The organism is Sphaerisporangium rhizosphaerae, assembly GCF_042665155.1.
Classification (GTDB): domain Bacteria; phylum Actinomycetota; class Actinomycetes; order Streptosporangiales; family Streptosporangiaceae; genus Sphaerisporangium; species Sphaerisporangium rhizosphaerae.
In genome coordinates this window covers 1-40,777 of sequence record NZ_JBHTCG010000052.1, presented here as the reverse complement: position 1 = coordinate 40,777, position 40,777 = coordinate 1, and the positions used below count along the sequence as shown (strand labels likewise).

Below are 40,777 nucleotides of genomic sequence, written 5' to 3'. Positions count from 1 at the left end.
GGCGCGGCCGGCGGCCGGGAACAGGGATCCGCGCCGGGGCCGGAGCCGCAAGAGTCCGCGGCGGCGCCTGAGCCCCAAGAGTCCGCGGTGGCGCTGGAACGGCGGGCACCCGCGGCGGCGCCGCAGGAGCAGGAGGAGGACGACGACCTCTGGGAGGTACCCGACCCCGGAACCGCCGTCCAGGGCGGCTTCTACGCCTGGCTGGCCGGCGAGGCCGGGGTGGTCACGGGACTGCGCCGCCACCTGGTCGGAGAGCTGGGCGTCGACCGCCGGACCGTCGCCTTCATGGGCTACTGGCGCCACGGCCGCCCCGGCGGCGAGTGAACCGCCCGCCCGGACGGCCGTCTCCCCCTGCCGGTGGGGACGGCCGATTCACCAGATCGCTGAGGAGAGGATCGTTCATGCGGGTCGTCATGTTCGGCTACCAGACGTGGGGCCATCGCACCCTGCAAGCCTTGCTGGACGCGGGTCACGAGGTCGCGCTGGTGGTCACCCACCCCAAGAGCGACCACGCCTACGAGAAGATCTGGGACGACTCGGTGGCGGAGCTGGCCGCCGAGCACGACGTGCCCGCGCTCCTGCGCAACCGCCCCGACGATCCCTCTCTGCTCCAGGCGCTGCGCGACGCGGCACCCGACATCATCGTCGCCAACAACTGGCGCACGTGGCTGCCGCCGGAGGTGTTCGACCTCCCCCCGCACGGCACGCTGAACGTCCACGACTCGCTGCTGCCGTCGTACGCGGGCTTCTCCCCGCTGATCTGGGCCCTCATCAACGGCGAGGAGCAGGTCGGCGTCACCGCCCACCGCATGAACGCCGAACTCGACGCGGGCGACATCGTGCTGCAACGGGCCGTGCCGGTGGGACCACGCGACACCGCCACCGACCTGTTCCACAAGACGGTCGACCTGATCGGCCCCATCGTGCGCGACGCCCTCGAGCTCATCGCCTCGGGCCGGGCCACGTGGGTGCCCCAGGACCGCACCAAGGCGAGCTTCTTCCACAAGCGGTCCATCGAGGACGGCCGCATCGACTGGACCTGGCCGGCGCAGGACCTGGAGCGGCTGGTGCGGGCGCAGTCGGACCCCTATCCCAACGCCTTCACCTACTACCGCGGCGAGCGCGTCCGCGTCGTGTCGGCGGCCGTGTCGCAGGCGCGCTACGGCGGCACCCCCGGCCGCGTCTTCATCCGCGAGGGGGACGGGGTGGTCGTCGTCAGCGGCGCCGACGCGCGCGGCGGGCGGCGGCACGGCCTGGTCCTGCGGCGGCTGCGCACCGAGGACGGCGCCGAACACGCGGCCACCGACTACTTCCGCACCATGGGCGGCTATCTCACCGCCCGGCCCTGACCGCGGCGCGCTAGTGGGCCGCCTCCGCGCGCCCGGTGTCGTGGTGGCGGCTCATCGGGATGATCAACGGGGTGCCGCTGACCGGGTCCGTCGTGACCTGGCAGCGCAGGTCGAAGATGTCCCGCACGGTCCGCGCGGTGATGACCTCGGCGGGCGCGCCCTCGGCGACGACGCGGCCCGACTTCATGGCGATGACGTGGTCGGCGTACCGGCACGCCTGGTTGAGGTCGTGCAGGACCATCACGATCGTGCGGTTCTCGCGCCGGTTGAGGTCGGTGATCAGGTCGAGGACGTCGATCTGGTGCGCCAGGTCCAGGTAGGTCGTCGGCTCGTCGAGCAGGAGCACCTGGGTGCCCTGCGCGACGGCCATCGCGATCCACGCGCGCTGGCGCTGGCCGCCGGACAGCTCGTCGACCGCGCGCCCGGCCAGGTCCGTCATGCCGGTGGCGGCCAGCGCGCCGTGGACGGCCTGCTCGTCGGCCGCCGACCACTGCCGCCACCAGGTCTGGTGCGGCGAGCGGCCCCGCGTGACCAGGTCGATGACCGTGAGACCCTCCGGCGCGACCGGTGACTGCGGCAGGATGCCCAGGCGCTGCGCCAGCTCCCTGGTCGGGATCGAGTGCAGGGCGCGGCCGTCGAGCTGGACGGCTCCCCGGCGCGGCGCCAGCAGCCGCGCCAGCGCCCGCAGCAGCGTGGACTTGCCGCAGGCGTTGGCGCCGACGATGGCGGTGACGCGCCCCGGCGGGACGACCAGGTCGAGGCCCTCCACGACCGGCCGGTCGTCGTAGGCCAGGTGCAGTCCGCTCGCCCGCAGGTCCGGGTGGATGGTCGACATGCGTTCAGCCTCCTGAGCCCGCGCGGTTCGCGCGGATGAGCAGCCAGAGCAGGATCGGCGCGCCCAGCACACCGGTGACGATTCCGACCGGCAGCTCCGTGGCGGGGAGCAGCTCGCGCGCGGCGAGGTCGGAGGAGAGCACGACCAGGGCCCCGGCCAGCCCCGAGGCCACCGGCGGCGGCCAGGCGGTGCCGGCGAGCCGCTGCGCGATCTGCGGCGCGGCCAGGGCCACGAAGGCGATCGGCCCGGCCGCCGCGGTGCCGAAGGCGACCAGTCCGACCCCCGTGAGCAGCAGCGTGAACCTGACCCGCTGCACCGGGGTGCCGAGGCCGGCGGCGACGTCGTCGCCGAGCTGGAGCGTCCGGTTCAGGCGGCCCAGCGTCAGCGCGAGCGGCACCAGCACCGCCATGGCCAGGGCGAGCGGGGTGACCTGGTCCCAGCCGCGGCCGTTGAGGTTGCCCACCAGCCAGCCGAGCGCGGCCTGCGCCTGGAACCGGCCGCCCTTGGCGACCAGGTAGTCGGTGGCGCTGGTGAAGATCCACGACAGCCCGATGCCGACCAGGATGATCCGGTAGCCGGTGGTGCCGCGGCTCCACGCCAGCAGGTAGACGAGCAGGCCGGTGACCAGCGCGCCGAGCAGCCCGAGCGCCTGCGGCCCGAGCCCGCCGTCCCACCCCAGCACGATGCCCGCGACGACGGCGGCGCCGGCGCCCTGGGTGAGCCCGATCATGTCCGGGCTGGCCAGCGGGTTGCGGGTCATGGTCTGGAACATCGAGCCGGAGACGCCGAAGGCGATGCCGGTCAGCAGCCCGACCAGGGCGCGCGGCAGCCGCAGCTCGCGCACGACCAGCAGCGTCCCGGGGTCCCCCTGCCCGGCCAGCGCCCTGACGACCGAGGTGAGGCCGATCGGGTAGTCGCCGACCGAGACGCCCCAGCACAGGACCAGGAAGGTGACGACGGCGAGCGCCACGCACACGGCGACCAGGCGAGGTCGCAGGAACCCGGAGACGGGCGGCACGGCCAGCCGGAACGGGCGGCGCGAGGTGACCGCGGCGGTGCCGGCCGGGGGAGCGGGGGTGGGGAGGGCCATGCTCAGACCTCCGCGAGCCGGCGCCGGCGGACCAGGGCGATGAAGAACGGGCCGCCGATGAAGGCGATGAGGACGCCCGCCTGGATCTCGGTGGGCCGCGCGGCGACCCGTCCGACGATGTCGGCCGCCAGCACCAGGCAGGGCGCGAGCACCGCCGACAGCGGCAGCAGCAGGCGGTGGTCGGGGCCGAACCCCGAGTGCTGGGCGAGGATCCGGGCGGCGTGCGGCACCACGAGCCCGACGAAGACCACCGGGCCGATGACCGCCACCGCCGCGCCCGTGAGCAGCGTGACGGCGACCGCCCCCTGAAGCCGGACCAGCCCGAGCCGCCTGCCCAGCGAGGCCGCCACGTCGTCGCCGAGTGCCAGGCTGTTGAGCGCGGGCGCGCAGGCCAGCGCCAGCGCCGTGCCGAGGGCGATGAACGGCAGGATGCGCAGCACGGTGTCACCGTCCTGGTCGGCGAGCGAGCCGGCCGACCAGAAGCGGTAGCGGTTCAGCGCGTCCGGGTCGGTCAGCACGACGGCGTTGGTGAGCGAGAACAGCAGCGAGCTCACGGCGACTCCGGACAGGGCGAGCTTGACCGGGGTCAGGCCCGAGCGGCCCAGCCCGCCGAGCAGGTACACCACGACGCTCGCGACGAGCGCGCCCGCGAAGGCGAACCAGATGTATCCGTACAGCGACCCGACGCCGAGCACCGCGACCGACACCACGATCGCGAACGCCGCGCCGGCGCTGATGCCGAGCAGGCCGGGGTCGGCGAGCGGATTGCGCGTCAGGGCCTGCATGAGCGCGCCGGACAGCCCGAGGGCCGCGCCCGCCGCCAGGCCCAGCGCGGTGCGGGGGACGCGCACCGACCAGACGACGTTGCCGGCCGTCTGGTCGGGCGCGTGCCCGAGCAGCGTCCGAATGACCTGGTCGAGGGGGAGGGCGCGGGCGCCCAGCGCGATCGAGAGCAGGCAGAGCGCGACCAGGACCGCGCCGAGCAGCGCCACCAGGACGGCGGGACGCCACCGGCGCGTCACCGGGCCGCTCTCACGTTCCGTTTTCCCAAACTTAGGTAAGGCACACCTTAACTGTAGCCCCAGAGTTGGGCGGTTTCCTCTGGCGCTGATCTACTGACTTAGGTAATGCTTACCTTAGTTTGACGCTCACTTGAGGTCGCTTTGGCGGTTTTCGTCCGGTTTTGGAGGCTCGGTCACCTGTGTCGGCTACTGACGAAGTGATGGCGTACTGGCACCGGCGGCTCGCCCCGCTTCCGCAGGAGACGGTCCTCCCGATCGACTTCCCGCACCCGCCGGCCCCCGCCGCGGGCCGCGAGACGCGCGTCCGCACGCTGGCCGGTCCCGCCGTCGCGTTGGCGGGCGATCCGCGCGAAGACGCCGGCCCCGAGGACCGCCTGCTCGCCGCCTACGTCGCGCTGCTGTACCGCTACGGCGGCACGGGCGATGTCTGCGTCGGGTACGACGGGTTGCCGCTGCGGGTCGGGCTCGACGGCGGCACGGGCTTCGGCGAGCTGGTCCGGCGGGTGGCCGCCGCCCGGGAGGAGGCCCGCGCGCACCGCGTCCCGCTCTCCCGCCTCGTGTCGGACCTGCGGCCCGAGCCGACGCGCGGCGGCGGCCTGTTCTTCACCACGGCCGTGGCGATCGGCGACGTCCGGGTGGCGCCCGCCGCCGCCGGACCGCTGGACGCGTCACCGGAGGCAGACGCGTCATCGGAGGCTGCGGGACCGCTGGACCTGTCACCGGAGGCTGCGGGACCGCTGGATGTGTCACTGGAGATCGTGACGGTGGCGAGCGCGGAACCGCGCGAAGCCGCCGCGACCTACGAGGCGCGCCTGACCTACCGCCCCGACCTGTTCCACGGCGCGACCGCCGACCGGATGCTCGGCCACTACGAGACGCTGCTCGCCGACGGGCTCGCCCGGCCGCACGTCCCGGTCGCCGAGCTGGAACTGCTCACCGCCGAGGAGCGCCGCCGCGTCCTCGCCGAGTGGAACGACACCGCCCACGAGGTCCCGTCGCTCACCTGGCCCGAGATGTTCGCCGAGCAGGTCCGCCGCCGGCCGGACGCCGTCGCCCTCGTCTTCGAGGACCTCGCCCTCACCTACGCCGAACTGGACGAGCGCGCGAACCGGCTCGCCCACGCGCTGATCGCGCGCGGGGCCGGACCCGAGCGCGTCGTCGGCCTCGCCCTGCCCCGGTCGGCCGAGCTGATCGTCGCCGAGGTGGCCGTCCTGAAGGCCGGCGCCGCCTACCTGCCGCTGGACACCGACTACCCGGCCGGCCGCATCGCCTACATGCTGGCCGACGCCGCGCCCGTCTGCCTGGTCACCACCGCCGACTGTCCGGTCACCACCGCCGGCGCCCTGGACGGGATCCCGCCGTTCGACGGCGCCGGCGTGCTGATCCTCGACGCGCCGGAGACCGCGCGCGAGCTGGCGGCCCGCCCGGCCCACGACCCCTCCGAGGCCGACAGGGGACGGCTGTCGGTGCTCAACGCGGCCTACGTCATCTACACCTCCGGCTCCACAGGACGTCCCAAAGGCGTGGTGCTGTCGCACGCGGGCGTGGCCAAGCTGGTCGCCACCCAGAGCGAGCGGTTCGGCGTCGGGCCGGACAGCCGGGTCCTGCAGTTCTCCTCGCCCAGCTTCGACGTGGCCTTCTGGGACCTGTGCCTCGGCCTGCTCTCCGGAGGCCGCCTGGTCGTCGTGCCGTCCGAGCTGCGGGTGCCCGGCGCGCCGCTCGCCGACTACGCCGACGCCAACGGCATCACGTTCATGATCCTCCCCCCGGCCCTGCTCGCCGCCATGCCGCAGGACGTACGGCTGCCGCCCGCCGCCACATTGCTGGCAGGCACCGAGCGGGTGTCGCCCGAGCTGGTCGGCCGCTACGCGCGCGGCCGGATGATGTTCAACGCCTACGGCCCGACCGAGGCGACCACCAACTCCACCCTCGGCCTGTGCGACCCCGACATCCCCTCCGGCGCCATCGTGCCCATCGGCGTCCCCGACCCCGGCACCCGGGCCTACGTGCTGGACGCCCGCCTGCGCCCGGTGCCCGCCGGGGTCGCCGGCGAGCTGTACCTCGGCGGGGCCGGCCTGGCCCGCGGCTACCTCGGGCGCGCGGACCTGACCGCCGAACGGTTCGTCGCCGACCCCTTCGGCCCGCCGGGCGAGCGGCTGTACCGCACGGGCGACCTGGTGCGGTGGAGATCCGACGGACGGCTCGAGTTCCTCGGCCGCGCCGACTCGCAGGTGAAGATCCGCGGCTTCCGCGTCGAACCCGGTGAGATCGAGTCCGTGCTGCGGGGGCACCCGGCCGTGGACCAGGTCGCGGTGGTGGCCCGCGAGGACCGGCCGGGCGACCGGCGGCTGGCCGCCTACGTCGTCCCCTCCCTCACCGCCGGGCCGGGCCGCGAGGAGACCGAACAGGTCGAGAAGTGGAAGGACCTGCACGAGCTGCTCTACTCGGCCGCGGGTTCGGAGGGCTTCGGGGAGAACTTCGCCGGCTGGAACAGCATGTACGACGGCCTGCCCATCCCGCTCGCCGAGATGCGGGAATGGCGGGACACCACGGTCGCCCGCATCAGGGAGCTGCGACCCCGCCGGGTGCTGGAGATCGGCGTCGGCAGCGGGCTCATCCTCGCGCGCCTCGCCCCCGGCTGCGAGGTCTACTGGGGCACGGACCTCTCGCAGGAGGCCGTGCGGACGCTGCGCGCCCGGGTCGCCGCCGAGCCGGAGCTCACCGGCCGCGTCGAACTGCGCGCCCAGCCCGCGCACGACGTCACCGGGCTGCCCGAGGGCCTGTTCGACACCGTGGTCGTCAACTCCGTCGCCCAGTACTTCCCGAGCGCGGAGTACCTGTCCGACGTGCTGCGCGAGGCCGGGACGCTTCTGGCCCCGGGCGGCAGCGTCTTCGTCGGCGACGTGCGCAACCTCCGGCTACTGCGCTGCCTGCGAGCCGCGGTCGAGACCCGTCGCGGCGCGTACCCGCAGGACAAGAAGGCCCTGCTCTCCGTCGTCGACCGCTCGGCGAACCGGGAGGGTGAACTGCTGCTCGACCCGGACTTCTTCGCGGCCCTCCCCGGCTTCACCGCCGACATCCGCCTCAAGCGCGGCGCCGTCCACAACGAACTGACCCGCTACCGCTACGACGTCGTCCTGCGCAAGCAGGAGCCCCAGCCGGCCGCCGCAAGGCCCGCCCCGGCCGAATCCGGATCCGGGGAAACCCGGCCCGACGTGGAGAAGTCCGAACGGGCCGAGCTTCACAAGGGGGAACCTGGGCGGGCCGAGCTTCGCGAAGGGGAGTCCCAGCGGGCCGAGCTTCGCGAGGAGGAGATCGGGTGGGCCGAGCTCGGAGGGATGCACGGGCTGGAGGCGCGCCTGGCGGCGGGCCCCGCCCGGCTCCGGGTCGGCGCGGTGCCCAATGCGCGGCTCGCCGAGGACCTCGCCGCACTGGCCGCCATCGAGGACGGCGACGGTCCCGCCCCGCCGGTGGAGGCCGCCGACCCCGAGACCCTGCACGCGCTCGGAGCCCGCCACGGCTACCAGGTGGCCGTGACCTGGAACGGCCACGCCGACGACGGCGGCCTCGACGTGGTCTTCGCCGCCGGGGACGCGCCCCTCGGCGCCCTTTACCGTTCGGCCGCCGCCTTTCCGCACGCCAACCGTCCCGCGCCGTTCCGCGATGTCGCCGCCCTGATGAGGACCCTGCGCTCGTACGCGGCCGAACTGCTGCCCGAGTACATGATCCCGTCGGCCTTCGTCCCTCTGGACCGGCTCCCGGTCACCCCGAGCGGCAAGCTCGACGGCTCCGCGCTCCCTGCGCCCGAATACACCGCGCTCAGCTCCGGACGCGCCCCGCGCGGCGCCCGCGAGGAGCTGCTGTGCGCCCTGTACGCCGAGGTGCTGGGCCTTGCGTCGGTCTCCGCCGACGACGACTTCTTCGCCTTCGGCGGCGACAGCATCGTCGCCATCCGGCTGCTCGTCCGCGCGCGCGAGGCGGGGCTGCGGCTCACCTCCCGCGACGTGTTCCGCCACCGCACCGCCGCCGCGCTCGCCGAGGTAGCGGTGGACCGCACGGTCGGCGGACCCACCGGACCGGGCGGCACAGGCAAGGGCACAGGCTCGGGCTCGGGCACCGGCACCGGCACCGGCACCGGCACAGGTTCGGGCACGGGCTCGGGCTCGGATTTGGGCACAGGTACGGGCTCGGGTTCGGGCACAGGCACAGGCACAGCTACGGGCGCCGGCGCCGGTACGGGCGCCGACAGGGGACCAGGCGCCGGTACGGGTTTTGACATCGGTACGAGCGTCGTCATCGACATGGATGGCGGTGGCGGCGGGACCGCCTTCGACGGGGCGGGCGCTGCCGGAGCGGTGGCGGACGCGCCGCTTCTGCGGCTCGCGGAGAAGGAGCTCGCCGAGGTGCAGGGTGACCACCCGGTCGCCGTCGAGGAGGTGCTGCCGCTCAGCCCGCTCCAGGAGGGGTTCTACTTCCACTCCCTGCTGGACGGCACGGACGGCGACGCCTATGTGGTCCAGCAGATCATCGAACTGGCCGGTCCGGTCGACGGCGAGTCCCTGCGCCGAGCCGCCCAGGGGTTGCTGGACCGGCACGCTCCGCTGCGGGCCTGCTTCCGCCGCCGTCCGGACGGACGGCCGGTACAGATCATCGCCGACCGGCTGGAGCTGCCCTGGCGCGAGGTAGGCCCGTCCGGGGACGACGAGCAGCGCCGGGCCGTCGCGGACTCCGTCGCGGCCGAGGAACGCGAGCGCCGCTTCGATCTGGCCCGCCCGCCCCTGGTGCGGTGCGCGCTGGTCCGGCTCGGGCACGACCGGAGCGTCCTGGTACTGACCTTCCACCACATCGTGGCCGACGGCTGGTCGCTGCCGATCATCCACCGCGAACTGATGGCCCTGTACTCCGCCGTCTCCGAGGAGGCTTCGTCGCAGGTACCGGACGCGGGGGCCGAGGTGGCCGGGTTGCCGCCGGTGGCTCCGTACCGCGAGTACCTGTGCCGCCTGGCCTCTGCGGACCGGGACGCCGCACTCGCCGCCTGGCGGGTCGCGCTCGCGGGGCTCGACGAGCCGACCCGCCTGGTGGGCGCCTCGGCGGGCGACGCGCGGCTGAGGCCGGGGCAGGTGCGCGTCGAGCTGCCCGAGAGCGTCACCGCGCGGCTCGCGGCACGGGCGAGAAGGCACGGGGTGACCCTCGGCGCGGTCGTCCAGAGCGCGTGGGGTCTTCTCCTCGGAGGTCTGACCGGCAGCCAGGACGTCGTCTTCGGCACCACCGTCTCCGGCCGGGACATCGAGGTGGACGGCATCGAGTCCATGGTCGGCCTGTTCATCAACACCCTGCCGACCCGCTTCCGGTGGCGGCCCGCCGACAGCCTGGCCGAGCTGGCAGGGCGGCTCCAGGCCGAGCAGACCAGCCTGCTGGACCATCAGCACCTCGGCCTCGCGGAACTCCAGCGCGCCGCCGGGCTCGCCGGTCGTGGCGAGCTGTTCGACACCCTCGTGGTCTTCGAGAACTACCCTGCGGAGACCGGTGCGGCCGACTCCTCGGGAACGCTGAGGATCACCGGCCACGAGTTCCGCGACGCCGTCCACTACCCGCTCGCCCTGATCGTCAAGCCGGGACGCCGGCTGGACCTGCGGCTGAAGTACCACGCCCAGCGCCTCGACGACGAGGCCGTTCTGCGGATCGCCGACCGGCTCACCCGCATCCTGCGCGCCGTGGCCGACGATCCCGCGCAGAACGCCGCCCGCGTCGGCCTGCTGTCGGACGGCGAGGCGGCACGGGCCCGGCTCGCCGGCGAGGAACGGCAGGTCGCCGAGACGACTCTGGCCGCCGCCTTCGAGGCCCAGGTCGCCCGGACGCCGCAGGCCACGGCCGTGATCTGCGAGAGCGAGTCCCTCACCTACGCGGAGCTGGACGCGCGCGCCGAGATGCTCGCCCGCCGCCTGCGGTCGCGGGGCGCGGGCTCCGGACGGGTCGTCGCGGTCGCCGTCCCGCGCTCGGCGGAGCTGATGGTGGCCCTGCTCGGCGTGCTGAAGTCGGGCGCGGCCTACCTGCCGCTGGACATCGACTACCCGGCCGACCGCATCGCCCACATGCTGGCCGACTCGGGGACGGACACGGTGGTGACCACCGCCGCCGCCTCCCGCCGGCTCCCCGGAGCGAGTGCCGTCACCCATCTCCTCCTCGACCCCCCGGCAACCCCGGCCGACCCCCCGGCAACCCCGGCCGAGCCGCGCTCGGCCGTGGCGCGGCCGGCCGGCCCGACGGCCGGGGCGGCTGCGGGCCGGTCGGCCGGTGACGTCCGCGGGGTGGGCTCTATGGTGGGAGAGGTCTGCGGGGTGGGCTCTCCGGTCGGCGAGGTCGACGGGGTCGGCCCTGTGATGGGGGAGATTCACGAGGTCGGCTCGGTGGCCGGTGATGTCCAGGGGGCGGATTCCCGGCTCGGGAGCGCCGGGCCGGACGACCCGGCGTATCTGATCTACACGTCGGGATCGACCGGCCGCCCCAAGGGCGTCGTCGTGACCCACAGGGCGATCGTCAACCGGCTCGCCTGGATGCAGGGCGAGTACGGGCTGCGCGCCGACGACCGTGTGTTGCAGAAGACGCCGTCCAGCTTCGACGTGAGCGTCTGGGAGTTCTTCTGGGCCCTGTGCGAGGGCGCCGCCGTGGTGCTCGCCAAGCCCGACGGGCACCGCGATCCCGCCTACCTGGCCGCGCTGATCGGCGAGCAGCGGGTCACGACGATGCACTTCGTGCCGTCGATGCTCGAAGCCTTCCTGAGCGCCGGCGAGGTCACCGCCGACCTGTCATGGGCGGCGAGCCTGCGACGGGTGTTCAGCAGCGGCGAGGCCCTGCCGGGCGCCGCCGCCGCGCGCTGGCACGCACTCACCGGAGTGCCGCTGCACAACCTGTACGGCCCGACCGAGGCGGCCGTCGACGTGACCTACCACGCCTACGACGGATCGACCGGCACCACCGTGCCCATCGGCCGCCCGGTGTGGAACACCGGGCTGCGGGTGCTGGACTCCTGCCTGCGCGCGGTACCGGCCGGCGTGCCCGGCGAGCTGTACCTGACCGGCGTCCAGCTCGCCCGGGGATACCACGCCCGCCCCGGCCTGACCGCCGAGCGGTTCGTGGCCGACCCCTACGGCGCGGCAGGCGGACGCATGTACCGCACCGGAGACCTGGTGCGTTGCCGCGAGGACGGCGTCGTCGAGTACCTCGGCCGCACCGACCGGCAGGTGAAGCTCCGGGGCAACCGCATCGAACTGGGCGAGGTCGAGGCCGCTCTCACCGCCCTGTCCGCCGTGGCCCGGGCGGCGGTGACCGTTCGCGGATCCACCCTGGTCGCCTACATCGTCCCGGCGAAGCCCCCCGGCCCGGCCGGACACGGCGCCGCTGTGGTGGGAGGCGGGGAGGGCGGGGTCGACGTGGTCGCGCTGGGCGCCGCCCTGGCCGGGACGTTGCCCGCGTCCATGCTGCCCGGGGCGTACGTCGAGCTCGACGCCCTGCCGCTGACCCCCAGCGGCAAGCTCGACCGCGACGCCCTGCCCGCCCCGCGGGCGGTACGCGCGACGGCGCGCGCCCCGCGCGACGAGCGTGAGCGCGTCCTCACCGAGATCTTCGCGGCCGTGCTGAAGCTCGGCGAGGCGGGCGTCGACGACGACTTCTTCATGCTCGGCGGCGACAGCATCAGCTCGATCGGCGTCTCCAGCCGCGCCCGCCGGGCGGGCCTGACCCTGAGTCCGCGCGACGTCTTCGAACACCGCACCCCCGCCGCCCTGGCCGCCGCCCTCGGCGGCGGCGTGGTCTCCGACGGCGCGGCGGCCTTCGACGGCGCGGCCTCCGACGCTGCCGCCTACGCCACCGCCGTCACTCCTACCCGCGACGCCGCCGCCGCCGATCACGTTGCCGCCGCCGTTGCTGCTGCCAGTGCCGGTGAGGCTGCGGATACCGGCACCGTTGCGGGTGCGGGTGCGGGTGCGGGTGCGGGTGCGGGTGCGGGTGCGGGTGAGCGGGGCGCCGGGTTCATGCTCACCGCTGACGAGTATGAGCGGGTGCGGCGGCTGGGCGGTGGTGACGTGACCGACGTCTGGCCGCTGGCGCCGCTCCAGGAAGGACTGTTCTTCCACTCGACCTACGACGACGGCGCCCTCGACGTCTACACCGTTCACGAGTCGTTCGACTTCGCCACCCGCCTGAACGCCGGCCGCCTGCGCCGGGCGACCAGGGTGCTGCTGGCCCGCAACCCCGGCCTGCGCGCCGGCTTCACCAGCGCCGGGCTGCGCCGGCCTGTGCAGTTCATCGTCGCCGACCCCGAGATACCGCTCGAAGAGGCCGACCTGTCGGACCTGCCCGCCGCCGAGCAGGACGCGCGGCTGCGCGAGCTGATGGACGCCGAGCGCACCCGCCGGTTCGACCTGGCCCGGCCGCTGCTCTTCCGGATGCTGCTGATCCGGCTCGGCGAGGCCCGGGGTGACCGGCTGGTCATCGGCCGGCACCTGCTGCTGTGGGACGGCTGGTCGGCCTGGATCTTCCTCGCCCAGCTGTTCGCCCTCTACGAGACCGGCGGCGACGAGCGCGGGCTGCCGCGCCCCGGCTCCTACCGCGACTACCTGACCTGGCTGGAGTCACAGGACCCGGCGACCGCCGCCCGCGCCTGGCGGGCCGCGTTGGCGGGCCTGGACGAGCCCACCCTGCTCGCGCCCACCGCGGGCGGTGACATGGGGGCGGTCATCCCCGAGAGCCGGGAGACCGTCCTGCCCAAGGATCTCGGCGACCGGATGCGCGACGCCGTCCGCCGCCGGGGACTGACGCTCAACACGCTGCTCACCACCGCCTGGGGCCTGGTGCTGGCCGCCGCGACCGGCCGCTTCGACGTCGTCTTCGGCACGACGGTCGCCGGCCGTCCGAGCGAGGTGCCGGACGTCGAGAACGTCATCGGCATGTTCCTGAACACCGTTCCCGCCCGCATCGCCTTCGACCCGGCCGAGCCCGTGCTGGACCTGCTGCGGCGCGTCCAGGGCGAACGCCTGGCCCTCATGCCGCACGAGTATCTGGGCCTCGGCGTCCTGCAGGCCGAGACCGGCCATCGGCGGCTGTTCGACACGCTCTTCGTGATGCGCGACAACGACACCGAGGAGCGGCTCGCGGCGCTCGCCGACCGGCACGGCGCCACCGCCGTGGCCAACGTGGACGCCACCCACTATCCCGTCAACCTCGTCGTGACGCCGGGGGAGCGCATCCGGGTCACCCTCGCGCACCGGCCCGACGTCATCGGCCCTCCGCGAGCCCAGGAACTGCTGGACCGCTTCGCCCTGCTGCTGGAGCGGCTGGTGGACGACCTGGACGCGCCCGTCGGCCGCCTGGGCCACACGCTGCCCGCCGAACGCGCCGAACTGGAGCGGGAACGGGCCGCCGGCCGGGTGCCCGTCCCGGAGGAGACCATCGCCGACCTGCTCGCCGCCCAGGCCGTCCGCACTCCTGAGGCCACGGCCCTGGTCTTCGGCGGCCTGAGCGTCACCTACGCCGACCTGGACGCCCGCGTCAACCGCATGGCGCGGCTGCTGCTGGCGCGGGGCGCGGCGCCCGAGCAGATCGTGGCGCTGGCCCTGCCCCGCTCCGTCGACATGGTGGCCGCGCTGTTCGCCGTGCTGCGCACGGGCGCGGCCTACCTGCCGCTGGAGCTGGACCACCCCGACGACCGGCTGACGGTGACGCTGGAGGACGCCCGTCCGGCCCTGCTGCTGACTACCGCTGCCGTCGCGCCTCGCCTGGAGGGGGGCGTGCCCGGCGTCCTCCGCGTGCGGCTCGACGACCCGGTGGTGGCCGGGGAGCTGGCGGGGCTGTCCGGCGGCCCGGTCACCGAGGCCGACCGTCCTCGCTTCAGCCTGGAGCACCCGGCGTACGTCATCTACACCTCGGGCTCCACCGGCCGTCCCAAGGGCGTCGTCACCCCTTACCGCGGGCTGACGAACATGCACCTCAACCACCAGAGGGAGATCTTCGACCCGGCCGTCGCCTCCGCAGGAGGCCGCCGGCTGCGCGTCGCCCACACGGTGTCCTTCGCCTTCGACATGTCGTGGGAGGAGCTCCTGTGGCTGGTCGAGGGACACGAGGTGCACGTGTGCGACGAGGAGCTGAGGCGCGACGCCGAGGCGCTGGTCGCCTACTGCGAGCACCACCGCGTGGACGTCGTCAACCTCACCCCGACCTACGCGCACCTGCTGATCGAGCAGGGGCTGCTCGACGGGCACCGCCCGCCGCTGGTGCTGCTCGGCGGGGAGGCGGTGTCCGAGACGGTCTGGAACCGGCTCCGCGACACCGAGGGCACCTACGGCTACAACCTCTACGGGCCCACCGAGTACACGATCAACACCCTCGGCGGCGGCACGGGCGACAGTCCCACCCCCACCGTCGGGCGTCCCATCCGCGGCACCCGCGCCCACATCCTGGACGCCTGGCTGCGCCCGGTTCCCCCCGGCGTCCCCGGCGAGCTGTACATCGCGGGCGTCGGCCTGGCCCGCGGCTACCTCGGCCGTCCCGGGCTGAGCGCCGAACGGTTCGTCGCCGACCCTCACGGCGAGCCGGGGGAGCGCATGTACCGCACGGGCGACCTGGTGCGGCGCCGCGCCGACGGGAACATCGACTTCCTCGGCCGCACCGACGACCAGGTGAAGATCCGCGGTCACCGGGTCGAGCTGGGAGAGATCGAGACCGCCCTCACCCGGCACCCGGAGGTGGCCCAGGCCGCCGTGGTCGCCGCCGAGGACCCCTCCATCCCCGGCGCCCGGCGCCTGGTCGGGTACGTCGTGCCCGCCGAGCCCACCGGCGAACGGCGGGAGTCGGCGGAACGGGAGTGGATCGGCGAATGGCGGGAGATCTACTCCGAGGAGTACGAGCGCATCGGCACCGCCGTGTTCACCGAGGACTTCGCGGGCTGGGACAGCAGCTACGACGGGGAGCCGATCGCGCTGGAGCACATGCGCGAGTGGCGCGGGGAGACCGTGGCCCGCATCCGCGAGCTGCGCCCGCGCCGCGTCCTGGAGATCGGCGTCGGCTCGGGGCTGCTGCTGTCGCGCTTGGCGCCCGAGGCGGAGGCGTACTGGGCGACGGACTTCGCCGCGCCCGTGATCCGCAAGATCGGCGAGGACCTGCGCCGGGATCCCGCGCTGGCGGCCAAGGTCGAGCTGCGCTGCCAGGCCGCGCATGACACCGAAGGGCTGCCCGCCGGCTACTTCGACACGATCATCATCAACTCCGTCATCCAGTACCTTCCGGACATCGACCACCTGACGGGGGTCATCCGCGGCGCCATGGGACTGCTGGCGCCGGGCGGCGCCCTGTTCGTCGGCGACGTGCGCAACCTCCGGCTCGCCCGCGCCTTCCACACCGGCGTCCAGCTTGTCCGCTCGGCCAGCGACACCGGCGGCCCGGACGGCCGCGAGGCCGCCGAGCGCCTCCACCCGGCCGTCGAGCGGGGGATCGCGCTGGAGAAGGAACTGCTCGTCGACCCCGACTACTTCGCCACGCTGGGCTTCGGCGTCGACCTGCGCACCAAACGCGGGCACCACCACAACGAGCTGACCCGCTACCGCTACGACGCCGTCCTCTACGACGGCGAGCCCGACGTCCGCCTCGGCGACGAACCGGTGCTGCCCTGGACCGACGCGCTCACCGGCCGGCAGGACGACGCGCCCGCGACCGCCGGACCCGCCTCCGGCGAGGATCCGCCGAGGGAGGCAGGAGGGCTGGCCCGCCGCCTGCGGGAGTCGCGGACCGGGCGGCTGCGGGTGACGGGCGTCCCCGACGCCCGCGCGGGCAGCGAGCGCGGCGCCACGGTGGCCGGGGGAGTCGAGCCCGAGGACCTGCACGCGCTCGGGGCACGGGAGGGCTACCGCGTCCTCACCACCTGGTCGCGCGAGCCGGGCGCCTACGACGCGGTCTTCGTGCGGGGGGACTTCCGCCTCACCGCGGGCCTCTACCTGCCGGGCGGCGGCACGCCCCCGTACGGCAACACCCCGGCCTCGGCGGCCGGCGCGAGCGGCCTGCCGCGCCGCCTCCGGGAGGATCTGCGGCGCCGGCTTCCCGACTACATGGTGCCGGCCGCGTTCGTCACCCTCGACCGGCTGCCCATGAACGACAACGGCAAGCTCGACGTGCGCGCGCTGCCCGCGGCCGAACCGGCGGCGCCGCTCGCCGGCGGCCGGGGGCCGGCGACACCGGAGGAAGAGGTGCTCTGCCGCCTGTTCGCCGAGGTGCTGGACCTGCCGGCCGTGGGCGCCGAAGACGACTTCTTCGAACTCGGCGGCCACTCGCTGCTCGCCACCCGGCTCATCAGCCGGGCCCGCGCGGAGCTGGGCGCCGAACTGGCCATCCGCGACCTGTTCGAGGCCCCGGCGCCCGCCCTGCTGGCCGGTCGCGCGAACGCCGGCCGCCCGGCCCGCCCGGCCGTCGAGCCCGTGGCGGACCGTCCCCGGCGCGTCCCGCTGTCGCCCGCTCAGCGGAGGCTGTGGCTGGCCGAACGGCTCAGCGGCGGCGACGCCTACCACTTCCCGCTGGTCTTCCGCGTGCGCGGCGCGCTGGACACCGGCGCGCTCCACCAGGCCCTGCGCGACGTGGTCGCCCGCCACGAGGCCCTGCGCACCGTCTTCCCCGAGGCCGGTCCCCGGCCCGCCACGCCCGCGCCCGACCAGGCCGGCCCGTACGGGGCGCTTTGGTCGGAGGAGGAGGCCGCGCAGGACGGGGTGCGCCCGTCCCTGGAGGAGTCCCGGCCAGGAGTACGCCTTCCTGCGGAGGAGACCGGGCCGCACGGGGTGCGCCGGTTCGTGGACGAGGCGGGACCGTACCAGTTCGTTCTGGATATCGATGAGATCGGGTCGTTCTTCCATGCCGAGGACTGCCCGCCGGAGCGGCTGGAGGGCAGGATCGCGGCGGCGGTGGCCCGGCCGTTCGACCTCGCCGTCCAGATCCCGCTGCGGGCCGAGGTGCTCAGGGCCGGGCCACTGGACCACGTGGTGGCGATCGTGCTGCACCACATCGCGACCGACGAGTGGTCCGACCGGCCGTTCCTCACCGACCTCGACGCCGCCTACCGGGCCCGCCGCGAGGGCCGGGCGCCCGAATGGGCGCCGCTGCCGGTGCAGTACGCCGACTACACGCTCTGGCAGCGGCGGCTGCTCGGCGACCCGCCGGACCTGCCCGACCCGGCCCGCCCGGCCGACCCGACGCGCCCGGCCGACTCGGCGCACCGGGTCGACTCGGCGGACTCGGCGGACTCGGCGGACTCGGCGGGCCCGGCGGGCCCGGCGGGCCCGGCGGACCTGGCGGACCTGGCGGACTCGGCGGATCCGGCCGACTCGGGTGGCGAGGGCGCGCGGCAGCTCGCGTTCTGGACCAGGACGCTGGCCGGGCTGCCGGAGGAGATCCCCCTGCCGCTCGACCGGCCCCGCCCGGCCGAGCCGACCGGCCGCGGCGGCCAGGTGCGTGCGGAGCTGCCCGCGGCCACCGCCCGCGCCCTGCGAGCCCTGTGCGCCGAGACGGGCACCAGCATGTTCATGCTGCTCCAGGCCGCGGTCGCCACCCTGCTGCACCGGATGGGCGCGGGCACCGACATCCCGCTGGGCGCCCCCGTCGCCGGGCGCACGGACAGCGCCCTGGACGACCTCGTCGGCTTCTTCGTCAACACCCTGGTGCTGCGCGCCGACCTGTCCGGCGACCCGACGTTCAGGCACCTGCTGGCCCGGGTCAAGGACGCCGACCTGGCCGCCTTCGAGCACCAGGACCTGCCGTTCGAGCAGGTCGTCGAGGCGCTCAACCCGCCGCGCGTGCCGGGACGCAACCCGCTGTTCCAGGTGATGCTCGGCTACCACCACCGTCCCGGCGGCGATCCGCGGGTGCTGGACCTGCCCACCGAGTGGTGGCCGGCCCGCGTGCACACCGCCAAGTTCGACCTGGACTTCACCTTCGTCGACCACGCCGGCGAGGACGGCCTGACCCTGCTGCTGGAGTACGCCGAGGACCTGGCCGACCACGGTACGGCCCGTGCCATGGCCGGTCGCGCCGTCGCGCTGCTGGGCCTGCTCGCCGCCGGGCCGGACGTGCCGGTCGGCCGGCTGTCCGTGCTGACCGAGGAGGAGCGCCGCGCGTCGCTGGGCGCCTGGAACGACACCGCGCGGCCGGTGGAGCGGCGCACGGTCCCCGAACTGTTCGCCGAGGCCGCCCGCGCGCACCGCGACCGCGTCGCCCTGGTCACCGGCGGCCGGACGCTGACCTTCGGTGAGCTGGCCGCCGAGGCCGACCGCGTCGCCGGGCTGCTGCTGCGGCACGGAGTGAGGACAGGGGACGTTGTGGGGTTGGCCCTTCCGCGGGCCGAGATGGTGCCGGCCATTCTCGGCGTGCTCGGCGCGGGCGCCGCCTACCTTCCGCTCGACCCCGCCTACCCGGCCGAACGCCTCGCGTACATGCTGGACGACGCCGCGCCGGCCCGCGTGCTCACCACGGCGGCCATCGCCCCCGGCCTGCCCGCCACGCGAGGCGGCGTCCTGCTGCTGGACGACGCCCGGCACGCCGCCCGGCCGCACGGCCGTCCCCCCGGCGCGATGCCGGTGCCGGGGGTGCCGGTGCCGGAGCCGCTGCCGGGGGGTGCGGTGCCGGGGCCGAGGGTCGCGCTGCCGGAGTTCGAGGTGCCGGGGCCGAGGGTCGCGCTGCCGGGGGTCGAGGTGCCGGGGTCGAGGGGCGCGGTGCCTGGGGGCGAGGTGCCGGGGCCGAGGGTCGCCGTGCCGCCGGGCGCGGTGGCGTACGTGATCTACACCTCCGGGTCCACCGGCCGGCCCAAGGGCGTGCTCGGCACCCACCGCGGTCTCGGCAACCTGTTCGGCTCGCACCGCGCCGACCTCATCGACCCGGCCGTGCGCGCCGCCGGAGGCCGCAGGCTGCGCGCGGCGCACGCCGCGTCGTTCAGCTTCGACGGCTCCTGGGAGCCGATGCTCTGGCTGCTCGCCGGGCACGAGCTGCACGTCGTCGGCGAGGACACCATGATCGACCCGGTCGCGCTGCTGGCCTACCTCGCCGACCAGCGCGTCGACTTCGCCGACCTCACCCCGACCTACCTGCGGGAGCTGATCCACCACGGCTTCCTGGACCCCGGCCGTCCCCGTCCGGGTGTCATCGCGGTCGGCGGCGAGGCCACACCGCCGCCGCTGTGGGACCAGCTGCGCGCGCTGCCGGGGACGGTGGTCCACGATCTGTACGGGCCGACCGAGTGCGCCGTCGACGCCTACGGGTGGCACGGACCGAGCCCGGAACGCCCTGAGCCGTGGGCCGCGCCGCTGGCCAACACCCGCGCCCACGTGCTGGACGCGATGCTGCGGCCGGTGCCCGCCGGGGTGCCGGGCGAGCTGTACCTGGCGGGTGAGGGACTGGCCCTGGGATACCTCGGCCGGCCCGGGCTGACCGCCGGGCGGTTCGTCGCCGACCCCTTCGGCGGGCCGGGCGAGCGCATGTACCGTACCGGCGACCTGGTGCGGCGCCGCGCCGACGGCACGCTCTCGTTCCTCGGCCGGGCCGACGACCAGGTGAAGCTGCGAGGGTTCCGCATCGAGCTCGGCGAGATCGAGGCCGTGCTCCGCGCTCATCCCGACGTGGCGCAGGCCGCGGTGACGGTCCGCGAGGACGTCCCCGGCGAGCGGCGGCTGGTCGCCTACGCGGTCCCCTCCTCCGGGCGGGGCGCCGACCCCGCCGCGCTGCGGGCGCACCTCGCCGCGGCGCTGCCCGGCCACATGGTCCCCACCGCGTTCATGGAACTGCCCGCCCTGCCCAGGTCGATCAGCGGCAAGCTGGACCGGCTCGCCCTGCCCGTCCCCGACGCGGCGGCGGCCCCCGCCTCCGGGCGGCGTCCTCGCGACGCCCGGGAGGAGATCCTTTGCGAGCTGTTCGCCGCCGTGCTGGGGGTCGGACGGGTCGGCGTGGACGACGACTTCTTCGCGCTCGGCGGCCACTCACTGCTTGCGATGCGGCTGGTCAGCCGGGTTCGCGCGTCGCTCGGCGCCGAGGTGAGCCTGCGCGCGGTCTTCGAGGCGCCCACCGTCGCCCGGCTCGCGGGACGGCTGCGCGAGGCGCCGGGAGGCGGGCCCGCTCTGGCCCCCGCGCCGCGCCCCGAGTTCCTGCCGCTGTCCTTCGCACAGCAGCGCCTGTGGGTGCTGCACCGGCTGGAGGGCCCGAGCGCCACCTACACCCTCCCGGCGGCCTGGCGCCTGTCGGGCGAACTGGACCTCGGCGCCCTCCGCGACGCCGTGCGCGACCTGATGACCCGGCACGAGAGCCTGCGCACGGTGTTCCCCGAGCGGGACGGGCGCGCCCACCAGCGTGTCCTGCGCCCCGAAGAGGTCCCCGCCGTCGTCCGCTTCGAGCGGGTCGCGCCGGACGCGCTCGCCGGGCGGCTGGCCGAGACCGCCGGGCACGGCTTCGACCTGGACCGCGAGCCGCCGCTGCGCGCCTGGGTGTTCGAGGTGGCGCCGCGGGAGCACGTGCTGCTCCTTGTGGTCCACCACATCGCCGGCGACGAGTGGTCGGACCGGCCGCTGTGGCGCGACCTGTCCACCGCCTACCGTGCCCGCCGCGAGGGAACGGCGCCGCGGTGGGCGCCGCTGCCCGTCCAGTACGCCGACTACACCCTCTGGCACCGCGACGTGCTCGGGGACGGCGGCGACCCCGGCAGCCTGGAGGCACGCCAGCTCGGCTTCTGGCGTCGGGCGCTGGCCGGGCTGCCGGAGGAGCTGCCGCTCCCCGCGGACCGGCCGCGTCCGCTGGAGAGCGGCCACCGCGGCGGGGCGGTCGGCCTGTGCATCCCCGCCGAGCTGGAGCGCGGCCTTCGCGGGCTCGCCCGCGGCCACGGCGTCAGCATGTTCATGGTGGCCCAGGCGGCCGTCGCCGCGCTGCTGCACCGGCTCGGCGCCGGTGAGGACATCCCCCTCGGCGCGCCGATCTCGGGACGCACCGACGAGCGCCTGGAGGACCTGGTCGGCTTCTTCGTCAACACGCTCGTGCTGCGCACCGACCTGTCCGGCGCGCCGACCTTCGGCGAGCTGCTGAGGCGGGTGCGCGAGAGCGACCTTGCCGCCTACGAACACCAGGACCTGCCGTTCGAGCGGCTGGTCGAGGCGATCAACCCCGCCCGCTCCCTGGCCAGGCACCCGCTGTTCCAGGTGATGGTCGTCTACCTGGCCGACCAGGGCGGCGCCCCCGATCTGGCGGGGCTCGACGCCGAGCCCGAGCCGCTGGGCCAGGAGACCGCGAAGTTCGACCTGAGCTTCGACTTCGCCGAACAGGGCGACGGCGAGGGCATCCAGGGCTGGATCGAGTACAGCGCCGACCTGTTCGACCACGAGACGGTCGAGCGCATCGCCCGGCGGCTGGTCCGGCTGCTGGAGCAGGTCGTCGCCGACCCCGGCCTCCAGGTGCGGCACCTGGAGATCATGGACGAGGATGAGCGCGGGCTCGTCGCCGGCGCGTGGAACGCCACCGCGCGAGAAGTGCCCGCCACCACCCTGCCCGAACTGTTCCGCGCGCAGGTGGCGCGCACCCCCGGCGCGCTCGCCCTGGTCTGCGGGGAGGAGCGCCTGACCTACGCCGAGCTGGACGCCCGGGTCGAGCGCACGGCGCGGACGCTGGCCGCGATGGGCGCCGGCCCCGAGCGCACGGTGGCGGTCGCGCTGCCGCGCTCGGCCGACCTGGTCGTCGCCCTGCTCGCGGTGCACCGGGCGGGCGCGGCGTACCTGCCGCTGGACGCGGACCACCCGCGCGAGCGCGCCGAGCTCATGATCGAGGAGGCCCGCCCGGTGTGCGTGCTCCGCGAGGGGCTGCCCGATGGTCCTCAGGGAGAGCTGCCCGCGTCCTACGACCCCCGGCACCCGGCGTACGTCATCTACACCTCCGGGTCCACCGGACGGCCGAAGGGCGTGGTGGTGCCGCACGAGGGCATCGTCAACCGCCTGCTGTGGATGCAGGACGAGTACGCGCTGACCGCGTCGGACCGCGTGCTGCAGAAGACGCCGTCCGGCTTCGACGTGTCGGTGTGGGAGTTCTTCTGGCCGCTGATCACCGGGGCGGTCCTGGTGGTGGCGCGGCCCGAGGGCCACAGGGACCCGGCCTACCTCGCCGGGCTGATCCAGGACGAGCACGTCACCACCGTGCATTTCGTGCCGTCGATGCTGCGGGCGTTCCTCGCCGACCCGGGCGTCGCGCGGTGCTCGGGACTGCGCCGGGTGATGTGCAGCGGCGAGGCGCTGCCCGCGGACCTCGCCGCCCGGTGCAGGGCTGTGCTGCCCGCCGAGCTGCACAACCTGTACGGGCCCACCGAGGCGTCCGTCGACGTGACGGCCACCCGGGTTCCGCCCGGCGCCGACCCGGTGCCGATCGGCCGGCCGGTGTGGAACACGCGGGCTCACGTCCTGGACGCGGCGCTGCGCCCGGTGCCGCCGGGGGTGCCCGGCGAGCTGTACCTGGCGGGCGTCCAGCTCGCCCGGGGGTACCTCGGCCGTCCCGGCCTGACCGGCGAACGCTTCGTGGCCGACCCCTGCGGGCCACCCGGAACGCGCATGTACCGGACGGGCGACCTGGCGCGCTGGAACCGTGCGGGGGAGCTGGAGTTCCTGGGCAGGGCCGACGACCAGGTGAAGATCCGCGGCTTCCGCGTCGAGCCGGGCGAGGTCGAGGCGGTGCTGGCCCGCCACCAGGGGGTGGCCCACGCCGTGGTGGCCGTCCAGGACCAGCGCCTCATCGCCTACCTGGTGCCGGCCCCCGGAGCGACGGCGCCGAGCGCTGCCGCGCTGCGGGACCACGCCGGGGCCGCGTTGCCCGAGTACATGGTCCCGGCGGGGTTCGTCACGCTGGAGGCCCTGCCGCTCACCCCGAACGGCAAGCTCGACCGAAGGGCGCTGCCCGCCTTCGACTTCGCGGCCGAGGTGACCGGCGCCCTGCCGCGCACCCCGCGTGAGGAGCTGCTGTGCGAACTGTTCGCCGGCGTGCTCGGCCTGCCGCGCGTCGGAGCCGGGGACGACTTCTTCACCCTCGGCGGCGACAGCATCGTCGCCATCCAGTTGGTCGGCCGGGCACGTGCCGCCGGGTTGGTGATCAGTCCCCGCGACGTCTTCCTGCACAGAACCGCGACGGCCCTGGCCGCCATCGCCGGCGTCCAGGACGACGCGACTCACCCGGACGGCACGGGCCGGTCGGCCGCCGTGGGCGGTCTGGACGGCGCGGAAGGCCTGACCGGGGCGGCCGACATGAACGGGACGCACGCCGTGAACAGGGCGAGCGGCGTGAACAGCGCGACCGACTTGACCAGGGCGTACGACTTGACCAGGGCGTACGACTTGACCGAGGCGTACGGCAGGACCGGGGCGTACGGCATGGACGGCGCCGGGTCGTCCGCCGGGCTGGTCGCCCTCAGCGAGGCCGAGCGCGCCGAGCTGCCGGTCACCGGCGTCGCCGGCGTCCTGCCGCTCACCCCGCTCCAGGCGGGCCTGCTGTTCCACGCGTCCTTCGACTCCGGCGAGGACGGGCCGGACGTCTACACCGTCCAGGTGACCTACGAGGTGGACGGCCCGCTGGACGCCGCCCGGCTGCGCGCGGCCGGGCAGGCGCTGCTGGACCGGCACGACAACCTCCGCGCCGGCTTCCGATACCTGTCCTCCGGCCGCCCGGTGGCCGTCGTGCCGCGCGCGGTCGTCCTGCCCTGGCGCGAGGTGGATCTTTCCGGGCCGGGCGAGCTCGGCGGGCTCGACCGGGAGGCCCGGTGGACCCGTCTGCTCACGCAGGAGCGGCGCCGGTTCACTCCGGCGGACCCGCCGCTGCTGCGGATGGCACTGGTGCGCCTCGGCCCGGCCCGCCACCGCCTGGTCCTGTCCCACCAGCACCTCCTGCTGGACGGATGGTCGATCCCCCGGCTCATGCGCGAACTCGCCGACCTGTACGCGCACGGGGTGGACGGGGTCGACCATCACGGCTCGCCGGCGGCCCCGCCGTACCGGGAGTACCTCGCGTGGCTGGCGCGCCAGGACGCCGCCGTCTCCGCCGGCGCCTGGGCGGAGGCGCTGGACGGTCTGGCCGAGCCCACCCGTCTCGCGCCCGCCGACCCGAACCGGGCGCCGGCCGTGCCCGAGACGCACACCACGCGTCTCACCCGGGAGGCGACCGAGGCCCTGTCGGCCTTCGCCCGCTCACACGGCCTGACGGTCAACACCCTGGTGCAGGGCGCCTGGGGCATCCTGCTCTCCCGGCTGACCGGCCGCGACGACGTGGTCTTCGGCGCGACCGTCTCCGGGCGGCCCCCGGAGCTCGACGGCGCCGAGTCGATGATCGGCCTGTTCATCAACACGATCCCCGTCCGCGTACGGGTCCGCGACGGCGAGAGCATGGCGGCGTTCCTCGGCCGCCTCCAGGACGAGCAGTCTCGGCTCATCGCCCACCAGCACGTCGGCCTGGCCGAAATCCAGCGACGGGCCGGCCTCGGCGACCTGTTCGACACGCTGGTCGTCTTCGAGTCCTACCCCGACGCCGAGGAGCCCGTGTCCGGGACCGCGGACGGCCTGCGTCCCGCCGTGCTCGACCACCAGGACTCGACGCACTACCCCTTCACCTGGGCGGTCGAGCCGGGTGAACGCCTGGCCCTCACCGCCGAGTACCGGCCCGACCTGTTCGACCGTGCGACGGCCGCGCGGATGGCGGCCTCGATGGCGCACATCCTCCAGACCATGGCGGCCGGCGCCGACCGGCTCGTCGGGCGCGTCGACGTCCTCACCCCCGCCGACCGCCGCACCATGCTCATGACCTGGAACGGCATCCCGGACGCCCTCCCCACCGCCGCACGAGATCCGCGGTCCCTGGCGGTCCCGGGACTGTTCGAGGCGCAGGCGGCCGCCACTCCCGAGGCCGTGGCCGTGGTCGCCGGGCCGGTCCGCTGGACCTTCCGTGAGCTCAACGAGCGCGCCAACCGGCTCGCGCGGCTGCTCGCCGAGCACGGCGCGGGACCCGAGCGCATCGTCGCCCTCGCGCTACCGCGCTCAGCGGACTTCATCCTGGCCGTCCTCGCCGTGCTGAAGTCCGGCGCGGCCTACCTGCCGGTCGACGCGGACCTGCCCGCCGAGCGGGTGCTGGGCATGCTCGACGACGCCCGGCCCGTCCTGCTGGTGACCGGCGAGGACCACGCGGCCCTCCTGCCGGACGGCGGCGTCCCGCTCCTCCGGCTCGACGCGCCCGAGACCGCTCGCCGCCTCGCCGCGCGGCGCGGAGACGACCTCGCCACCACCCCCGACCCGCGCCACCCGGCCTACGTGATCTACACCTCCGGGTCCACCGGCCGGCCCAAGGGAGTGGTGGTCTGCCACGGCGGCCTCGTCGCCCTCTTCCACAGCCACCGCCGGACGCTGCACGAGCCGGCCAGACGTGCCACCGGACGTCGTCATCTGCGCGTCGGCCACGCCTGGTCGTTCTCCTTCGACGCCTCCTGGCAGCCGCAGCTGTGGCTGCTGGACGGGCACGCGCTGTACATCCTTTCCGACGAGACGCGCCGCGACCCCGAGCTGACCGCCGGGGCCATCCGCGAGCACGGCCTGGACTTCATCGAGGTCACTCCCTCTTTCCTCGCGCAGATGGCCGCGGCCGGGCTGATCAAGGACGGGGAGTGCCCGCTCGCCGTGGCCGGGGTCGGCGGCGAGGCGGTGCCGGACGCGCTCTGGGCCGACCTGGCCGCCATGCGCTCCACGGAGGCGTTCAACCTCTACGGCCCCACCGAGTCCACCGTGGACGCCCTGGTGGCCCGCGTCGGGGACAGCGCGTCCCCGCTGGTCGGCCGCCCGGTGGACGGCACCCGCGCCTACGTGCTCGACGCCGCGCTGCGGCCCGTTCCGCCCGGCGTCACCGGCGAGCTGTACCTCGCGGGCGCGGGCCTGGCCCGGGGGTACCTCGGCCGCCCGGGCCTGTCGGCCGAGCGGTTCGTCGCCGACCCGTTCGCCGGGCTGTTCGAGCAGGCCGGCGCCCGCATGTACCGCACCGGCGACCTGGCCCGCTGGACCGCCGACGGCCGGCTCGACTACGGTGGCAGGGCCGACGACCAGGTGAAGATCCGCGGCTTCCGCGTCGAGCCGGCCGAGATCGAGGCCGTGCTGGACCGGCACGAGTCCGTCGCCCAGGTCGTGGTCGTCGCCCGCGAGGACCGCCCCCGGGTCAGACAACTGGTCGCCTACGTGGTCCCGTCCACGCCCGCCGACCCTTCCGGGCCCGCCGACCCTGTCGACCCTTCCGGGCCCGCCGACCTTGCCGACCGTTCCGTGCCCGCCGACTCCGCCGATCATTCCGGGCCGGTCAACCCAGCCGACTGCGCGGCCCCGGCCGACTCCGCCGCCCCGGCCGCCCCATCCGGGCCCGCCGAGCCGGCCGCGCTGCGTGCCTACGCCGCGGCCCGTCTGCCGGAGTACATGGTGCCGGCCGCGGTGGTCGTCGTTCCGGAGCTGCCGCTGCTGCCCAACGGCAAGCTCGACCGCAAGGCGCTCCCCGCGCCGGACTTCACCACGCGCACCGGGCGCGAGCCGGCCGGCGAACCGGAGCGCACCCTCGCGGCCGTCGTCGCCGAGGTGCTCGGACTGCCGCGTGCCGGTGCCGACGACGACTTCTTCGCCCTCGGCGGCGACAGCATCGTCGCGATGCAACTGGTCGCTCGGGCGCGGGCGGCGGGCTTGAGGATCACCCCGCGCCAGGTGTTCCAGCACCGTACGGTCGCGGCGCTGGCCACCGTCGCCGTCACGCTCGGCCCGGACGCCGGCGGCGGCGCGCACGACGAAGGCACCGGCATGGTGCCGCTCACTCCGATCATGCACGCCATGCGGGAGCGCGGCGGCCCGATCAAGGGATACCACCAGGCGGCGCTGCTGCGGACCCCGCCGGACCTGGACGAGCCCACGCTCGCGTCGGTGCTCCAAGCCGTCGTGGACCGGCACGGCATGCTCAAGGCCCGCCTGGTGCGGACCCGGCTCGCCGCCGGCCACGCGGGGGAGCAGGCGCCGGCCTCCGGTGCGGCGGACCCGTCTGGGACCGAGCAGTGGTCCTTGCACGTCCCCACCCCCGGCCCGACCGAAGCCCTCAGCACGACCGGAGCCCCAGGTACGACTGGAGCCCTCAGCACGACCGGAGCCCCAGGTACGACCGGAACCCCAGGTACGACTGGAACCCCAGGTACGACTGGAACCCCAGGTACGACTGGAACCCCAGGTACGACTGGAACCCCCGGCACGAATGGCATCCCCGGTGTGGCGGGCGCGGGCAGCGCCGCTGGTGTGGCGGCTTGGCTTGTTCGCGTCGACACGGCGGGGGCCGACGAGACGGCGCTTCGTGCGGCGATCGCCGAGCACGCCCACGCCGCACGCTCCCGCCTCGACCCGGACGCCGGCGCCATGGTGCAGGCGGTCTGGTTCGACGCCGGCCGGGGCACGCCCGGGCGGTTGCTGCTGCTGGTCCATCACCTGGTGGTGGACGGCGTGTCCTGGCGGATCCTGCTGCCCGACCTGGCCGCCGCCTGGCGGGAGGTCACCGCCGGGCGCCCCCCGGCGCTCGCGCCCGTCGACGTGTCGTTCCGCCGCTGGTCGCGAATGCTGGGCGCCCGCGCCGTCGACCCCGCCCGCGAGGACGAGCTCCCGCTGTGGACCTCGATTCTGTCGGGCGGCGGCGCCATCGCCGTGGCGGCGGCGCTCGACCCCGGGCGTGATGTGGTCGCCACCACGCGTCACCTGTCGCTCACCCTGCCCCCCGACCGGACGGCTCCGCTGCTCGGCCGGGTGCCCGCCGCCTTCGGCGCGACGGTCAACGACGTGCTGCTGACCGCCCTGGCGCTGGCCGTCGCCGACCGGCACCGCCGGACGGGCGGGCGCGGCCCCGGCAACGCGGTCCTGGTGGACCTGGAAGGCCACGGCCGCGATGAGCAACTGGCCGGCGGCGCGGACCTGTCGCGCACGGTCGGCTGGTTCACCAGCGTCGTCCCGGTCCGCCTCGATCCAGGACCTGTGGACCTGGACGAGGCGCTCGCCGGCGGGCCGGCGCTCGACGAGGCGGTGGGGCGGATCAGGGAGCACCTGTCCTCGCTCCCCGCCGCCGGCATCGGACACGGCCTGCTGCGGCACCTGAACCCGGCGACGGGGCCGGAACTCTCCCGTCTCGGCGAGCCGGGTATCGAGTTCAACTACATGGGCCGTTTCGGCCGGCCCGACGCCGCCGACTGGTCCTACGCGCCCGAGGACGACGCCGCCGACCTCGACGCCGACCCCGGTATGCCGATGTCGCACGCGCTCACGGTCAACGCCCTGACCGAGGACCACCCCGGCGGGCCGGAGCTGACCGCCCACTGGTCCTACGCCTCGCGGCTGCTGCCGGAGGAGGCGGTGCGGGACCTCGCCGAGACGTGGTTCCGCGTGCTGCGAGCCCTGGTCGACCGCGCCGAGGCGCTGGGCGGCGACCGCTGATCACCACGACGACCCCCGACAACCGTTCCGCCGATCCTGAGGAGAGAGAACCCGAGATGAGCAACCCCTTCGACAACCCCGACGGCGTCTACTCGGTGCTGGTCAACGCCGAGGGGCAGCACAGCCTGTGGCCGGACTTCGCCGAGGTCCCCGCCGGGTGGACCGCCGTCCACGGGCCCGCCGCCCGTCAGGAGTGCCTCGCCTACATCGAGGCCAACTGGACCGACATGCGCCCGAAGAGCCTGGTGGACCAGGACGGCTGACCCCCCGGGGGGCGCACGGCGCACGCGAGAAGCTCGCGCCCCCCGCGAAAGGGCGGTCCTTGTACGGGAGGGCATGGCCCTAGGAAGGGACCAAGCGTCCTTGCGGGCGAGCCTGCCCCCGCGTGGGCGGCCCCTGCCGGAGGACGTCCCCCCTTGGGAGGCCGAGTTCCCGCGTGGAAGGCGTGTCCCCGCTGGGGGAGGTAGGAGGGCGTGCCCCGCGAAAGAATGGGTCCCCGGAGAGGCGTGCCCCCGCGAAGGAAGGGGTCTCCGCGAAAGAAGGGGTCTCCGGAGAGGGCGGGCACGTACAGGAGAAGGTGGGGCCCCTGTACGGGAGAAGGCCGGGCCGCGATGGGAGTCGCGGCCCGGCCCTTCTCTGCGGGCGGTCCCGTGTGCCGGGGCGGGTCAGGAGGCCGGTTCGGTGACCTCGGTGGCGGGGGAGCCGTCGACGGCGGCCGCGAGCTGCGGCGCCAGCCGGTCGAGCGTGTACGGCAGGCTCAGCACCGAGACGAACGAGAAGGCGTTGCCGTAGTCGCCGGTCTCCTTGACGAAGACCTCGCGGCCCTGCCGGACGACCTTCAGGTCGCCGTACAGCTTGTCCTTGTGGAGCTTGGCCGCGTCCGCCGCGGGGTCGGCGACGATCCACACGATCGCGCCGGTGTCCAGCAGGTCGGTGCGCTCCTTGCTGATGTTGGCGCCGAACTGGTCGCCGACGGCCTGCTGCAGGCCGGAGGGCAGCGTGAAGCCCAGCGAGCTCAGGATGCGCGAGCGGTTGTCCTGCGGTCCGTACACGAAGATCCCCTGGTACGGGGTGGCGATCACCGCGGTGGCGCCGTCGAATTCCGGGTGCGCCTGCTTGGCGGCGGTGAACTCGGCCTCGACGCCCGCGACGAGCTTCTCGGCCTCCGCCTCCTTGCCCAGCGCCCTGCCGATGATCTCGGTCTGCCGCTGCCACGGGACGCCGTAGTCGGCGTAGTCCTTGGGCTGGGCCACCACGGGGGCGATCTTCGACAGGGTCGCGTACTGCTCCTTGGTCAGCCCCGAGTACAGAGCGAAGATCAGGTCGGGGGCCAGCGAGGCGATCTTCTCCACCTGCGGTCCCGTGCCGGTGTCCTTGAGCACGACGGGCGCGGCGGCGGCGCCCAGCCGGTCGGTGGCCCAAGGGCCGATGGCGCCCTTGTAGCCGCCCAGCCATTCAGTGGTGCCGACCGGCACCGATCCGAGAGCCAGCACGGAGTCCTGGTCGGTCAGCCCGACCGTGACGATCCGCTTGGGCGCGGCGGCGATGGTGGTGCCGCCGTATTTGTGCTCGATGGTCACCGGGAAGGCGCCGCCGCCCGGGGCGCCGGAGGGCTCGGCGGCGCTGGGGGCGGAGCCGCCGCCGGATCCGGTGCCGGAGCCGCAGGCGGCGACGGTGCCGCAGAGCAGCAGGACGGAGGCGAGCACCGCGGCGAGCCGGGTGCCTCTGGTGGAACGGGACATCGAGATTTCCTTCGGCTTTCGTCAGATGATCGGTGCGTTGTGCGTGGGGGGAAGGTGGAGTTCACCGGAACGGGCGTCCGACCAGGACTCCCAGAGCGCGGCGTAGGGTCCGCCGGCGGCGAGCAGTTCGTCGTGGAGGCCGCTCTCCACGACCCGGCCGCCGTCCATGACGACGACGCGGTCGGCGGTCGCGGCCTGGGTGAGGCGGTGCGCCACCACCAGGGCTGTACGGCCCTCGATCGCCCGCAGGGCGGCCTGCTCCAGGGCGCGGGCCCCGGTGCTGCCCGCCTCGGCCGTGGCCTCGTCGAGCACCGCCACCGGCGGGTCGGCCAGGACCAGCCGGGCCAGGGCCAGTTGCTGTGTCCGCATGGCGGTGAGGCGGTGACCGCCGTCGCCGACGACCGTCCAAAGGCCCTCCGGCAGCGCTTCCACCCAGGTCAGGGCCTCCACACGGGCCAGGGCCTCCCGCAGGTCGCCGTCGGTCGCCTCCGGGCGGGCCAGCCGCAGGTCCTCGGCGAGCGGCCCGGCGAAGACGTGCGTCTCCTGGGTGATCAGTGCCACCGCGGGGCCCGGCCGGTCCCGCTCGGGGACGGCCAGCCGTACCGAGCCCTGCGTCGGGCGGTGGACGCCGGCGATGAGCTTGGCGAGCGTCGTCTTGCCCGCCCCGCTGGCGCCCACCAGCGCGACACGCTCGCCGCGGCGGATGACGAGATCGACATCGTGCAGCACGGACCGCCCGGCCTCGTACGCGTGCCCGACCCCGCTGACCGTCACCACGGGGTCCCCCGCAAGCAGCGAGCCTCCGGCATCCTCCGCACGCTCCGCCCCCTCCGACGACGGCCCCGCTGACGCCCCCTCGGATGACTGCCCATCCAATGCCGGTCGCCCGGGTGACGGTCGCCTGGGTGCCGGCAGGCCGGGTGCCGGTCGTTCGGACGGAGCCTGTTCGGGTGCGGGTCGCTCGTACGGAACCCGTTCGGGCGCGGGTCGCTCGTACGGAACCCGTTCGGGCACCGGCCGCTTGGACGAAGCCCGTTCCGGTGCCGGTCGCTCGGATGGAGCCCGTTCGGGTGCGGGGTCCTCGGGTGCCGCCTGGTCGGCGACGCCGACCAGGCGGGCGAGGCTCGCGGCGGCCGCCTGGGCGTCGTCGGCCAGGACCAGCGCGGAGTTGATCGGCGCGAACAGGCTGTGGAAGTACAGCGCCGCGGCCGTCGCCGTGCCGATGGACACCGCGCCGCCGCGCACGAGGAGGAACCCGGCGACCAGGACCGCCGCCAGGCCGATGTACTCCGCCACGTGCAGGCGGCTGTAGAACCGCAGCACCAGCCGTACCCCGCGCATGGTCAGCTCCACCGCCGACCACGACCGCTGGGTCACCCGCTCTTCGTGCTCGGCCTCCAGCCGGAACGCCCGGACGGTGGAGGCGCCGCTGATGCTGTCCAGGAGTTGCTGCCGCTGCGCCCCGTCGGCGACGCGCTGCCGCGCGTACAACGGCACGGCGTTGCGCACGTACCAGCGCGCTGTGTGCGCCTGGATCGGCACCACCAGCAGCGCCGCGAGCAGGAACCGCCAGTCGAGTACGGCGAGCGCCCCGAAAGTGAGCACGATGGCCAGCAGTGAGCGGGCCAGTTCGGGAAGGGCGGTCCGCACGGCCTCGGCCACGCGCGAGACGTCACCGGTGACCCGGGCGGTCAGGTCGCCGGACCCGGCCTGCTCCACCTGCGCGAGGGGAAGCCGAAGGGCGCGTTCGACGAACCGCTCGCGCAGCCGGGCGAGCGCGGTCTCCCCGAGCCGCGATATCAGGGAAAGCCCGAGCGCGGTGCCGGCGCCCTGGACGACGGCGACCAGCACCAGCAGCGCCGCGGGTGCGGTGAGGGCCTGCGCGGGGCGCCGTCCGGCGACCAGGTCGACGATGTGCCCCAGCAGTGGCTGGATGAGCAGGCCGGCGGCCGTGGCGGCGACCATCACCGCGAACCCGCCGAACGCCAGGCCCCGGTGCGGTCGCAGCAGTTCCCGCGCGGCGGCCCAGGTCCGTGCCGGGTTCGCCGTGGGCAGCAGCGCCCGTTCCCCCTCAGCGGAGACGGGCGCGGACGTGGCCGGCGTCAGGCGATCCCCGGCGACGCCCGTCCCCGCCGCACCGTCGCCCATGCCGGCACCGCCGCTCATGCCGGTATCGCGGCCCAAATCGGTAACGCCGCCCATGTCGGTACCGCGGCCCATGTCGGTACTGCCAGGCATGTCGGGGCGGTCGGGCGTGTCGGTGTCGCCTGTCACGCCGGTGTCAGTCACGCCGGTGTCGCCTGTCACGCTTACGCCGCCGTCACCCGTCATGCCCGTGCCGTCGGACGTGCCGGTGTCGCGTGTCATGCCGGTGTCGTCGGGCGTGCCGGTGTCGCGTGTCATGCCGGTGCCGTGGGGCGTGCCGGTGTCGCCCGTCATGCCAGTACCGCCGTGCGGTAGGCGGCGTGACGTCGCACCAGTTCGGCGTGCGGGGCGCTGTCGGTGACCTGGCCGTCGTCGAGCAGGATCACCCGGTCGGTGACCGCGAGCAGCGCGGGGCTGGTGGTGACCAGGATCGTCGTGCGGCCGCGGCGGAACTCGCGGACGCCCGCGGCGACGCGCGCCTCGGTGACCGCGTCCACCGCGGTGGTCGGGTCGTGGAGCACCAGCACGGGCCGCTCGGCGGCCAGGGCCCGGGCCAGGGCCACGCGCTGGCGCTGCCCGCCGGACAGCGAGCTTCCGCGCTCGCCCACCGCCGTGTCGCCGCCGAGCGGCAGGGCGCGGACGATCTCGTCGGCCCCGGCCGCCGCCAGCGCGCGGGCGATCCGGCCGGAGCCGGCGTCGCCGGGCGCCGCGGCCCCGACGTTGTCGTGCAGGGTGCCCTCGAACAGCTCCGCGTCGTGGTCGGCGACCAGCACCGCCATGCGCAGGTCGGCCGGGTCCAACTCGTTCAGCGGTACGCCGTCCAGCTCGACCACCCCGGAGTCGGGGTCGGACCGGCGGCCGAGACAGCGCAGCAGCGCCGCGGCGTCCGCCGGATCGGTGGCGGCCACGCCGAGCACCTCGCCGGGGGCGACGTCGAGGTCCACCTGGCGGAGCCCGCCGTGGCTGACGCCGCGCAGCCGGACCGCGCCCCGCACGGGCCGCGCCGGCCGCGCGCCGCCGGAGGTCACCCGCGGCGGCGCGGACAGCACCTCGGCGATGCGTGCCGCCGAGGCCCGGCCCTGGGCGAGGTCGGCGTTGACGTAGGAGAACACCTCCAGCGGTCCCAGCAGGAACAGGGCGAGACCGACCGCGGAGACGAGCTGGCCCAGGCTGATGTCGCCCTGGAGGGCGAGCCGGCCGCCGGTGAGCGCGACGACGGCGATCAGGCATCCCGTGAGGGTCAGCACCATGCCGTTCTGCAGTGCCTCCGCCCGGGCCGCCCGCAGCGTGGCCGCCAGCGAGTCGCGGCTGGTGCGCCGGTAGCGGGCGACGGCCGCCGACTCGGCGCCGATGCCCTTGAGCACGCGAAGCCCGGTCACCAGGTCGGTGGCGACACCGGAGGCGTGCGCGGCGCGCTCCTGCTCGGCTTCACTGCGGCGCTCCAGGGGCTTGCCGAGCAGATGCCCGAGCCAGAGCAGCACGGGCGTCCCGGCCAGCACCGTCAGGCCGAGCGGCACGGAGATCCGCAGCAGCACCACGGCGCCGACCAGGAGCCCCGTCAGCGCCGAGATGCCGATCATCACGGCCATGGCGACGGCGCCGACGCGCTTGGCGTCCTCGGTCGCGATGGTGGCCAGGGTGCCCGGCAGCCTGCCGTTCTCCGCCCCGCCGCGGGGATCCAGCACGCGGCGTACGAGTTCGACGCGCAGCGCGTGGGCGCTGCGCTCGGCGGCTCGCTCCCCGGCGCGGGCGCCGAAGCGGAAACCGAACGACAGCCCCACGTACACGACGGCGAGCACCGCGAGCCACCCCAGCAGCGCCCCGGCGTCGCCGCCGGCGACGGCCTGGTCGATCACGACGCCGATCAGGACGGGGACCAGGGCCTCGCCGGCCTGGTGACCGGCTCCGAGCACCGAACCGAGCGCGAGGTCGCGCCGCTGCCCCCGGATGGCGCGCAGCAGTACCGCCCGCCCCGGCGCACCCGTCCGCACCCGCGAGGAGCCACCGGTCACCCTGTGGCCCTGGGGGAGGAGGCGGAGGGCACGTGCGGGCGTCCGGCCGGGCCCAGGATGGAGCCGAGGATCTCTCCGGCCCGCACGGCGGTGGTCGACAGCAGCGTGGAGGCGATGCCGTGGGTGTGCTCGGTCGCGCCCTGCAGGTAGATGCCGCAGTCCATGCCGCCGGTGGTCTCCAGGCGGTGGTCGCGGCCCACCCGCAGGCCGCCGCGTTCGTCGCGCAGGCAGTACGCGCCGGCTGCGCCGAGCAGGTCCAGCGGGTCGACCGGCCGGTACCCGGTGGCGTAGACCACGGCGTCCGCCCGCAGCCTCTCCACCTCGCCGTCGGCCAGCGACCGCACGGTCACCTCCACATGCGTGCCCTCGTCGCTCAGCCCGGTCACCCGGGACATGTTCATGACGCGAAGGCGCTCGGTCCCGGCCGCCCGCTCCTCGTACACCCGCCGGTAGAGCTCCCGCAGCAGGTCGAGGTCGACGACGGCGTAGTTGGTGTTGGCGTGGTAGTCCAGCAGCATGCGCTTCACCGGTTCGGGTGAGGCGTAGAAGTCGTCCACGGCGGCCGGATCGAAGATCCGGTTGGCGAAGGGGCTGTCGTCGGCGGGGCTGTACCCGTAGCGGGCGAACACGGCGCAGATCTCGGCGCCGGGAAACCTGCGGTGCAGGTGTTCGGTGACCTCGGCGCCGCTCTGCCCGGCGCCCACGACGACGAACCGGCGCGGCGGGGAGGTCAGGCCGTCCAGTCGGGTGAGCAGCTCCTGGCTGTGCCACACCCGGCCGTCGGGCACCATCCCGTCCGGCAGCGTGGGCCGCAGGCCGGCCGCGACCACCAGATTGCGGGCGCGGTAGGTCGCGAGCTCGCCGTCCGGCCCGCCGCGCTGGACGACGACGTCGAGCAGCTCCACCCGCCCGTCCGCGTCCTCGACCGGCCGCACGGTGACGACCTCGGCGCCGTACCGCACCCGGTCGTCGAAGTCGGCGGCGACCCAGGACAGGTAGTCGTGGAACTCCAGCCGGGTCGGGTACATCGTCTTGAGGTTGATGAAGTCGGCCAGCCTGCCCTTCGCGTGCAGGTAATTGACGAAGCTGTGGCGGCTGACCGGGTTGCGCATGGTGACCAGGTCCTTCAGGAAGGACACCTGCATCGTCGCGCCGTCGAGGAGCATGTCGCGGTGCCAGCCGAACGCCTCCTGCTTCTCCAGGAACACGGCGTCCAGAGGGGTGCCCCCGCGCTCGGCGAGGGCGACGGCGAGGGCGAGGTTGGACGGGCCGAAGCCGATGCCGACGAGATCATAGACGCGGGTCATGGCGTCCGCTCCTTCATACGGTCTGGTCCTTCATGCGATGGGGGGCGATGCCGGGAAGGGCTGGACGAGGTAATGATTAGGTATGCCTAACCTAAATTAGGTAAGGCATACCTAAGTAACCATTCCGCCCGCATGGCTGTCAAGCTCGGGGCGGAGTCGAGCGGGGGCGAGGGAGGCCAGGTGGGGTCGGACGGGGCCGCTAGGGGTTTCGGCCAGGACCGGGCGGCCCCGGCGCCGGACGGACCACGCGTACGCCGTGGTGTCTGAGACGCGCGCGGTCCGCGGCCGAAATGGCGTTCCATGGCGTTCAATCTCATGATCAGTCATGACGATTGGAATTATTTGCCCAGGTCACCGTGATCCCGGCCTCCATCTCGGGTATGGCGAAATTGATCCGTTCCGAGAAGCAAAACGGGAGGCGGTGAGGTCATGACTAGACCGACCGGCCTGGAGGCGCACCCCGACATCGTGGCCATGAGAGCCAAGTACGAGCGGGCGAGTTCCAGCATGGCGGCGCAGGTGATAGACGGGCTGACGCTCCTGGCGGGGCTCTATCTCGCGATATCCCCGTGGGTGGTGGGGTTCAACGGCCTGTCGCGGCTGTCGGTGAGCAACATGGTCACCGGGCTGGCCCTGGCCGCCCTCGCCCTGGGGTTCGCGTCGGCGTTCGGCCGGACGTACGGGCTGACGTGGATCGCGCCGATCCTCGGGGTCTGGACGATCCTGTCCCCGTGGATCATCCGGTCCCACACGACCGGGTCGATCTGGAACAACGTCATCACCGGCATCGTCATCCTGCTGCTCGGCCTCGGCGCCATGGCGGTGGGCAACCGCAAGATGCCGATGCGGCAGTAACGGAGTGCCCGGCCGGGTGTGGCGGGCGCGCCTCGCCACACCCGCTGCGCGCTCCCGCCGGCGGCCGGGCGGCATCCTGGACCACCCGGCCGTTTGCCGCGCTCAGCACGGGTATGGGGTCCTCGTGGAGCTGCGACAGAGCAATCCCGCCGAACCGGGCATCCGCCGCAGGCGCCGGGGACGCGGGTTCGGCTATCACTGGCCGGACGGCCGGCCGGTGAAGAACCGGCGGACGCTGGAGAGGCTCAAAACCCTCGCCATCCCGCCGGCGTGGCGCGAGGTATGGATCTGCCGGGACGCCGACGGCCACATCCAGGCCGTGGGGACCGACACCGCCGGCCGGCGGCAGTACCGCTACCACGACGTGTGGCGGGAGGAGCAAGATCGCGTCAAGTTCGACCGCGTGTGCGAGATGGCGCGCAGGCTCCCCGCCTTCCGTGAACGCGTCGGCAAGGACCTGGAGCGGCGCGGCCTCAGCCGCGACCGCGTGCTGGCCGCCGCGGCCCGCATGCTCGATATCGGCTTCTTCCGCGTCGGCGGCGAGTCGTATGAGTCCTACGGGCTCGCCACCCTGCGAACCGAGCACGTGACCTGCGGAAACGGCATGGTCACCTGCTCCTACCCGGCCAAGGGCGGCAAGCCCAGGGAGGTCCGGCTCATCGACGCCGAGGTCTGCAAGGTCGTCACCGCGCTGCACCGCGAGGGCGGCGACGGAGAGCTGCTGCGCTACCAGGAGGGCTCGGTCTGGGTGGACGTGCGCAGCGAGGACATCAACGCCTACCTGCGCGAGACCATGGACTTCGAGGTGACGGCCAAGGACTTCCGCACCTGGCACGCCACCGTGCTGGCGGCGGTCGGCCTGGCCGTCTCCGCCCGGGCCCGCAACAGAACCGGCAGGAAGCGCGCCGTCAGCCGCGTGATGAACGAGGTGGCCGACTACCTCGGCAACACCCCGGCCGTGGCGCGGGCCTCCTACGTCGACCCCAGGGTGATCGACGCCTTCGACAAGGGCCGCACGATCGAGCGGGCGCTGGTCGAGCTCGGCGCCGACGCCGGGTTCGGCCGGCTCGCGACGCACGGTGGCGTCGAACGGGCGGTGATCAGCCTGCTCCGCCGTTCATAGCCGCTCCCGGCCGGCGCCGCGCTGCCGGAGCCGGGGAAAGGAAGGGGAACAGCCATGACCGACCTGAAGGACGGCCGCGCGGCCGCCACGGACCTGGGAGACGGCCGGCCCGCCGCTAACCCGTACGCCTCCCTGTCGACCGCCGAGTTGGTCCGGCACCTGTCGGAGGACGTATCCCGGCTGGTCAAGGACGAGATCCGGCTGGCCGCCATCGAGCTCACCGGCAAGGGCCGCAAGGCCGGCCTCGGCGCCGGCCTGTTCGGCGGCGCCGGAGTGGTCGCCCTGTACGGCGGCGGGGCGCTGGTCGCCGCGCTGATCCTGCTGGTGGCCCAGGCGCTCGCGCCCTGGATCGCCGCCCTGATCGTGGGCGTGGTGCTACTGATCGTCGCCGCCGTGCTCGCGCTCGTGGGCAAGCGGCAGGTCGCCAGGGCCACGCCGCCCCTGCCGCAGGAGGCCATCCGCAGCATCAAGGCCGATGTCGACGCCGTGAAGGAGAGTGCACACCGATGACCGAGAACGACCCGATCGGCGCGGACCACCGCCCCACCGCGGGCGAAGTGGGCCTGCGCAGACAGGAGCCGGGCACCGCGACGCCTGAGTCCGCCGGCCCCTCGCTCAACGTGCCCGAGGTCCACGCGCCGCCCAAGCCGTACGTGAAGCCTGTGGTCAGCCACGGCAGAGGCGACCCGCTCGCCGGGCTGTCCGAGACGCCCGTCCGCGCCGCCGAATCGACGCCGGCCGCCGAGCCCGGCCACGGCTCGCCCGACGGCCACGGTTCGCCCGACGGCGGGCACGGCGGCACGCGCGTCTCGGAGGCCGACCGGCTGCGCGACGACATCGTGCGCACCCGCGAGGAGCTCGGCCGCACGGTCGAGGCGCTCGCGCACAAGGTCGACGTGAAGTCCCGTGCCCAGCGCAAGGTGGCCGAGACCAAGGCCGCCGCCAAGGAGAAGGTGACCGAGACCACGGCCGCGGCCAGGGACAAGGTGACCGGCACCACCGCCGCCGCGAAGGAGAAGGCCGCCGAGATGGCCGACCGCCTGCGCGGCGTCACCCACACCCGGACCGGCGAGGGGGCCACCGGCATGGACACCGAGATGGACACCGGCCTGGGCCTCGGCCCGGGCACGGGGGAGACGGCCCGTGAGCCTGTTCCCGAGCGGCTCAGAAGTGTGGCGGAGCAGGTTTCCACCCAGGCGCGCCGCCGTCCTGGTGTGATCATCGCGGCGGGCGCCGCCACCGTGGCCGGGGCGGGGCTGCTCGCCTGGGCGCAGCGGCGCGCCCGTCCCAGCACCGCCCACGAGGCGTGGCACGCGGCCCGTCAGGCCCGCGACCGCATGCTGTCCCGCCACACCTGACCACCCCGCCGCGCCACGCCGCGGTGTGCGGCGTGGCGGAGGCGCGGTGTGCGGGCGGGTGGTCTCTCGTCAAGCCGATCGGCTGGGAAACAGCGGGTCATGGGAGGCATGTCGCGGTTGTCGGCGCCGAAGCGGCGGCGGATGCTCGACAGGCGCCATCAGGCGCCATCCGCGTAGCACCGTCGTCCGCTTCGCCGCCGACCGCCCGTTCGACGGCCCGTCCGCCATCCCCCCGTCCGCTCCGCCGCGCAGGGCGCGGCGGACTTCGCACGAGGGGAACCGCATGCCGCCGCATCCCAACATGGACCCTGAGCTGGCCGCGGGGCTGGAGCACGCCTTCATCCCGCCGATCGACTTCGCCCGGATGTCCCCCGAGGACCTGCCGGCCCTGCGACGGCGGATGGCCGGCGCGTTCGCGGCCATGCCGCCGATGACCGGTCCGGGCGTCACGGTCGAGGACCAGCGTGTGCCCGGCCCGGACGGCGCGCCCGACATCAGGCTCCGCGTCTACCGGCCCGCCGAGCGCCGCGGCCCGGCGCCGCTGCCGTGCCTGTACTGGATCCACGGCGGCGGGATGATCCTCGGCCTGGTGGAGATGGACGACGCCCGGGTGGCGACCTTCGTGCGCGACGTGGGGTGCGTGGCGGTCTCGGTGGAGTACCGCCTGGCCCCTGAGCACCCGTACCCCGCCCCGGTCGAGGACTGCTACGCCGGCCTGGTGTGGACGGCGAAGAACGCCGGCGACCTCGGCGTCGACCCCGCGCGCGTCGCCGTCGGCGGAGGGAGCGCCGGCGGAGGGCTCGCCGCGGGCACCGTCCTGCTGGCCCGCGACCGCGGCACCCCCGCCGTCGCCTTCCAGTTGCTGCTGGCGCCCATGCTCGACGACCGGGGAACCACCCCCTCGTCCCTGCGGTCGGAGGATGCGGTGGCGTGGAACCGCGCCGCCAACGCCTTCGGCTGGCGGGCGCTGCTGGGCGAGGCGGCCGGGTCCGCCGGCGTGCCGCCGTACGCGGCGCCTGCCAGGGCCGGGGACCTGTCCGGGCTGCCGCCCGCCTACATCGACGTCGGCGAGCTGGAGGTCTTCCGCGACGAGTGCGCCGACTACGCCCGCCGGCTCGTCCAGGCGGAGGTGTCCACCGAGTTCCACATGTACCCGGGGGCCTTCCACGGGTTCGACGCGCTGGTGCCGGGCGCCGAGCTGAGCCGCAGAGCCGTCGCCGGACGCTCCGCCGCCCTGCGCCGCGCCCTCGCCCGTTGAAACGCGTGCCCGCCGTGCCCGCCCTGCTCACCGTGCTCACCGTGCCCGCCGTGCCCGCCGTGCCCGCCGTGCCCGCCGTGCCCGCCGTGCCCGCCGTGCCCGCCGTGCCCGCCGTGCCCGCCGTGCCCGCCGTGCCCGCCGTGCCCGCCGTGCCCGCCGCGCCCGCGGCGGG

The 40,777-nt window shown here is 74.7% G+C and carries 16 protein-coding genes; 9 read left to right on the top strand and 7 right to left on the bottom strand.

Annotated elements, in window-relative coordinates; all coding sequences use genetic code 11:
• Nucleotides 1–324 (top strand): SIP domain-containing protein (locus ACFQSB_RS38390; protein ID WP_380832122.1); only part of this gene is annotated, 324 nt, incomplete at its 5' end.
• A gap of 77 nt (nt 325–401) precedes the next feature.
• Nucleotides 402–1,349 (top strand): methionyl-tRNA formyltransferase, encoded by a 948-nt coding sequence (locus tag ACFQSB_RS38385; protein WP_380832120.1) that lies wholly within the window; start codon nt 402–404, stop codon nt 1,347–1,349.
• Nucleotides 1,350–1,359: 10 nt separating this feature from the next.
• Here the strand turns inward: ACFQSB_RS38385 and ACFQSB_RS38380 are convergent, their stop codons facing one another.
• Genes ACFQSB_RS38380 through ACFQSB_RS38370 form a run of 3 tightly spaced genes read right to left on the bottom strand, consistent with a single transcriptional unit; the run spans nt 1,360 to nt 4,296 of the window.
• Nucleotides 1,360–2,184, bottom strand: coding sequence for an ABC transporter ATP-binding protein (locus ACFQSB_RS38380; protein ID WP_380832119.1), 825 nt, complete (start codon nt 2,182–2,184; stop codon nt 1,360–1,362).
• A 4-nt stretch (nt 2,185–2,188) separates the two neighbouring features.
• A complete protein-coding gene (locus ACFQSB_RS38375; protein WP_380832118.1) occupies nt 2,189–3,274 on the bottom strand; it encodes a FecCD family ABC transporter permease in 1,086 nt (361 codons plus the stop codon).
• Between the two features lie 2 nt (nt 3,275–3,276).
• Complete coding sequence (locus tag ACFQSB_RS38370) at nt 3,277–4,296, bottom strand: FecCD family ABC transporter permease (protein ID WP_380832117.1); 1,020 nt, start codon at nt 4,294–4,296, stop codon at nt 3,277–3,279.
• 200 nt (nt 4,297–4,496) lie between these two features.
• On the opposite strand from ACFQSB_RS38370, the gene ACFQSB_RS38365 reads away from it, so the two are divergent.
• Both ACFQSB_RS38365 and ACFQSB_RS38360 read left to right on the top strand, forming a co-directional pair.
• Nucleotides 4,497–28,805 (top strand): non-ribosomal peptide synthase/polyketide synthase, encoded by a 24,309-nt coding sequence (locus ACFQSB_RS38365; RefSeq protein ID WP_380832116.1) that lies wholly within the window; start codon nt 4,497–4,499, stop codon nt 28,803–28,805.
• A gap of 56 nt (nt 28,806–28,861) precedes the next feature.
• Nucleotides 28,862–29,068 (top strand): MbtH family protein, encoded by a 207-nt coding sequence (locus ACFQSB_RS38360; protein WP_380832115.1) that lies wholly within the window; start codon nt 28,862–28,864, stop codon nt 29,066–29,068.
• Nucleotides 29,069–29,470: 402 nt separating this feature from the next.
• Here ACFQSB_RS38360 and ACFQSB_RS38355 read toward each other — a convergent pair whose 3' ends face one another.
• The 4 genes from ACFQSB_RS38355 to ACFQSB_RS38340 form a co-directional block, all read right to left on the bottom strand.
• On the bottom strand, nt 29,471–30,547 hold the full coding sequence (locus ACFQSB_RS38355; protein ID WP_380832114.1) for an iron-siderophore ABC transporter substrate-binding protein: 1,077 nt from the start codon (nt 30,545–30,547) through the stop codon (nt 29,471–29,473).
• 21 nt (nt 30,548–30,568) lie between these two features.
• On the bottom strand, nt 30,569–32,713 hold the full coding sequence (locus ACFQSB_RS38350; protein ID WP_380832123.1) for an ABC transporter ATP-binding protein: 2,145 nt from the start codon (nt 32,711–32,713) through the stop codon (nt 30,569–30,571).
• A gap of 269 nt (nt 32,714–32,982) precedes the next feature.
• Nucleotides 32,983–34,704 carry an ABC transporter ATP-binding protein gene (locus ACFQSB_RS38345; RefSeq protein WP_380832112.1) on the bottom strand — a complete coding sequence of 574 codons (1,722 nt, stop codon included), beginning with the start codon at nt 34,702–34,704 and terminating at the stop codon, nt 32,983–32,985.
• On the bottom strand, nt 34,701–36,011 hold the full coding sequence (locus ACFQSB_RS38340) for a lysine N(6)-hydroxylase/L-ornithine N(5)-oxygenase family protein (RefSeq protein ID WP_380832110.1): 1,311 nt from the start codon (nt 36,009–36,011) through the stop codon (nt 34,701–34,703). The genes ACFQSB_RS38345 and ACFQSB_RS38340 overlap by 4 nt, the downstream gene beginning before the upstream one ends.
• Nucleotides 36,012–36,440: 429 nt before the next feature.
• Here ACFQSB_RS38340 and ACFQSB_RS38335 point away from each other — a divergent pair, with 429 nt between their 5' ends.
• The 5 genes from ACFQSB_RS38335 (at nt 36,441) to ACFQSB_RS38315 (ending at nt 40,605) form a co-directional block, all read left to right on the top strand.
• Complete coding sequence (locus ACFQSB_RS38335; RefSeq protein WP_354847720.1) at nt 36,441–36,866, top strand: SPW repeat protein; 426 nt, start codon at nt 36,441–36,443, stop codon at nt 36,864–36,866.
• A gap of 124 nt (nt 36,867–36,990) precedes the next feature.
• A complete protein-coding gene (locus tag ACFQSB_RS38330) occupies nt 36,991–37,989 on the top strand; it encodes a DNA topoisomerase IB (protein WP_380832108.1) in 999 nt (332 codons plus the stop codon).
• A 54-nt stretch (nt 37,990–38,043) separates the two neighbouring features.
• Complete coding sequence (locus ACFQSB_RS38325) at nt 38,044–38,499, top strand: phage holin family protein (RefSeq protein ID WP_380832106.1); 456 nt, start codon at nt 38,044–38,046, stop codon at nt 38,497–38,499.
• Nucleotides 38,496–39,347, top strand: coding sequence for a DUF3618 domain-containing protein (locus tag ACFQSB_RS38320; RefSeq protein ID WP_380832105.1), 852 nt, complete (start codon nt 38,496–38,498; stop codon nt 39,345–39,347). Before ACFQSB_RS38325 ends, ACFQSB_RS38320 begins: the two co-directional genes overlap by 4 nt.
• Nucleotides 39,348–39,630: 283 nt before the next feature.
• Entirely contained in the window at nt 39,631–40,605 is a 975-nt protein-coding gene (locus ACFQSB_RS38315) for an alpha/beta hydrolase (RefSeq protein WP_380832104.1), read from the top strand.
• The last annotated feature ends 172 nt before the right edge of the window (nt 40,606–40,777 follow it).

Excerpts from the sequence above, each read along its gene's own strand:
- ACFQSB_RS38385 (WP_380832120.1), top strand. The coding sequence starts at position 402 with ATGCGGGTCGTCATGTTCGGCTACCAGACGTGGGGCCATCGCACCCTG.
- ACFQSB_RS38380 (WP_380832119.1), bottom strand. The coding sequence starts at position 2,184 with ATGTCGACCATCCACCCGGACCTGCGGGCGAGCGGACTGCACCTGGCC.
- ACFQSB_RS38375 (WP_380832118.1), bottom strand. The coding sequence starts at position 3,274 with ATGGCCCTCCCCACCCCCGCTCCCCCGGCCGGCACCGCCGCGGTCACC.
- ACFQSB_RS38365 (WP_380832116.1), top strand. The coding sequence starts at position 4,497 with ATGGCGTACTGGCACCGGCGGCTCGCCCCGCTTCCGCAGGAGACGGTC.
- ACFQSB_RS38360 (WP_380832115.1), top strand. The coding sequence starts at position 28,862 with ATGAGCAACCCCTTCGACAACCCCGACGGCGTCTACTCGGTGCTGGTC.
- ACFQSB_RS38355 (WP_380832114.1), bottom strand. The coding sequence starts at position 30,547 with ATGTCCCGTTCCACCAGAGGCACCCGGCTCGCCGCGGTGCTCGCCTCC.
- ACFQSB_RS38350 (WP_380832123.1), bottom strand. The coding sequence starts at position 32,713 with ATGAGCGGCGGTGCCGGCATGGGCGACGGTGCGGCGGGGACGGGCGTC.
- ACFQSB_RS38340 (WP_380832110.1), bottom strand. The coding sequence starts at position 36,011 with ATGACCCGCGTCTATGATCTCGTCGGCATCGGCTTCGGCCCGTCCAAC.
- ACFQSB_RS38335 (WP_354847720.1), top strand. The coding sequence starts at position 36,441 with ATGACTAGACCGACCGGCCTGGAGGCGCACCCCGACATCGTGGCCATG.
- ACFQSB_RS38325 (WP_380832106.1), top strand. The coding sequence starts at position 38,044 with ATGACCGACCTGAAGGACGGCCGCGCGGCCGCCACGGACCTGGGAGAC.
- ACFQSB_RS38320 (WP_380832105.1), top strand. The coding sequence starts at position 38,496 with ATGACCGAGAACGACCCGATCGGCGCGGACCACCGCCCCACCGCGGGC.
- ACFQSB_RS38315 (WP_380832104.1), top strand. The coding sequence starts at position 39,631 with ATGCCGCCGCATCCCAACATGGACCCTGAGCTGGCCGCGGGGCTGGAG.